We start from the raw sequence: 54,661 nt of genomic DNA on the forward strand, positions 1-54,661 counted from the left end.
GGGGTGCAGAACGAACTGTTCTTCCGCGACAACACCATGATGCTGTTCGGCGATGCCAAGAAAATGACCGAAGACATCGTCAAATCGCTTGAAGAGTAAGCACCCAAACGCGTTCAGGGTGGGGAAATGACTGACCCCACCCTGATCCTCGCCTTTGCCCTTGCCGCCTTTGCCATCGAGCTGACGCCGGGGCCAAACATGGCCTATCTGGCCTTGCTGTCCGTGGATCGTGGCCGCTTGCCGGGCCTTTATGCCGTGGCAGGTGTTGCTTCAGGCCTGTCGGTTCTGGCCGCCATCGCGCTTTTCGGTTTCGGTGCACTGATCACCGAATACAGCTGGATCTACGAAACACTCCGCTGGGCGGGGATCGGCTATCTCCTGTGGCTGGCGCTTGATGCCTATCTGACCTCGCGTAAGCCGCTCGAGGAGACACCCGATGTGGCGACAGGTTTTCGCTACTTCCTGCGCGGTTTCATCACCAATCTGCTCAACCCCAAAGCACTGCTGTTCTACCTGACGGTCATGCCGAGCTTCGTCGCGGTCGAGGCGCGTTATCTTGCCGAAGCGACGGTTCTTTCGATTGTTTATGTGGTGGTTGCGACGGGCGTACATTTCGGCGTGGTGGTTCTCGCCGGCACGGCCCAGCCGGTCCTGTCGTCCGCTCAGGCGCGCCGCCGGCTCGGCATCGTCTTTGCCCTGTTGCTGGTGGGCGTCGCCGTCTGGGTGTTTTTCGGGACCGCGCGGTAGACGGGCCCGTTCATCGCTTAGAAAGCCGAAGGGCTGGCCTGCGCTTGGATTTGTGTGCCGGCTCGACGTGAATGGTGACGCGGGCGTGTTCGATCCGTTCGCCAATGGCGTGTTCGATGCGGTCGCAGATCTCGTGCGCGGCCTTTACTGTCAGTTCGGTCGGGACGACGAGGTGAAACTCCACGAAAGTGGCGGTGCCCGCCCGCCGTGTGCGCAAATCGTGGACCTCGATCGCGCCTTCGCCCGCCTGCTGGATTGCAGTGCGGATGAGATCGAGTTCGTCGTCCGGAGCCGCGCCATCCATCAAACCGTTGATGGAGCTCTGGATCACCGCCCAGCCCGACCACAGGATATTGAGCGCGACAATGGCCGCGAAGATCGGATCAAGAATCGTCCAACCGGTCGCGACCGCGAGAACCAGACCGACAATGACCCCGAACGAGGTGATCACGTCGGTGAGCAGGTGCCTTCCGTCGGCGACCAGGGCCGGGGACCGCAGCCGCTTGCCCCTTGTCAGCAGCACATAAGCCCACACACCATTGATGACGCCGGCGACGGCGTTGATGGCGAGCCCGGTCACAGGTTGATCCATGGTTCGTGGATCCAGCAGGCTGCGCGCGCTTTCATTCAGGATCAGCCCGGCTGCCAAGACGATCAGAGCGCCTTCGACCACGGCTGCAAAATATTCCGCCTTGTGGTGGCCAAATGGATGGGTCGCATCGGCCGGCCGGGCCGAGACGCGGACCGCAATCAGCGCAGCAATGGCGGTTGCCACATTGACCACGCTTTCGAGCGCGTCGGAGAACAGCGCCACCGAACCGGTGAGCGCGGCAGCGATGGTCTTGAGGCCAAGGACGAGAAGTCCCACGACGATGCTGCCGAGGGCGAGTTTCAGGGTGGCGGACATGGATCATGATTCCGAGTGGCTTGCCAGGCAATATAGGACCGCTCGCAAACAGGATCAACCTATTGAAAATACTTGCAAATCACTGTCATTTTCATCGGCGGATCCGGTGAGTGGTGTTTTCTGATTGTCTTGGCCTGAAGCTGGGGATTGAATGGCTTCGGGAAGCCAATGGAGGACGCCATGACGAGCCGTCTCAATCCCTATCTCAACTTTGATGGCACCGCCCGAACAGCCATTGAATTCTACACATCCGTTTTCGGTGGCGAGCTGACGGTCAGCACGTTCGGAGAAAACGGCATGTCCGATGATCCTGCAGAGGTCGACAAGGTTATGCATGCTCAGCTCACGACCGGTTCGGGTTTCACGCTGATGGCATCGGATACGCCGCCCGGCATCCCCGCGCCATCAACAGAAGGGAACATCTCGATCTCCCTGAGTGGCGCAAAGGCAGACGAAGCCGAGCTCAAGGGCTATTGGTCAAAACTGGGCGAAGGCGGCATGGCAATCATGCCGCTTGCCACAGCGCCATGGGGCGACCAGTTCGGCATGCTCAAGGACCGGTTCGGCACGACCTGGATGGTCAATATCGCTGGAACCTAGGCGGTTTTGCCCCAGGGCCAGATGCGGGCGAACACGCGATCGCGCCGCCAGAATTCGTGATACAGCGCCGCTGCCACATGCAGAACGAAGGCTGCGGCGAAGATGCGCGATATGCCGAAATGTCCAAGCCGGGGCGGCAGGTCGTCCGTGACCGGCCAGCTCGAAACATCGCCGCCCAGAGCCATTTGCCCCAGCGGGGTAAGCGCGGACATGCCCATGCCGCTGAGCACCAGCAAAAGCGGTAGGGCGATGAGGGCCAGGTGGACGGCCTTTGACGACCAGTTCATCCATGCGGGCCAGTCGGGCTCGGCAGCCGGACGGGCATGGACAATCATCATCACGACGCGCACCAGCATGGTGAGGGCGATCAACACGCCCAGACCGGCATGGATCTTGAAGAGCGAGAATTTGAGGGCGGTATCGGTCGTGTTTGCCGTGGCAAGGCCCAGCGCGAAGGCAATGAGCAGCAGGATGACCGCGCCCCAGTGCAGGGCGCTGACGGTTCTGGAATAAGTCTGTGGGCTTGGTCTGGACATAGGAAAACCCTCCTGGCTCCGGCCGGGGAGCCGATGGGTGCCCACAACGGACACCGTTCAATCTCTGGCCTTTGGGCCTTGGCCCGCCGACCGAATTACGTTAGATTACGTGTAAACCAATTTTTAGATTACATGTAAACGAAAGTCAACCATGGCTGACGAAACACTGCCGCCCTATCCGGATTCACTCGGGCGGCTGCTCAATTTCGCGGCGCATCGGTCCCGGCAGGTCGCAGCACATCTGTTGGCGCCGCACGATCTGAGTTTTCCGCAATGGCTGGTGCTGAGCGCGCTTTGGCGGCGCGATGGACTGAGCGTGGGCGCGTTGTCCAATTATGTCCGCACCAAGAAGGCCGGCATGTCCCGGCTCATCGACCGCATGGAACAGGCGGGACTGGTCGACAAATGCACCAGCGAAACGGATGCCCGTTCGGTCCAGGTCCGCCTGACCGAACAGGGCCGGGCGCTCGACCATCTCGCGGACCTGCATCAGCGGGTAAACGCTGTGCTGTGCGAAGGTATGTCGGCGGAGCAGCTTGAGCAGGTTGAGGCCCTGCTGACCCGCCTGCTCGAAAACGGGGATGCCGCGATCCGACATATGGCTGTCGAACCCGATTGCTAGTCTGATCCCGACTGCTGCGCTTTACACCGGCTTTCGGATGACGGAGGCTGGCGCCCGACCTGTCGAGGGGGACGGACGGAGGGGCGTGTGGTCAAGAACGCAAAGCGTGATGCCGGTGGCAGGGCGCGTGGCGGAGAAGGCGGAAAGCCGCGCCGCCAGGCGATCGTTGTGGTGCACGGGCAGGGTGAGCAACGGCCCATGGGCACCATACGCGGCTTTGTCGAGACGCTTTGGACCCGGAATGATGCGGTGACACGCCGCGGGGTCGAAGACCTGCCGCCCGAAGAACAGAAATCCTTTTGGGTCGTACCAGACCGCAAGACAGGTCTTTATGAACTGGCGCGTATCACGACGCCAACCGCTGCCGATGGCTGGCGCAGCGATTTTTTCGAGCTCTACTATGCGGATCTTTTGAGCGATACGCCGTTCCGGAATCTTTATCGCTGGCTACGGCGCCTCATCCAGATCGATCCGGTCGACGTGCCCGCCGCAGTAAGATGGCCGTGGTCCCTGTTCTGCATTCTCGCCTTCGTCGCGGTCGTCTCCGCCGGCTTCGTGATTTTGTCGCTGCCAGCCGTGGTGCATACCGAATGGCTGAGGGATATCTTCAAGCCGGAAAACACGCTGCCGGCGCTGATCATCGGGCTTATGGTGGCGCTGCAGCTATTCGCCAAGCTGTTCAGCCTGTTCGCGTTCATGCACCGGTTACCGAAATGGATGCCCAATATCATCATCCTCGGCGCGCTGATCGCCATGTTCCGCCACGACCTGGTGGCGATTGCCCTGATCGCCGAGGCGCTGGTGATCTATCTCGCGGTGCGGTTCCTCCTGCCTTATTTCGGGGATGCGGCAAGCTATCTGAGTGCCCATACCGAGACCGTGACCAGCCGGCAGGCCGTACGGGCGCGCGGGCTCAACCTGCTGAGGGCGCTGCATGCCGACCCGCAATATGAGCGCATTGTCATCGTCGCGCATTCGCTGGGCACCGTGCTGGCCTATGACCTGTTGCACATTCTGTGGGGCGAGGTGGGGCCCACCAAGGATAACCCGCCCAATCAAACCGCGCTCGACGCGTTGCAGGCCGTCGACGACTTCGTTGCCCTGCAGCCCGAAGACGGCTGGTCGGCCCAGACGGTTCTCGACTACCGGGCTGTGCAATGGCAGGCTTTCCGCGCCCTTTCCGGTCAACCGCCCGGTCCTGGAAAGGGCGGCGTTGGTACGCGGCATGGCTGGAAGGTCTCGGATCTTGTCACGCTCGGCTCGCCGCTGGCGAGCGCGCAGTTTCTGATGACGGAAAGCGCCAACGAGTTCGATCTGATGAAGACCGAACGCATGTTTCCTACCGCACCGGCCCGGCCCTATGCGCAGGGCCAACAGGCGCTCTATGTCGATGCGGGATCGGGGAACCGGGTCAGCCATCACGGCGCAGTGTTCTCGACCGTGCGCTGGGCCAATATCTATCATCCCTTTCATCCGATCGTATTCCTTTCGGGCGATCCGATTTCGGGGCCGGTGAGCGGGCGATCGGGGTTTGGACCCGGGATAGCCGATATTCCGGTCACGATCCCCAGCGGGCACGGCACGCCGGATATCTTCAAGCACAACTATTACTGGACCGAAGTCGACGACCGGGACGCGGGTACCGACCCTCATATCGAGAAACTGCGTGCGGCGATCGGTCTGAGCGAAGATGAGCGTTTGAAAGGCATCGATCCGGGTTGGCTGGCAGGCGGCGCCACGAAGTAACCATGCTTTGCTGGCACGCGGGTTGGGTGGCGGCGGTCCCGGTGTTAGGCTCCGCCAAACTCATTCCCCTATGGAGGTCGCGTGGCCGAAGAGCTCACCATCGACGTCATCACTGATATTGTTTGCCCCTGGTGCCTCGTGGGTGTTGCCCGTCTCGACAAGGCGCTTGCACAGGTTCCTGAAGGGACGCCGGTGCATGTCCGGCACCACCCCTTCCTGCTCGATCCCGAACTCGATGAACAGGGCGTGGATCTGAGGGAAAAGCTGTCCGAGAAATACGGAGGCGATCCCGCAGAAATGTGGGCGCGTGTCGAAGGCGAGGCCGAGAAAACCGGCATTGACCTCAAGATCGAGCGTCAGCCGCATGTCTGGCCGACGGTGAAGGCGCATGTGCTGGTTCGGCTTGCAGAAGGCGATCAACAGCACGCAGTCCAGAAGGATCTGGCCGCGGCCTATTTCCATGAAGCGGCCAATCTCACCGATACGGACTTTCTGGTCGGCATCGCCGAGAAGCACGGCCTCGATGGTACGGCGATCCGCAGCGCACTCGAAGATCCTGAGCAGATCGCGGCAAGTCATGAACATGCCCGGGCGATTGCCGGCCAGGGGATCACCGGCGTGCCGTTCTTTGTGTTCAATGGGCGCTTTTCGCTGTCAGGCTGCCAGCCTGAGGGCGTGTTTTCACAAGCCGTGCAGGCGGCGCTGCAACCGGAACCGCATCCGGCCTGATCCGAAACTAAAAAAGGGGCGCCGGGCGCCCCTTTTTCGTAATCAATATTGCCGTGGCGGCTTAGCGGTCGGCAGAGCGCAGAATCAGGCGCGATACGCCGACGGCCAGGTTCAGGCCGGTCTGGGCCTGTACCGAGAAGGGTTGCAGCGCGAAGCTTTCACGCGAACCCCCGATCAGTGCGTTGGCGCCAAGGCCCACGCCGAAGCTGGCTTCACCGGACACGCCGACATAGTCGCCGGCCAGCGAGCCCTCGGCATAGGCCGATTTGGTCGGGGCGAAGACCAGCCAAGCAATAACGGTCCTCTTGGTCACCCCGATGTCGAGGCCAAGCTTGCGGATTTCACCGAAATAGACCTCGGTCGAGCCGACCACGCCATCGGCGGGGTCGAATTCGCAGCGCATTTCCTTGCGCGAGCCGATCAGGAGACCGACGCCGCCTTCGACTTCGCATTCGAGGACGCCGACTTCCACGCGGTTCTCCTGCGCGGCGGCGGGTGCGACAGCGCTCATCATGGTGCCGAGTGCAAGACCGGTTGCGGTAAGACCGGCGGCCAGAAACTTCTTCATCGAAATGTCTCCCAAAAAAACGTCGAAACGGGTCGTCCGCGGCGCAACGGGACGAATCGAGTGCGAGGCGATTTGTACAGGCGAATGCGTTGAAAGTTAGCCGGCCTGTCGTCCCCGCGCCAGCGCTGTCAGGTTAACGGCTGGGAGGCGCAAAAGGTTGCGCAGCCCAAAAACAAAGCCGCCCGGCAGAGCCGGACGGCTTTGAATATCAACGATGCCAAATGCAGATTAACGGCGGCCGGCAACAAGGCCTTCGCGCTGGGCGCGCTTGCGTGCCAGCTTGCGGGCGCGGCGCACGGCCTCGGCCTTCTGGCGCGCCTTCTTCTCGGAGGGCTTTTCGTAATAATTGCGCAGCTTCATCTCGCGGAAGATGCCTTCACGCTGCATTTTCTTTTTCAGCGCCCGGAGCGCCTGATCAACATTGTTATCACGAACGACGACTTGCACGCGTCACACTGCCCTTTCAAAAGCGAATCTGATTGGAAATCCGGCGCTTGCCGCAAATAATGCGCTAACGCCGACCGGAAAAACCGGTCTCCGTGGCGGCGGACATAGCAAATCAGGGGCGCAATGTCCAGCGCCGGCGGTGAGTTAAGTTTTATCCGGCCGGACCGGTAATGCGGTTGATATGTCCCATCTTGCGGCCGGGCCGGGCCTCGGCCTTGCCGTAGTGATGCACCTGGGCGTCGGCAGCGGTCTCGCCCGTCACGCGTTCGATCTCGTCGCCGATCAGATTGGACATTTCGACATTCGCGTGGCGGCGCGTCGTGCCGAGCGGCCAGCCGGCAACGGCCCGCATATGTTGCTCGAACTGCGATACCAGGCACCCGGCCTCTGTCCAGTGGCCGGAATTGTGCACGCGCGGCGCGATCTCGTTGACGATCAGCCCGCCATCGTCCGATGCAAAGTACTCGACGCCGATCACGCCGACATAATCGAGGTCCTCGAGGATCATGCCGGCCATGGCGATGGCCGTGTCGGACATTTCTTCACTGATGCGGGCGGGGACGGTGCTGGTGTTGAGGATATGGTCGCGATGCACATTCTCAGCCGGATCATAGGCGGCCATGCTGCCGTCGGCGCCGCGCGCGGCGATCACTGAAATCTCGCGATCAAACGCAATGAATCCCTCCAGAATCGCGGGCGCCCCTTTCATCGCTTTCAGGGCTTCGGCGGCATCATCTCGGCTGCGGATCATGGCCTGACCCTTGCCGTCATAGCCAAGCCGGCGTGTCTTGAGGACCGCGGGTGCGCCAATGGTCTCGAGCGCCCTTTCAAGATCGGCGGCATTGTCGACGGTGGCAAAGGGTGCCACCGGAATGCCGAGATTCGACAGGAAGTTTTTCTCGGTCAGTCGATCCTGGGCAGTTTCGAGCGCCATCGGCCCCGGCCGGACCGGGCAATGCCGTTCGATGATGGCAGCGGTTTCGACCGGCACGTTCTCGAACTCGTAGGTGACGACGTCGACGCTTTTCGCAAAAGCCTCGAGCGCGGCTTCATCATCATAGGCCGCGACGGACGTGTGCGGGGTAACGGCAAAGGCCGGGCTTTGCGGGTCGGGGCAATAGATGTGGGCATTGAGGCCGAGCCGGTGCCCGTACAGCGCCAGCATGCGGCCAAGCTGGCCGCCACCCAGAATGCCGATGGTGGCGCCGGGAAGAAGCGGATCAGACATCGTCCACCGGATATTCTGGCACGCTGTCGGTATGCCGCTGGCGGAACTCGGCGAGCGCCTCGGCGATCTCTTCATTGCCTGTCGACAGGATCGAGGCGGCCAGCAACGCGGCATTGATGGCACCGGCGCGGCCGATAGCCAGGGTACCGACCGGCACGCCCGCAGGCATCTGCACGATGGAATAGAGACTGTCGAGGCCGCTCAGCGCCTTGGACTGCACCGGTACGCCAAGCACTGGCAGGGTTGTCATCGAGGCGACCATGCCCGGAAGGTGGGCGGCGCCGCCGGCGCCCGCGATGATGACGCGAAACCCATCTGTGCGGGCATTGGTGGCGAAATCATACATGCGGTCGGGCGTGCGATGGGCGGAGACGATCCGCGCCTCATACTCGATCTTGAGTTCATCGAGAGTTTCGGCGGCATGGCGCATGGTCGGCCAGTCGGACTGGGACCCCATAACGATAGCGACGGGTGGAGACGTGAACACGGTTGTGAACCCCCAGGCTGCGCAAAAAGGGCGTTTAGGCGAAAATCCGGGTCAGATCAACAGGCTGGCGATCAGGCGATAATGTCAGGGAGCAAAATTTGCTCCAGCTCGACAATCCGGTCCTTGAGAGCGAGCTTGCGCTTCTTGAGACGCTGAATGAGCATCTGGTCGGCATTGCCGGCGGACACAAGCGTGTGAATGGCCGCGTCGAGGTCGGCGTGTTCCTGCCTCTTGGAGGCCAGTTCGAGACCCAGCTTGGCCTCCTGTTCCTTGCTCAGCGGTAGCAATGGCGCATCATTTCCGGTTCCCGCGAATCGCCGGCCAGCGGGGCTGGCGGCTTTGCCCGACCCGAATTTACGTTGAGCCAGAGGGACCTGTCCAGCAAGGGTGAATACGGGCCGCCTTCAGCGCCGGCGGCCGTTAGCAAATCATTTCCCACAAGCGGTGAAATCACCCGGTTTGAGATTGGACAAGATGACAGTTATTTGACACCATCCACGGGTCAACATTGTTGGAAAGGGAGTTGCGAATGAGCGCCGTAACACATCTCGCTGCGCTGGAGCGCCGGCATGAGACCCTCGAGCATCAGATTGACCGAGAGATGCAACATGCGAGCCGTGACGTGCTCAAGATTAATTCCCTCAAACGCAAGAAGCTGGAAATCAAGGACGAAATCGCGCGTCTTCAGCGCGATAACACCCAGCACTGATCCGAACCGGCCTTGAAGCCAAACCGGATAGTGACCGCGGCACGAGTGCATGCGCATTCGGGGTGCGGGCACAGGGATTGATCTCGATTGATTGGCCGTGGCTGATGCTGCGGCCTTTTTCGTGCGTTGAACCGGACGAATCGGGCCGGGTCAGATCATGCGGGCTCAAATCATCCCCGTAATGCCATCCCAGATCAGTTTGACCCCCAGGACCGCCATCAACGTGTAGGCGATACGGTAGAACAGGGACTGTTCAATCCGGCGAACCAGATAAATCCCCACCAGCATGCCAACAAGGGCCACCGGCGCCATGAACAGTGCGAAGCTGAGATTGGTGAAGGAGAGTTGGCCCAGGGCCGCATAGGGTATCAGCTTTACCGCGTTCACCACCGAGAAGAAGACGACGCTGGTGCCGGCAAAAACCGCGGGCGGCAGCCGTTGCGGCAAGACATAGATCTGGAAGGGCGGCCCGCCGGTGTGGCTGACGAAGCTGGTGAAACCGGCCAGACCACCCCAGAACCAGCCCCAAAGCCAGCTGAGCGGTCCCTTCGCGCCGCGTCCGGGCATGGACTTGCGCAAAGGCAGGAGCGAGTCGGCGAGGAAGGCGAGAGTGATGATGCCGATCATCAGCCGCACAGCGCTCTCCGAGGTCACCGCCCAGAGCAGCCAGCCAATGCCGATGCCGAGAAGGGCCGGGGGCAATAGAAGGCGGATATTGGGCCAGTTGACCTGCCGGCGATAAGCCAACAGGCCAATAACATCCATCAGGATGAGGAGGGGCAGCATGATGCCGGCGGCCTGGCGGGCGGGCATGGCCAGGGTCAGCAAAGGCACGCCGATCATGCCGAATGCAGCGACGAGCCCCGATTTCGACAGGGCCACTATAAAGACCGCGAGGGCAGCGAGCAGCAGAACCAGCGGCTCGGCCGGGAGAATGTTTTCCATGCCGGTCAGTCGCTCCGTGCCCGGGCTTCGGCTTCGGAATCTTCTTCTTCGGTCGTCCAGGCCGCATTGCCCGGGTTCTGGTCGATGTGCTCACGGTCGGATTGCATGACCGCATAGAGCATGTCGCGGGACTGGCGAATGTAGTGCGTGAAGGCCTCCTCATCGCCGCGCAGCTTGTAGCTTTCCTCCAGCATCTCCATGTCGTGGCGCTCGAATGCCTTGGTCAGGCGCGCCGCCCGATGCGGCTCATAGCCGAGCGCGACCAACGCTCGCGTGCCCATATGCAGGGATGAGAGGAAGGATTCACGCTCGAATTCGACCCCGATTTCCATCAATTCGAAGGCGTGTCCACGGTCGACGGCCCGTGCGAGTACCGGGGTGTGCGGGAAATGATCCTTCAGCATGCGGCAGATTTCGGTGATCTTTTGCTTGTTCCCAAGCGAGACGAGCACAAGTTGCGCTTCGCCGGCGCCAGCGGCGCGCAACAGGTCCAGCCGGCCCGCGTCGCCATAAAAGACCTTGAAGCCGAAGCGCTGCACCAGCTCGATCTGCCCGGGATCGTGGTCGATCAGAGTGGTTTCAAACCCCTGAGCCTGCAAGAGACGTGTGGAGATCTGACCGAAGCGGCCGTAGCCGAGCACCAGCACTTTCTGCCGCGTGTCGCCCATATCGGGAATGCCGGGTTCGGGCGTCCGTGGCACCAGGCGCGGGGCGATCAGCCGGTCGAAGGCGAGCAGCATCAGCGGTGTGATGGCCATTGAAAGAGCGACAGTGACATTCAACCGGTCCGCGAGTTCCTGCTCGAGCGCACCGGCACCGAGGGCGAACTGCAGGAGCACGAAGGCGAATTCGCCGCCCTGCGCGAGCAATATGGCGAACAGCAGGGCCTCTGCGGTGTCGAGCTTGAAGCTGCGGGCGATGACGTAGAGCACGGCCATCTTGATGGCAATCAGCGCCAGCACCATGACAAGGATCGTCACCGGACCATCGGCGAGGACAGCGAATTCGATCGACATGCCAACCGAGATGAAAAACAAGCCGAGCAACAGGCCCTTGAAGGGGTCGATGTCGGTCTCGAGCTCATGCCGGTATTCGGAGTTGGCCAACATCATCCCGACCATGAATGCCCCAAGGGCCGCGGAGAGGCCGAGCCACTCCATCAACAAGGCCGCGCCGACAACCAGGAACAGCGCGAGGGCAGTGAAGATCTCGCGAACCCCGCTCCTGGCGATAAAGCGCATGACCGGGCGAAGCAGGAAACGCCCCGCGAGCCACATGCCGCCAAACACGAGCACGATTCTCAAGGCAAGCCAGGCATCGGGTTCGGCGGCCACTTCGCCGGCATGGCTGGCGGCGTCGGCGGCAGCCGGCGCGAGGTGGGGCAAGACAAGCAGGGGAATAATCGCGAGGATCGGGATGATGGCGATGTCCTGCAGCAGCAGCACCGAGAAGCCCGAGCGCCCGGTGTCGCTGGTCATCATGCCGCGCTCGCCCATGATCTGCAGCACGATGGCCGTCGAGGACAGGGCCAGGGCGAGGCCGATGACAATGGCCGACTGCCATGGAGTACCGACCAGCCAGGCCACCGCGCCGAACAGGACTGCTGTAAAAACGACCTGGGTCAGCCCCATGCCGATCAGCTTGTCCCGCAATCGCCAGAGTTCGCGCGGCTGCAATTCGAGCCCGATAATGAACAGCATCATGACGACGCCGAACTCGGAGAAATGCAGGATTGTCTCGGGATCGGTGACAAAGCGCAGGCCATAGGGGCCGATGGCCACGCCGGCAATCAGATAGCCGAGTACCGCGCCGAGCCCGGTGACCTTGGCGAAGGGCACCACGGCCACTGCGGCGGCGAGAAAGATGAAGGCTGCGAGCAGGATGTTGTGTTCCATCTCTGCAACCTAGCTGTTGGCGCTGCCCGCTGCGAGCGTTTCAAGGCGCTGTTTCAGCAATTGAGCGTGCTGATCCAGCTCATCATCGCTGATCGAGCGGGCATGATGCAGGACAAGCGGGTCCTGCCAGCGCATCTGGCAAAATTCCGCGATCTGGCGGTAGGGCTTGAGGTAGTCCTCGACCGGGTTTCCGTGCCGGCCGCCGACGCGATAGGCCTCCGCCGCAGAGCCGGTCGTGACCGAGGCCAGGTAGCGTTTGCCCTTGAGGGCCTTGCCGCCGCGTCCATAAGCCCAACCGGCGATGAAGGTGCGATCGAACCATTCCTTCAAAAGGCCCGGCCCCGCATACCAGTAGAGCGGGTTCTGCACGACCAGCGCCTCGACACCGTCAAACGCTGAGCGGGCGTCGGCGCCATGCACGAACATGTCGGGAAACTCGGCGTAAAGATCGTAGACCCGGACACCGTCGGTGGCGGCGGCGATCTCGGCCATGCGCTTGTTGGCGCGCGAGGCAAACAGGTCGGGATGGGCAAGCACGAACAGAACCGGTTCGTTCATTCGCCCATCCTCCACAGGCTTGTCGGCGTGGCGTTACTGCCCGCTCTTGCCGTCGTCTTCGTCTTCTTCGCTGTCGTCGGACTTCAGCGATTTGAGATTGGCAAACACGGATTCAGCATCGAATTCGTCGTCTTCGGCCGGCGCGGGCTGGCTCGGTTCGAAGCCTTCGACCATGGCCTCGGCGGCGATGCGGTGCTGTTCGGCGCGCGACAGCGCTTCTTCAGCACTCAACAGGCCGGCGCGGGGCTCGGTCTCTTCGGAAGGCGGCAGGTCCTTTGCGGCCTTGCGCACTTCCATATCGAGTTCGATCTGGGTGCAAAGGCCAAGGGTCACCGGGTCCATCGGGGTCTGATTGGCCGCGTTCCAGTGGCTGCGTTCGCGCACTGATTCAATTGTCGGCTTGGTCGTGCCGACCAGGCGCATGATCTGCGCGTCCTTGAGCTCGGGATGGCTGCGCACCAGCCACAGGATCGCATTGGGCTTTTCCTGGCGCTTTGACACCGGGGTGTAACGCGGACCCTTGCGCTTGGCGGCGGGCACGCGGACCGTCGATTCACGCAGTTTCATGCGGTAATTCGAATCGGCTTCGGCTTTTTCGATTTCCTCGCGGGAGAGTTGGCCGTTCAGCACCGGGTTGACCCCCTTGATGCCTGCCGCCACGTCGCCGTCGGCAATGCCCTGCACCTCAAGCGGATGCAGTGCGCAGAACGAGGCAATCTGATCGAACGTCAGACCGGTATTGTCCACCAGCCAAACCGCGGTTGCCTTGGGCATCAAAAGTGTGGTCGCCATATATAGCCTCCTTGCCGGTGCGCGCCGCTTCTGGCTCGCACCCCCTGCGAATGATGATGTCAGGGAATGCCCCCATATAGTCCGGGCGGCGCCGCGATGCAATCGTCTTTGCCTCAAATCCGGCCGATCAGGTGCCGTCAGCCACAAGCAGCACGATCTTGCCCGCATGGCCGGGGGCATCCATTGCCTGATGGGCCGCGGCCGCCTCGGTCAGCGGGAAGCTGCGGATTTCCGGTTTCGGCAACTTTCCCTGTTCGAGGGCCGGCCAGACCTCGGCGCGCAAATGGTCGGCGATGGCGGCCTTCACCTTGTCAGGCTGTGCCCTGAGGGTCGAGCCGAACCAGGTGGCGCGCTTGCGCACCAGAAGGCCGGGGTGAACATTGTCCGATTTGCCGGTGAGTGCGGCGAACTGGATGATGGTGCCATCTTCGGCCAGTGCCATCAGATTGCGGCCGGCATATTCACCACCGATGATGTCGAGGATCACGTCCGGACCTTTGCCATCGGTCATATCCTTGATCCGCTCGACGAAATCTTCATCGCGATAGTTGATCGCGCCTTCTGCACCAATCGAGCGGGCATAATCCGCCTTGTCCGCCGTCGAAACCGTCACAAAAGGTATGGCTCCTTTCAGGCGGCTCAGCGCGATGGCTGCACCGCCGATACCGCCAGCGCCGCCATGGATGAGAACCGTCTGGCCCTTGCGCAGTCCGGCACGGTCGATGAGGGTCTGCTGCACGGTGAACAATGTCTCGGGCAGGGCCGCGCCTTCGGCCAGGGTGTAGCCTTCAGGCAAAGGCAGAATCTGGCCGGCCGGCACAGTTGCGTATTCTGCGTAGCCACCGCCATTGGTCAGCGCGACGACCTTGTCGCCGATTGCCCAACCGGTGACGTCATTTCCCAGAGCCGCAATCTCTCCGGCGATTTCGAGTCCCGGCAGAGGGGACGCCCCGGGAGGTGGTGGATAGCTGCCCGCCCGTTGCAGGAGGTCGGGCCGGTTCACACCGGCCGCATGCACCTTGATCAGCGTTTCGCCGGTGCCGGGCGCTGGAAGCGGCTGTTGAGCAGGCTTGAGCACTTCGGGGCCGCCAGGCTCGGTGATTTCCATGACGGTCATGGTGGCGGGGAGCGAGGTAGGCATTGGCATTCCTCAGGCATTCGGTGTTTGTCAGCGCGTTCAGCGGCGCTAGAATCGTCTCAACCAAGGAGTGAATCGATGGATGAGGAAGAGATCAAGAAGCCGTCGGCCCATGTGGTGGGCATGGTCCTTGATGACATGTCGGTGGATGAATTGACAGAGCGGGTGGCTCTGCTGGAAGGCGAGATTGCGCGGCTGAAACAGGCGATCGAATCGCGTGGGTCGAGCAGGGCCGCAGCGGACGCCGTGTTCAAGATCTAGACAAGGACAATAGCGGTCCCATTTCGGGTCATTTCCGCTGCGGCTCGAATGATGAACGCCACCGGCGGCGGCGGATGCCGGTGCGACCGCAAAAAAGCCGGATCTCTGCGGACAGCGAAAGCCCCCGATTACCGGGGGTTGCGCTGGTGCGTACCGAATGGGGAAAACGGGTAAGGTTAAAAAAGAGACTCTCGTTAAGACCGTGTTAACGATTCAAGTTTAAATTGATTTTTATCCAGAGCGATCTGGATCTTTCAGAGCGGTTTCCTCCCTCTGTTTGACGCCTCCCTGTAAACTTCTGAGAGCCGTTTATTCGACGGCTCTTTTTTCTTGCCCGAACGAAAAAGTCGTTATGGGTGAACGGGTTGCTGCGCGCGTTAAATATTGCATCAGTTCTGTGTGCCATGCTGGTGACGGCGGGGTTGCAAATCAGTATTATCCCGCGAACTCAAGCGCCGGAGGATCCGTGAGCGAACAGGACAGACAAACCGACATGGTGTCGCTGGGACGGCGCTTTGTGGCTTCTGAAGGGTTCGACCGGCTCTACAATGAAGGCATGGCCCTGGTCGAAGAAGTGGCCGCCTATCTCGACGGCGATGGCCGCACCGAGAGCCGCGAGCTCGATCGCGATGTGTCGGTTGTCTATGCCACCGAGAGCATGCGCCTCACCACGAGGCTGATGCAGCTGGCGAGCTGGCTGTTGTTGCAGCGGGCGGTGAAGGAAGGGGAATTGACCCCGGAACAGGCCCGCTCGGAAAAGCACCGCGTGACGTTCCGCCCCGCTCCGCCGGCCGAGCGCCCGGCCAACTGGACCCAGTTGCCCGAGACCATGCTCGACCTGATCGCGCGCGGCGACACCATGTATGACCGCATCGTCAAGCTCGAGCGCATGGATCGTGCAGAGGTTCCCGAGCCCAATACCGGCGAGAACGCGGTGGCGAACCAGCTCGACAGGCTGAGGGCTGCGTTCGGTCAAGGCTGACCCTCGCAGATCACACAGCAGGCAATGAAAAAGCCCGGCAGATGCCGGGCTTTGTCGTGTTCGGGTCTATAGTTCCGGGCGACTTACGAGCCCAGAATGCCCTTGAACTTTTCCTTGAAGCGCGAGACGCGGCCGCCACGGTCGACCAGGTGCCCCGAACCCCCGGTCCAGGCCGGGTGGGTCTTGGGGTCGATGTCGAGCTGCAGGGTTTCACCTTCGCTGCCCCAGGTGGAGCGGGTCTGGTATTCGGTCCCGTCGGTCATGACCACCTTGATCATGTGATAGTCGGGATGGGTATCCTTTTTCATCGCGTCGGACCTTTACAACAATGCGGGCGCCAAAGCGCCCGTTCATCGGCAATTCGTGAATTGGCCGGGTTCATACATGAAGGCTTGGGGCGGTGCAAGACCTAGCGTCAAGACCTCAAGTCGCAATGCGTTGCACGACATCCGGTTGCGGGCCGGCAGCGGAAAGCCTATCTACGGGTGCACCACACCCACCCGAAGGTTTTCATGGCACGTATGGGCGCAACATTCCGGCAGGGGCGGCGGTCGCCGCGGTCGCTGGAACTGTCAGATCGCGAAGCGCCGGTCACCTCGCTTGCTCCCTTGCGGCGACTGGTGCCGTTTATCCTGCGCTACCCCTGGCGGCTCGGGCTCACCGTGCTGTTCCTTCTGGTTTCCGTCATCGCCACGCTGACCATACCCGCGATCGCCGGCAATGCCGTCGATGAAGGCTTCATTTCCCAGAATATTGAGACCATCTCGACCTATGCCTGGGCGCTGGTGTTCATCGGGTTCGTGATGGCCGTCACGAGCGCCGCGCGGTTCTATTTCATTTCCGCGTTGGGCGAGCGCGTGGTGGCCGATCTCCGGCAGGCGACCTATGAGCATCTGTTGAAGCTCGATGCAGCATTCTTCGACGTCAATCGCGTCGGGGAGCTGACCTCGCGCCTCAATGGCGACGTCGCGTCCATCCGCTGGGCCGTGGGGTCGACCGTGTCGCTGGCCCTGAGGTCGGGGGTCACCTTTGCCGGCGCCTTCGTGATGATGTTCCTCACCAATCCGGTGATGGGGACGGTGACATTCATCGTGGTGCCGGCGATCGTCATTCCCGTTGTCTGGCTCGGCCGGTTCGTTCGCAAGGTTTCGCGCCGCACGCGGGACCGGGTTGCCGACCTGTCTGCGCAAGCCACCGAAACGCTGATGGCGATCAAGACCATCAAGGCGTTCACCCGCGAGCCGCAGGAATATGAGGAATACGGGGCCCAGACAGAGAACTCGTACCGCGCCGAGCTCGACCGGCTGGCGCTTCGTGCCGGGCTCGTTGCGATCACCACCTTTATCGGTGTGGCCGGGCTCGTCTTTTTGATCTGGTTCGGGGCAGCCAATGTGCTCTCCGGGTCGATCACGGTTGGCGAACTCCTGCAGTTCCTGATTTACGCCGTGATGGCCTCGGGCGCGCTGACCTCGATGTCGGAGATTTTCGGCACAATGCAGCAGCTCGCCGGTTCGACCGAACGCATCATCGAATTGCTGGAGACCGAGCCGCAACTCGTCACGCCGGCAGAACCGCTTGCGCTGCCCGAGCCGGCGATTGGCTCTGTGAAGTTCAACCATGTGAGTTTCGGCTATGAAACCCGGGACAAAGACGTGGTGCTCAAGGATGTCGATTTCGAAGTCTCACCCGGCGAGACAGTGGCCCTTGTGGGGGCTTCGGGAGCCGGCAAGTCGACCGTGTTCGGGCTCTTGCAGCGCTTTTACGATGTGACCGACGGGTCGATCGAGGTGGACGGCATTGATGTCCGCCAGGTGGATACCGCCGAGCTGCGCAAGCGTTTTGCCTATGTCGAGCAGGACTCGGTGATGTTCGCGGGCACCGTGATGCAGAATATCCGCTTCGGACGGCCCGAGGCCAGCGACGAGGAGGTCGTCCGGGCGGCCAAGGCCGCGCTGGTGCATGATTTCGTTCAGGATCTGGATAGCGGATACGAGTCCATTGTGGGCGAACGCGGGGTCATGTTGTCGGGCGGACAGAAGCAGCGTGTGGCAATTGCCCGGGCCCTGCTGAAAGATGCACCGATCCTGCTGCTGGACGAAGCGACAAGCGCACTCGATGCGGAGAGCGAGCGGCTGGTGCAAAGTGCGCTCGAACACCTCATGGAGGGGCGAACGACATTGGTCATTGCCCACCGCCTGGCGACTATCCGCAATGCCGACCGTATTCTGGTGCTTGAGAACGGGCGCCTGATCGACGAGGGCAAGCATGAAACGCTGATCCAGCGCGACGGGCGCTATGCCGAACTTGCGCGGCTGCAGTTCAGCGCCTGAGGGGTCAATCGGGTCAGTCTTCGGTATCGGGGTGCAGCAGCACCGGCTTGCCATGCGGCGTGCGGTGATAGGCAGCTTCCCACTCCGCCCGCCGCTTCATGCGCTCATCACCCGAAATGCCGGTCCGGTTCTCGCTCAATCGTTCGAGGGCGGTGACCACCGCAACATAGTAGGTCTCGAGCGAGTCCGGCTGCCCGTCCGCCTCGGCCTCACGCAGGCAGGCGCCGAGGGTCTCAGACCATTCCGAGGCTGAGAAATGGCCCCCGGTCACCATCAGGTCCGCAATGGCCAGGGCCTGGGCCTGCCACGGTTCGTCAAAGGCGCCGCCGGGCGGTGCAAAAGGGTCCTCAGGCCGGAACAAGATAAGGCTCCCACAGATCGAGGGTGACCGTGTCCCGCGGGTTGGCATCGCTCCCCCACAGGTCCGTCGCCTTGAAGCAGACCGAATAGAGGTGCGTCCCCGCATGGCGGCCCTTCGCTCCTTCGTCGGGCAGCAGATGGCTGCCGTGATGGGTGAGGATCGTGCCTTCCACGCCTCGTGCATAGCGGGGGAGCCGGGTGTGATCGCTGCGTATGTGAGCGAGAGTGCGTACCGGCTCGCCGGGCATGAATGCCGGTGGCTGCTCCTGATCGACCGCAAAGCTCCTGTTCGATTTCCGCACCGTGGCGAGGACGTCGCCGAGGGTCGGAGCGGGGGCGGGGGCGGACCGGTCGCCGGTTGTACCGCGCCGGACGTCCTCCATCGAGATCACACCGTTATCCAGCAGCAGCATTAGGTAGTTGGCGCACCATTTATTGAAATAGGCAAAGCTCAGATAGTCGGCGGGCACCATGCGCTCGATGCCGTGGCGGAACCAGTCGATGGTGACCCCGTCGACCTGCATCTGGCTGTTGAGTGCCCACATGCGTTGTTCCCACGCCTCGATGTCGGCGAAATCCGCATCGCCGCCTTCGATCGGGATCGGACCGAAGCCCTCCATGCCTCCCAGGTCGTGAATGCCGTCCATCATCCTGCCTCCGCCCGGAGGTCACGATCGGTGCCGATCATCGAATTGCGCGAAACGATGGCGGCGAGGCGGTCTTCGTTCCAGTCCTCGGTGCCAGCGGGCCGTTGCGGTATGACGAGGTAGCGCAGTTCCGCCGTGCTGTCCCACACGCGGACGCCGACGCTGTCGGGCAGGTCGACACCGAATTCGGCCAGGACCTTGCGCGGTTCACGTACCGCGCGGGCGCGGTACTCGACTGATTTGTACCAGGCCGGCGACAGGCCGAGGATCGAGAACGGGTAGCAGGAGCATAGCGTGCACACGATCAGATTGTGCTCGGTTTCGGTATTCTCTACCGCTTTCAGGTGTCCGGTGGCCGATCCTTCGAAGCCGAACTCCTTGATTGCTTGGCTGGCGTCGGCGAGCAATCGCTGCCGGAATTCCGGATCGGTCCAGGAACGGGCGACAACCTGTGCGCCGCGCTTCGGGCCTACATGCTCTGAATAGGCTTCTATCCAAGCGTCGAGCCCATCGGGCGAGACCAGGCCGCGCTCGACGGCCAAGCTCTCGAGTGTCTTGACCCTCAAGGCCGGGTCGGAGGGGAGGTGGGTGTGAAGCTCGCGGTGCAGTTCCGCGGCCTTCTCGCTGTCGAAACTCGGCATGGGCGTCCTCCTTACCGCGTCGGGCAAGGCTAGCACCGCAGGTGCCACATGACAAAACAACAGCGGCGAACGTCCCGATCAGCTTTCGGTCAGCTTGAATTCAATGCGCCGGTTGCGCCGATAGGCCTCTTCGGTATCGGCCGGATCGATGGGCTGGAATTCGCCAAAGCCGGCGGCAACCAGACGGTTCGGAGAAACGCCCTGGTCTACGAGGAACTTTGCAACCGAAATGGCACGGGCGGCGCTCAATTCCCAGTTGGAGGGGAAGCGGACCGTGGAGATCGGCCGCCGGTCGGTGTGGCCGTCGATGCGCAGCACCCAGGGGATGTCAGGGGGGATTTCCTGCTCAAGCTGAATGATGGCCGCAGCCATCTGTTCGAGCGCATCCTCGCCGCCGGTGGCCACGCCTGCCTCGCCGGCATTGAACAAGACTTCGGACTGGAACACGAAACGGTCGCCAACAACGCGGATGTCGTCGCGGTCGGCGAGGATTTCGCGCAGCCGGCCGAAGAAGTCCGAGCGGTAGCGCGAAAGGTCTTGCACGCGCTGGGCGAGCGCCAGGTTGAGGCGGCGGCCGAGGTCCGCGATCTGGGCCTTGGAATCGGTGTTCTTGGTTTCTGATGCCTCGAGCGCTTCCTCCAGCGCTGCGATCTGGGTGCGCAGGGCCGAGAGTTGCTGGTTAAGCAGTGAAAGCTGGGCCTGCTGCTCGTCGCTCAGCTCTTCCTGCGCGGCAAGGTCGGAGGTCAGTGCGGCGATGCGGGAATCCTTTTCTTCCGCGCCGAGGCCGATACCCGCAACCTGGCTCTGCAATTCATCTCGTTGCGCCTCGGTGCTCGACAGGGTCGCGGAAAGGGTAGCGATGGTCGATTCGAGGTCGGCTGAATTGGCGCGTTCGAGCTGCAGGAGTTCTGTCAGTTCGGCGATCTGGCTGTTGAGCCGGGAAAGGGCTGAATCCTTGCCCAGGATCTCCTGGCTGAGGAAGAACTGTGCCAGCATGAAGACCGAGAGCAGGAAGATGATGACCAGCAACAGGCTCGCCATGGCATCGACGAAGCCGGGCCAGTAATCTTCACGTGGCTGTCTCGCTCGTCCGCGCACCATTGCCATTCGCGCTTATCCTTTCATCGCCCCAACACTCAATATGCCGGGCAATCCGGCGAAGTTTTGGCCCGGCATTTCCCGGACCCCTCGCGGTGCGTCAATTCTGGCGATTCTGCTTTTGCTCATCATCGACCGATTGCAGCAACGCATCGACCAATTCGCGCAGTTTGGCGTTGTTTTCCGCCTGCTCGGCCATATGCGCGCGCAGATCATCCTGTTCGGTGCGGATATGCTTGACCAATCCATCGATCCCCTTGGCTAGCTCTGCCATGGCCCGGATGGCGTTTTGCGAGGAGGAGGAATTCTGGACCGAAGCGCCGAGCCGTTCGAACATGGCCTGCATCTCGTTCTGGGAGACGCCAAGCTGGTTGGCCTGCATCTGGGCCATGGGATGGTCGAGCTCGGTCATCGAGGACATCCAGTCTTCGAGATCGGTATAAAAGGCGTTCTGGGACTGGCCGGCCTGGAGGTCGAGAAAACCGAGAATCAGTGAACCGGAAAGGCCGAACAGGGACGAGGCGAAGGCCGTGCCCATGCCGGAGAGCGGTGCCTCGAGACCGTCCTTGAGGTTCGAGAACAGATTACCCGCATCGTCGGTCGTGACATCGAGCCCGGAAATCACATTGCCGACCGAAGAGACGGTCTGCAAAAGACCGTAAAACGTGCCCAGCAGGCCGAGAAAGACCAGCAGCCCGGTCAGATAGCGGGCGGTGTCCTTGGCCTCATCAAGGCGGATGCCCACCGAATCAAGGATGGAGCGCATGGACGCAGGCGTGATGACCGTTTCGCCCATTCGATCCCTCAGGATCACCGCGACCGGCGACAGGAGCGTCGGCATGCGGTCGACCATGGGGTTGCCGTCTTGCAGTGAGTTGACCCAACGCACTTCGGGGAACAGGCGGATCACCTGCCTGAAGCTCAACACGATCCCCACCAACAGCACCAGCAGGATCAGCCCGTTGATGAATGGGTTGGCCCAAAAAGCCTGCAATAACTGAGGTGTAAGAACGACCGCGATCAACCCCACGAGGATGAGGAAGATGATCATCTTGATCAGATAGATCGTCGGGCTCGCAAGATGATAAGGGTCGTAAGATTGTGACATGGCCCGTTGCATCCCGATAACTCGCTGGTGGCGCTAGACTATCATGGACGCGCGAGGTGACAATGGCCTAACCGGCCCTGTTTGGCCTTAACCGGCGAGGATTGCCCTTACCCCAGACACGATGTGGAGAGCGGTCGGCTCAGGCGAGGGTTTTGAGCTCCTTGAGCAGCGCCGCCTGCGCGTACTCATTCCCCGCCACCACTTCGCCGCTGCGCACGGTGTCGAGGCGGCCCCTGTAGTCGGTGACTATTCCCCCGGCTTCCTTGATCATCAGCAGGCCCGGCGCAATGTCCCAGGGCTGCAGGCCGGTTTCCCACATCACGTCGAACCGCCCGGCGGCAAGCCAGGCCATGTCGATCGATGCGGAACCTGTACGCCGGATCCCCGACATCATCGCGTTGAGATGGGCGACCGAGCGGATATCCTTGGCGTCGCGGGCGGGCTCGGTGTTCTTGATGCCTGTGACCCCGACACAGTCGGCCAGGTGCCGGCGGCCGGCGACCCGCATCCGGCGATTATTGCCGAAAGCGCCCCGACCGCGCTCGGCGGTGAAGAACTCTTCTGTGATCGGATTGTAGATCACGGAGGCCACGATCTCGTCGCCGCGCTCAAGCGCGATGGCGGTGCAGAACAACGGGATCGAGTGCAGGAAATTGGTGGTGCCGTCCAGCGGATCGATGATCCAGCGGTGCTGGCCGTCCTCGCCCTTTTCCTCACCGGATTCCTCCATCAGGAAGGAATAGGTGGGGCGAGCTTTCTTAAGCTCTTCGTAAACGATCTGCTCGGCCCGCATGTCGGCATTGGAGACGAAATCCGCCGGTCCCTTGCGCGAGACCTGAAGGTTCTCGACCTCGCCGAAGTCGCGGGTCAGGGACCGCCCGGCCTTGCGGGCGGCGTTGATCATGATGGTGAGAAGCGCGGATTGGGCCATGATGGATCAGCGATCAGTCGGCGCGGCGAAGATAGGTGACTTCTTCGGTATCGACGACGATACTTTCGCCTTCCGAAACGAAGGGCGGCACCATCACCTTGACGCCATTGTCGAGCACCGCGGGCTTGAATGAGTTGGCCGCGGTCTGGCCCTTCACCACGGGCTCGGTCTCGGCGACGGTCAGGGTCACCTGCGCGGGCAGGGACACACCGATCGGGCGGCCTTCGAAGAGTTCCACGGTCACGGTCATGCCGTCCTGCAGGAAGGTGGCGCGCTCGCCGACGAAATCGGCCTGCAGTTCAAGCTGCTCATAGGTTTCGGTGTCCATGAACACCAGCGCATCGCCCTGGGCATAAAGGTACTGGTAGTCCTTCTGCTCGAGGCGGACGCGTTCGACGGTTTCGGCAGCGCGGAAGCGTTCATTGAGCTTGGTGCCGGTTTCAACGCCCTTGAGCTCGACCTGGGCAAAGGCGCCGCCCTTGCCGGGTTTGACGTGCTGAACCTTCACGGCCACCCACAATTCGTTCTTGTGCTGGATGAGGTTGCCGGGCCGGATTTCGTTGCCGTTGATCTTCATGTCTGTGCGATTTCTCAAAAGGGGCGCCCCGCGGGCGCGAAAATGCTGGGCGCTTTTGCCCCAGAAAACCGGCATGTTCAAGAGGCAGTGTGGCTGCAGACAGCCATGAAGGCCTATTGAGTGTTGCTGCCAGTGGTGTTGAGGGGCGGTCTGTTGGGCCAGAACCGGGCCCGTTCTTCGGCCCGGGCCAGGTCGGCCTGGGACATGGTGGAGAGCAGTTCGTCAAGCGCGGGATCGACCAGTCCCTGCCGCCGCGCCAGCGCCCGCCACATGCCGGCACTGACCAGATCCTGTTCTGCACCTTCTCCGGCGGCGAGCAGTTTGGCGAGCCGGGTCTGGGCGACCGGGTTACCCGCTTCCGCGGCATCGCGATACCACAGAACCGAAGTTGCTTTGTCGATATCGACGCCTTTGCCGAGATACAGAAGGGTTGCGTATTCGATCTGTGCCGGCACATGGCCGGCAGAGGCGGCGCGCTCGATATAGTCGGCACCGACCGTCGGCTGGGGCGGGATTCCGGCGCCATCCATCAGCATCAGGCCGTAGTCATATTGCGCGCTGGCAAGGCCCGCATCGGCGGCCTGCTTCATCAGTTCTGCTGCCCGGGTGAGGCTCGGATCGGCAAAGCGCCCTTCAACGTGCAAAAGCGCGAGATTGTAGATCGCTTCGGTCTTGTCGCCTTCCGCCGCCTGTTTGATCAGGTCCGCCGCACGCTCGCGGTTGCGCGGCACGCCGCGGCCTTCCTCATACATCATGGCAAGCTGGAAGGTGGCGTTGAGATTGCCGTTCTTGGAGCCGAGCGAATACCAGCTGGAGGCGATGGCCGGGTTTTCGGCCACCCCGAGTCCGTTATTGTAGATCTCGCCGATCAGGGTCTGGGCCGAGGCGTCGTCAGCTTCGGCACGGGGCAGGGCGAGGGCCAGTGCCGTCAGGTAATAGCCCCGCTGGAAAGCGCCATAGGCCTCGTCGACCGGCTGCTGCGGCCCGAAGAATGTGCGGGAGATATCGAGCGCTTCATCGGTCTGGGCCGAGTTGGGGCGTTGTTCGGGGGCGACAGTGATCGAATTGGGCAAAACCTGGCTGTTGGCTTCTGCTTCCGGCTCGGGCGCCGGGTTCGCCTCGGATTGAGTATTGCCCTGGGCCAGCGCGCTGCCGGCCAGGGGCGCCGCCAGGGCAACGGCCAGGATGAGGCGCGACAGGGACGGGCGGATCATGCAGCCCCCTTGTGGTCTGCGCGGGCGGCGAGGCCAGCAAGGGCAGCACCCGGCGCCTCGGCCTTCCAGATGCTTTCCCGGCAGGCAATGAATTCTGTTTCCGGCCAGGCGTTTTCACCCGCCAGGCACACAGACGGGATTGCGCAGGTTTCCGCCCACCACTGCCCGGTTTCGAAGACAAAGGGGTCCTGTTCGGTGTCGGAGATGTCGAGCGCGCCGAAGAAGACGTAGTCGATATCCAGTTCGCCGAAAGTCAGGGCTTCGTGTCGGGAATGAATGCCGCCGGCGCCGACGATGAAATCGGGCTTGAGGGCTTTTACCGCAGCCTTGAGGTCGGTTTCGCCAGAGGTGACGTGCACGCCGTCTGCACCGAGCTTCACAACGTCTTTTGCGGCGTTGTCGAGAAGCGCGGCAGCATCATGGCGCTGGATTGCCGGGATCAGGGCGCGCGCCAGCTCGCCATAGGCCTTGTCGTCGCGATCGCCCCGCTGGATCAGGACCGCAGAGACAGTTGCGGCACCCAGAACTGCGTCGAGGGTGTCAGCGAAATCCGGACCGGCTTCAGCCGGCGTGATCACAAAGAGTTCCTGCCGCATCAAAGACCTTTGCCAAAGCTGTTCTGACGGTCGGGCAGGGATGGCGGCGCGGCGCGCAACTGTCAATCCCCGTTGCCGGCAGCCGGTTAACCGAACCGGCCACAGGGGTGATGTGAAATCCAATTGGGGCGACAAAAGGGAAGGGGCGCGGCCAGTGGCCACGCCCCTGCTGTATTTGATGGTGTGGGACCTCAGGCGCTCTCGAGATCCTCGCGCCATTCGCCGCGGGCGGCCAGGGCGTTCATGGCGGCACGATGGGCGAAAGCGGACTGTGCGGCAGGGGCGTTTTCGCGGCGCCCTGCCCAGGCGGCAAGGGCTGCGGCCTGCAGCGCGCGGCCATAAGAGAAGGTCAGGGCCCAGGGATGCGGCCCACGGGCGTTCATGGCCGACAGGTGAGCGGTGGCTTGACGGTCGGTCTGCCCGCCCGAAAGGAAGGCGATGCCGGGGACGTCGGTGGGGACATGGGCGCGCAGCACTTCGAGTGTGCGTTCGGCAACTTCCTCGACGGACGCCTGGGGCGCATTTATTCCCGGCAGAACCATGTTGGGCTTGAGGACGATGCCGGTCAAATCGACACCCGCAATGGCGAGCTGATCGAAAACTGCATCGAGCGTGTTCGCGGTGACCTTGGCGGTGATCTCGATGGAATGATCGCCGGGCTTGCCGTCGGCAAGGACTTCGGGTTCGACGATTGGCACGATGCCCGCTTCCTGGCACAGCCGGGCATAGCGCGCGAGCGCGTGAGCATTGGCAAAAATGGCATTCCGGCTCGGCGCGCTCGGGGTGATGGCGATGACGCCGCGCCATTTGGCGAACTGGGCGCCTTTGCTGGCGTAGTCGGCAAGGCGTTCGCGCAGGCCATCAAGGCCTTCGGTGACCTGTTCGCCATCACTGCCAGCGAGCGGTTTGGCGCCCTTGTCGACCTTGATGCCGGGCACGACATCGTCGGCCTTGAGCAATTCGACGAGCGGCGTGCCGTCGGCGGCTTTCTGGTTGAGGGTTTCCTCGAACAGGATCACGCCGGAAATGTAGTCGCGCATGGCCTGGTCGGTGCGGAAGAGCATCTCGCGGTAATCGCGGCGGTTCTCCTCGGTGGAGGGAACGTTGATGGATTTGAACCGCTTTTCGATGGTGCCCGTCGATTCATCGGCGGCAAGGATACCCTTTCCGGGCGCCACCATCTTGCGGGCAATTTCAGACAGATCCGACACGCTCATTCTCCGTTCTCGGTCAACCGGTTGCAGGCGGCATAGAATGCCGGCACAGACCGATCAACATGTAATCGTTTACGAGAACGGTTCCAGCAATCAGGCCTGTTTCAGGGCCTCGACGCCGGGCAGCGGCTTGCCTTCCATCCATTCGAGAAACGCGCCGCCCGCGGTCGACACATAGGTAAAGTCGTCCTTGACCCCGGCCTTTGCAAGAGCCGCCACGGTATCGCCGCCGCCCGCGACCGAGGTCAGCTTGCCGGCCTTGGTGCGCGCCGCCGCGTGGCGGGCCGCGGCGAGGGTGCCGGCATCGAAAGGATGGAGTTCGAATGCGCCGAGGGGACCGTTCCAGACAAGGGTCGAGGCCTCGTCGATGGCGGCGTTGATGCGGTCGACGGAGTGGGGGCCGACATCGAGAATCATGCCGTCGCGGTCCATCGCCTCGACGCCATAGATCCGATGCGGGGCGTTCGCCTCGAAGTGCCAGGCGACAATGGCGTCCACCGGCAAAAGGATTGCACAATTGTGCTGGGCAGCCTTGTCGTAGATCCGGCGTGCGGTTTCCGCCTGATCCTTCTCGCAAAGAGAGTTGCCGATATTGATGCCCTCAGCGTGCAGAAAGGTGTTGGCCATGCCGCCGCCGATAACCAAAGCCTCGACTCTGGTGACGAGGTTTTCCAGCAAATCGATCTTGGTCGAGACCTTGGCGCCACCGACAATGGCGACGACCGGCTTCTTCGGATTGCCGAGCCCGGCTTCCAGCGCTTCGAGCTCCGCCTGCATGGCAAGTCCCGCCGCGGCAGGGAGCAGTCGGGCAACCCCTTCAGTCGAGGCGTGGGCACGGTGCGCGGCGGAAAAAGCGTCGTTCACATAGATGTCCGCAAGGCTTGCCATGCGTGCGGCCAGTTCGGCGTCATTGGCTTCCTCACCGGGGTGAAAGCGCGTGTTTTCCAAAAGAACCACGCTGCCCGCCGGCACTTCGGCGATCGCCTTTCTGGCGCCTTCGACATCGGTCCAGTCCGTTTCGACGAAGACCACAGGGCGTCCCGTCGCCTTTTCGATGGCGGGCGCTGTGACGGCGAGGGAGAATTCGGGGTTTACCTGGCCCTTGGGGCGCCCGAAATGGGACATCAGGATTGGCGTGCCGCCGCCGACCGCGATTGCGGTGATCGTCGGTGCGGTACGCTCAATGCGGGTCGCATCGGTCACACGGCCATCTGCGACCGGCATGTTGAGGTCGGCACGGATCAGGACCCGCTTGCCGTCGAAATCGAGATCGCCAATCGTTTTGAAGTCGGTCACCTTGCCACCCTCAACTGCGCCTTTGCGCAAATCAGTTGATACCGATCCTAGGTTTAGGCGGGGGCAAAGCGTGATGCAATGGTGGGCCGGCGCGGCGGCGCGCCGCGCCAGGGATGCCTACTGATCGAGTGCGGCGACCGTGACCGGGGCCGAGAACAGACCCTGGCGACCCGGTATGGCGTGGACGACTTTGAAGCCGCGGCGGTCGAGTTCGTCCAGAAAATCAGGCAGCAACCGCGCGGTGCGACCGTGGATGTCGTGGAACAAGATGATGCCGCGGCCCTGTGTTTCGAGGCGGGTGAGGGTGCGGTTCATCACGGTTTGCGCGCTTTCCTTCTTGTAATCCCAGCTGTCGACATCGACGCCGAAGGGGATCAGGCCGAGTTCGGCAATGGAGGTGCGCAGCACTCGGGTCTGGGAGAGATAGGGAAAGCGGAAGAAGGGCGCCGGTTTCCGGCCCGACGGCGCGATGGCGCGGGCGACTTCATACTCACCCTGGCGGACCTTGCTCATGGCGTCGAGAGAGGAAAATTTCGCAAGGTTTTCATGATTGTGGGTGTGGGTGCCCACGGTGTGGCCGGCGCGGGCGACCTGCTGGGCGGTGGCGGGATGGGCGCTGGCCATGGTGCCGACCATGAAGAAGGTCGCCTTCACCCCGTGATCGGCCAAAGCGTCAAGGATCTGAGGGGTATAGGTGGGGCTGGGGCCATCATCGAAGGTGAGGATGACCTCACCCCTGCGCAACTGCAGATCGGTAATGGAGGCGACGCGAAGCGTGCGGCCCACCAGCCTCTTTGCTGAATGATTCGAGATACTTGCAGTGGTCGCAGGGTCGACTTCGCCATAGCTGGCGGCGGTCACCTCGGCCTTTGCGGGCCGGTCGAGTTCGGTGTCGATCGAAGGCTTCGGCGCCTTGGCGCAACCGGTTGTAATCGCAGTCAAAAGGACTGCGGCAACGCAAAGGACTTGAAACCGCACAACACCAACTCTCGACCAAATTTATGGTTACCGAAGAGTTGCCGATTGTGGTTAATAAAATCTCTACAAGTGCAAGTAATCAAATAGGAAATTCTTGCCGGGTAGCGTATCCCGTCCTGGTGGAAACGGGCAAACATCACGCAAAAAGGGCGCCGGAATCGGCGCCCTCTCGCTTATGGCTCAAGTCTGCTTGAGGTCTGGCGACCCCTCAGCAAAATGTCAGAGCGTCTTCCTGCAGCGACGTCCTAAAGTGTCTTGCCGACCACGGCGACCATGTCGCCCATGCGGTTCGAGAAGCCCCACTCATTGTCGTACCAGGACATCACCCGCACGAGATTGCCGTCCATGACCTTGGTCTGCTGGGCGGCGAAGTTCGAGGAGTGCGGATCATGGTTGAAGTCGATCGAGACCTTGGGCTCGGGATCGTAATCGAGCACGCCCTTGAGTTCACCCTCGGCGGCAGCCTTGACGATGGCGTTGACCTCGTCGGCGGTGACGTCGCGCTTGGCGACGAATTTGAGATCGACAACCGAGACATTCGGGGTCGGCACACGGATCGAGGTGCCGTCGAGCTTGCCGGCCAGTTCGGGCAACACAAGACCGACGGCCTTGGCGGCGCCGGTCGAGGTCGGGATCATCGACATGGCCGCGGCGCGGGCGCGGTAGAGATCCTTGTGCATGGTGTCGAGCGTGGGCTGATCCCCGGTATAGGCGTGGATCGTGGTCATGAAGCCCTTCTCGATGCCGATATTGTCGTTCAGCACCTTGGCGAGCGGCGCCAGGCAATTGGTGGTGCACGAGGCGTTGGAGATCACCTTGTGATCGGCGGTGACCTTGTCGTGGTTGACGCCATAGACGCAGGTGATGTCGGCATCCTGGCCCGGCGCGGAGATCAACACGCGCTTGGCGCCGGCCTCGAGGTGCCAGGCCGCCTTGTCGCGGGCGGTGAAGATCCCGGTGCATTCAAGCGCCACATCGATGCCGAGCTCGCCCCAGGGCAGGTTTTTCGGGTCGCGTTCGGCGAACACCTTCATCGGGCCACGGCCGACATCAATCGTGTCGCCATCGACCTTGACCTCGCCGGGAAAGCGGCCGTGCACGCTGTCATAGCGGATCAGGTGTGCATTGGTCTCGACCGGCCCGAGATCGTTGAGCGCCACGACCTCGATGTCGTCGCGGCCCGATTCAACGATAGCGCGCAGGATGTTGCGGCCAATGCGGCCAAAACCGTTGATTGCCACACGGATAGGCATACCGATTTCTCCTCGTTATGGCCGGATCGTCCAGCCATTCGTCATGAACCCAATACCGGGCAGGGAACCCGGAGAGGGGATTACAACTGTGCCAGGGCGGCTTCGACCGCGGCGTCCGCCGTGATGCCGAAATGCTTGTAGAGTTCGTCGGCCGGGGCGCTGGCGCCGAAGCCTTTCATGCCGACGAAACGGCCATTGTCGCCGATAAACCGGCACCAGCCCATTTCGACACCGGCCTCGATGGCCACGCGCGCCTTGGGCGTGCCGATGATCTCGGCCTGGTAGTCCTCGGACTGCTGGGCGAAGCGCTCGAAGCTCGGCACCGAAACGACTCGGGCCGAAATTTTCTGGCTGGCAAGCTGCTTGGCGGCTTCGAGACCGAGCTGAACCTCGGAACCGGTGGCGAAGAACACGACTTCCGCGTCGGCATCGCCATGCAATGTATAGGCACCGCGGGCGCACAGATTGTCCGACACATATTCGTTGCGCAGGGTGGGCAGTCCTTGACGGGTGAGTGCAAGGATCGAGGGGCGCTTGCGGTCCTCGATGGCGAGCTGCCAGCATTCGGCGGTTTCGGTAGCGTCCGCCGGGCGATAGACGGCAAGGTTCGGAATGGCACGCAGGGCAGCGAGATGTTCGACCGGCTGATGGGTCGGCCCATCCTCGCCCAGCCCGATGGAATCGTGGGTCATCACGAAGATCGAACCGATATGCGAGAGCGCGGCCAGCCTGATCGAGGGCCGGCAATAGTCGGTGAAGGTCAGAAAAGTACCGCCATAGGGGATGATGCCGGAGTGCAGGGCAATCCCGTTCATGGCCGCGGCCATGCCGTGCTCGCGAATGCCGTAATAGACATAGCGGCCCGCATAGTCGGATGCGGTGAAGGGGGTCAGACTTTCGGTCTTGGTGTTGTTCGAGCCGGTCAGGTCGGCCGAACCGCCGAACATTTCCGGCAGGGCCTGGTTGATGACCTCGAGCGCCATCTGGGACGAGACGCGGGTCGCCTTGTTGGGCTTTTCCTCCGCCATCTTCTTCTTGAAGTCCTCGATAGCGCGGCCGAAATCGGTGTTGAGCTCGCGATTGGTACGGCGTTCGAACTCGGTCCGTGTGTCCATCTCGGCTGCGCCAAGGCGTTCTTCCCATGCCACGCGGGCCTTGGTGGAACGCAGGCCGGCCAAGCGCCAGTCATCGAGAATATCGGTGGGGACTTCGAAGGGCGCGGCGGTCCAGCCGAGCTTCTTCCTGGTCGCCTCGAGCTCTTCGGCACCGAGCGGCGAGCCGTGAGCCTTGGACGTTCCCGCCTTGTTGGGCGAACCGAAGCCGATGGTCGTCTTGGCGGCGATCAGGGTCGGGCGATCGCTTTCGCCGGCCTCAACGAAGGCCTTTTCGATGGCGTCGGGGTCATGCCCGTCGATTGCGATGGTGTGCCAGCCGCTGGCCTTGAAGCGGGCGAGCTGGTCGGTCGAATCGGACATCGAGACCGCACCGTCGATGGTGATGCCGTTATTGTCCCAGACCACGACCAGCTTGTTGAGCTTCAAATGGCCGGCGAGGGCTATGGCTTCCTGCGAGATGCCTTCCATCAGGCAGCCATCACCGGCGAGCACATAGGTCTTGTGGTCGACCAAATCGTCACCGAATTCGGCCGCCAGCTTCTTTTCGGCCATCGCCATACCGACGGCATTGGCAATGCCCTGACCGAGCGGACCGGTGGTGGTTTCGATGCCATGGGCGAAGCCATATTCGGGATGCCCGGCGGTCTTGGAGCCGAGCTGGCGGAAATTCTTGATCTCCTCGATGGTCATGTCCTCGTAGCCGAGGAGGTAGAGCGCCGAATAAAGCAGCATCGAACCGTGGCCGGCAGACAGGACGAACCGGTCGCGGTCTGCCCATTCGGGCGACTTCGGATCGAACTTCATCACCCGGGTGAACAGAACCGTGGCGATATCTGCGGCGCCCATGGGCAGGCCCGGATGCCCGGAATTGGCCTTTTCGACCGCTTCCATGGACAGAGCGCGAATGGCGTTGGCCATAGCGTTGTGTTTGGCTCGATCGATCATCGTGTGCCTGTCATGTTGGTGGAGATTTTAGCTGAAAAAGGGTCCGTCTCGCGGTTTCGAGGGGCAGACATAGCACCTCCTTTTGTGCTGTCAATCGCCCGAGGGCAGCCAGAGTGCGGCAAGATGGCAACCGCAATGGGGGCAATTCACGTCCACGCAAAGCACAGGTTGCCATGAGCCCCCGCCATAGGGTTATTTACGAGGGGGGCGAATCTGGCTGAGGGGATCGGCAAAATGGATGCGCGGGAGACCGATGCGCAGGAGGACGGCGCGGTGAGTGAAGACCGTGGTGCGACAGGCGCGAATGCCGCCGATGCCGTCAGCGCGGTCGACGATGCCCTTGAACGGGTTGAGGCGGCGCTGCGGCGCCTTGAAGCCGGTGTCCGGCAGGCCTCGGGACGTCTCGACAGCCTGGGTGCCGCCGAAGCCGAGGCCCAGCGCCTGCAATCGGACAGGGCCCAACTCGCCAATGCTCTCGACAGAATGACCGCCCGCGCCAACCGGCTCGACAAAGCGGCGGCGGAAACGTCTCGACGCTTGATCCAGGCCATGGAAAAGGTGCAGCTTGCGCTCAACCGCGAGGAGCAAGCCTGAATTGCCCGAAGTCAGTGTTGATATCAATGGCCGCAAGTACCGCATGGCCTGCGAAGAGGGGCAGGAAGATCACCTGCGCCAGCTCGCCGAAACATTTGCCGGCTATGTCGACAATCTCAAGGGCGATTTCGGGGAAGCCGGCGACAATCGGCTGACCATCATGGCCGGCATTACCGTGCTTGACGAGCTGCGCGAATTGAAGGGCCGGATGAGTGCGCTGGAAGCGGAACTCCAGGAAATCACATCGGCCGGTGCCGCGCTTTCGGATGAACAAGATGCTCTCGAGCGCGATTATGCCGCCCGTTTCGGCGCGCTGGCCGACCGCATCAACGCGCTGGCGGCCGAACTCGAGGACGCCGAGGAACATCGCGGCTGATCGAAGCGCAATCCGGTCTTTCATGTCGCCGCCGAAACCCTTATATGGGGTCGGCTGCCCGGTGCGTGCAGGATAAGCATTCCCCGGGGCCTTACCGATCCTAAAGGGAACTGTCCCTGAGGCGGCTCGTGGGCCGCTTCACACGGTGCCCACCTACTTATGTAGGTTCCCGGGATCGAGATCCCACGGCCGGGTGGCTTTTTGAATTCAGGGGGCGTCTTGTCCGATATCGCCGAACAGAAAAGTGAAGTCGAGGCCGCAAAGGCGCTTCTGAGAACCGATGCCCTCGAAAAGCGGCGGGCGCTGTCGTCCGGTTATCGTGACGAGGCCGCGCGGGATGCCGCGAAGCATTTCCTCGACAATGTGCCGTTGGGCAGCGAGCAGACGGTGGCGCTCTACTGGCCGATCCGCGATGAGCTCGACGTCAAACCGCTGATCACCCGGCTGATGGATGATTTCCACGCCGTGTGCTTGCCGCTGGTGATGGGCCAGGGCAACCCGCTCGAGTTCCGTCGCTGGGAACTGGGGGCGCCGCTCTTTCCCGCGGGGCTCGGCACGCTTGAGCCGGCGCCGACCGCACCGCTTGTCGAACCCGATCTGATCGTGATGCCGCTGGTTGGCTGGGACAAGCGCGGCACAAGGCTCGGCTATGGTGGGGGCTATTACGACATTACGCTGGGGCGGATGACGAAGCCGCCGCAGATCGTGGGCTACGCCTTTGCCGCCCAGGAGATCGACGAGATCCCGCGCGAAGAGCACGACATTCCGCTCAACATGCTTGTGACGGAGCGAGGGTTCGCACGGTTCGGCCAGGCGGCCGGCTGAATGCGAATCCTGTTCCTCGGCGATGTGATGGGCCGCGCCGGCCGGGACGCGGTGACCAAGCATTTGCCACGCCTGCGCGAAGACCACGCATTCGACTTCGTGATCGTGAATGGCGAGAACGCCTCGCATGGGCGGGGGTTGACCGAGGGACATTACCAGACCTTGCGTGAGGCTGGCGCCGATGTGGTGACGCTGGGCGACCATGCCTTCGACCAGCGCGACACGCTGAGCTATATCGAACGCGAACACGCCCTGCTGCGCCCCATCAACATGATGCCAGGCACGCCGGGGCGCGGGGCGATGCTGTATTCGTGCAGTGCGGGTCAGGTGCTGGTGATCAACGCGCTGGGGCGCGTGTTCATGAACCCCATCGACGATCCGTTCGCGGCTGTCGAAAAGGCGATCGATGAGTGTCCGCTCGGCGAGATGGCCGACGCGGTGATCGTCGATTTCCATGCCGAGGCGACCTCGGAAATGTATGGCATGGGCCAGTTTCTCGACGGGCGCGCCAGCCTTGTGGTGGGCACGCACACGCATATCCCGACTGCCGACACGCGGATTCTGCCCGGGGGAACCGGCATGATGGCGGATGCGGGAATGTGCGGCGACTATAATTCGGTGATCGGCATGGAAGCCGAAGAACCGGTGAACCGGTTCGTGACCGGGATGACGCGGGCGCGCTTCACCCCGGCGAGCGGCGAAGCCACCTTGTGCGGGGTGGCGCTCGAGACCGAACCGGGCACGGGTCTGCTGCGCTCGATCCATCCGGTGCGGGTGGGCGGCGCGCTCAGCCAGGCCGAACCCGCCTTCTGACTTTATTTCCGTGGCGGGCTTTCCTATAAGGCCCGCTGAATTGCCATTAGCGACGATACGGGGGATCTCCGGGCCATGGCCGGACATTCACAGTTCAAGAACATCATGCACCGCAAGGGGCGCCAGGATGCGGCGCGCTCCAAGCTGTTTTCGCGCCTGTCCAAGGAAATCACCGTGGCGGCCAAGATGGGCACGCCGGACCCGGACATGAATCCGCGCCTGCGGCTGGCGGTCCAGAACGCCAAGGCGCAGTCCATGCCCAAGGACAATATCCAGCGCGCCATCAACAAGGCGTCGGGGGGCGACAGTGAGGATTACGAGGAAATCCGCTATGAGGGTTACGGCCCGGGCGGGGTGGCGATCATAGTCGAGACCCTGACCGACAACCGGAACCGCACGGCCTCCAATGTGCGCGCGACATTCTCCAAGAATGGCGGGTCGCTGGGCGAAAGCGGCTCGGTGGCGTTCATGTTCGACCGGGTCGGCGAGATCGTTTATGCGCCCGAGGCAGGTGACGCCGAGGCGGTGATGGAAGCAGCGATCGAGGCCGGGGCGGAGGACGTCGTCTCGGATGAAGACGGCCACACCATCTATTGCGTCTTCGAAGACATCAACGATGTGTCCACCGCGCTCGAAGGCTCGCTAGGCGAGGCTAAGTCGGTCAACCCGGTCTGGAAGCCGCAGAACGGCACCCCGGTCGATCAGGACAAGGGCGCGACCCTGTTCAAGCTGATCGCGGCGCTCGAAGACGATGACGACGTGCAGAACGTTTATTCGAACTTCGAGATGAGCGACGAGGACATGGAAGCGCTCAGCGCCTGATCCCTGTTTGCCGAACCAGAATTCAGGGGCGTTCTGCCGGGTGCGGGGCGCCCTTTTTGCATGCCGGTCAATGGATCGTGGGTGCGGTGGCGGCCGCGCGGTCGAAGACCGGGGCAGGCCGGGCAGGCTCGGCGGGTGTGAGGCGGATCGTGTTGCGGCCGCCTTCCTTGGCTTCGTAGAGGCGGCGGTCGGCGATGCGATAGAGCTCTGAGAATTCGATCTCTTCCTCGAAAACCGCCCCGCCAACGCTGACGGTGAGCGCCAGGGATTTGCCCTCCGGAGTGAAGGCGGTCTCCGCGACGGCGCGGCGAATGCGCTCGGCGATCACCTCTGCATCATCAAGGGCTGCATCGGGCAGAAATATCCCGAACTCCTCACCGCCCATGCGGCCGAACAGATCGGCGCTTCTCAGGTTCCGGGCAATGGTGGCGGCGATCAGGCGCAGGGCCTCGTCGCCCCAGTGATGGCCGTGGCTGTCATTGATGCGCTTGAAGTGATCGGCATCGACGATCAGCAGCGCGCCGCGGCGATAGGCGCTCAGATGCCGGCGGCGCTTTTCGAGCCATGCATCCACCCTGTCGGTGAAGGCACCACGGCTGAGTGTGCCTGTCAGCGCATCGGTGGTGGCGAGCACGGCAAGCTGCTTGCGGATGATGGCGAGGTCGCGCAGCCGGCGCGACAGGATGAAGAACATCGGCGCGCCGAAGACGAAGGGCAGGATCGTCGAGGACCAGTGTGCCGGGCGGGCGACAACCGGATCTTGGATGGTCCAGAGCACATAGAGATTGGCCAGAATCGCACACAGCCCCGGCCCCAGCAGGGTCCAGGCCCAGACGCGGGCGCGGCTAGTCGGATCGGGCAAGAGGACTTTGAGGCGTTTCACGGTCGGTTCTGGATCTAAACTGCGCGAGGCATGGTTCGAAGGGGCGGATAATAACCGGCGGGCCTTGCGGTTCCGGTTCGCGGTTGCAGCGGAATTAATTCAAATGCCGGTGAAACGAGGATCGAAGTGCGGACGGCGTGCCGCATTGCGGATTGGGCGGCAGCATGGCATGGGATGGCGCATGGATGTGCTGAAAGCTCGATTGACGGCGACTTTGCGCGCGCTTCTCCCCCGCGGGGTGAAGGGCGAGTTTGCCGCTATCCTGATGCTGGCGCTGATGTGCCAGGGGATCGTGACGAGCTTTTATGGCGCGATCGCCGCGGCGGACCCCGATGATGGCATCGTCATCTGTACGGCCTATGCGCTGCCGGGGGACGATACGGGCGATAGTTCCACCAGCGGGATCGGCTGTCCGCTGTCGCTGGCGGCGCAATTCGTGCCGGTGGTGCCCGCGCTGCCGGGGATTGCTGCGCCGGGGATCGAGGCGCACCATGCCGCCCCGATGCTCGATGATCATGCGCCGGTCATCACGCCGCGCATCGGTTCGCTGGGGTCCCGCGCGCCACCCGTCCTGTCCTGATTTTCGCTCTAACGACAATCATTTATGGCGTGGACCGGATGGCCGGCGCGCCGCATATCAGGACAAATACAATGACCACCACCAAGACCCTTTTCGCCGCCGCGATTGCCGGCCTCTTCCTCGCCTTTTCGCCGCTTGCGGGCTTTGCCCATAACGGCACCATCCATCATGGCGATATCGACATTTCGGGCCAGTGGACCCGCGCCACGCCGCCGGGCGCCAAGGCGGGCGGGGCCTATATCACCATCACCAATAATGGCGACACCGCCGACAGGCTGATCGGCGGCACGACCGAAGCGGCCGAAGCGCTCGAAGTGCATTCGATGTCGATGCAGGACGGGGTGATGAAGATGGAAGAACTGCCCGAGGGGCTGACCATCGAACCGGGCGAGACCGTCACGCTGGAACCGGGCGGGCTGCACCTGATGATGATCGGTCTCGACGCGCCGCTGGTGGCCGACGAGAAGATCACCGTGACGCTCACCTTCGAGAAGGCGGGCGAGGTGACCCTCGACATTCCGGTCGGCCCGCTCGGCTCGACCGAGGCGCCGATGATGCATGAAGGCCATGACGGCCACTGACGCGTCTTCTGCCGCCCGGCACGGTGTCCGGGCGGCAGATTTCCCTGTTGAACGTTTTCCTTTTGTTCACATAAGGCGATTGTAGTATCCCCCTCAACCGGTAAGCTCCGGGGAAGTGGAAGGGCGATGCGAATCACGACGCGAATACTGGGAATCGATCCGGGGCTGAGGCGCACCGGCTGGGGGCTGATCGAGGCCAACGGCAACCGGCTGGCCTATCGCGGCTGCGGGGTGATCAAACCCCCGACCGAGGGGCCGCTGGCGCAAAGGCTGTTGTTCCTGCACAAGGCGCTCACCGATCTCATCAATGAGCACACCCCCGACGAGGCGGCGGTCGAGGAGACCTTCGTCAATGCGGGCGCACGCTCGGCGCTGCTTTTGGGGCAGGCGCGCGGCGTGGCGCTGATGACGCCGGCGGCGCTCGGCCTGCCGGTCGGCGAATATGCCGCCAATCTCATCAAGAAATCGGTGGTCGGCACCGGCCATGCCGACAAGAAGCAGGTGATGATGATGGTCAAGACGCTGTTGCCCGCCGCCGAGATCGGCAGCGAGGATGCGGCCGACGCGCTGGCGATCGCGGTGTGCCATGCGCATTTCCGCGAGACGCCGGCGGCCCGGCTCGGACGCGCGTCATGATCGGCAAGCTCAAGGGCATTCTCGACAGTGTCGAGGACGATGTGGCGCTGATCGATGTCAATGGCGTGTGCTATGCCTGCCATTGCCCGGGGCGCACGCTTTCGGCGCTGCCGGGCAGGGGCGAGGCGGTCGAGATGTTTATCGAGACCTATGTGCGCGAAGACATGATCCGGCTTTACGGCTTTGCCAGCGCGCTCGAAAAGCAATGGTTCAACCTGTTGATGACCGTGCAGGGGGTCGGGGCGCGGGTCGCGCTGGGGATCCTGTCGACGCTGTCGCCATCCGAACTCACCAGCGCGATTGCGCTGCAGGACAAGGCGATGGTCGGGCGCGCGCCGGGGGTCGGCCCCAAGGTGGCGCAGCGCGTGGTCTCCGAACTCAAGGGCAAGGTGCCCGCCGGGGCGACGCCGGATGCGGGCGTGGCCGGGCTGCAAGCGGCGCTCGGGGAGGGCGTGGCGCCCACGGCGGTTTCAGATGCGGTCTCCGCGCTCGTCAATCTCGGCTACCCCCAGGCCCAGGCCTCTGGCGCGGTGGCGCGGGTGATGGCCAAGGAAGGCGATGACACGCCGACCGAAAAACTGATCCGGCTGGGGCTGAAGGAATTGAGTTCGTGAGCGTCAAGATCACCGACAGCGAGTTGAAATCCATCGCGATCAAGGGGTTTGTCGCCGCGCCGCCGCTCGGGGCGGTGATCTTCATCACGCTCGGGGTGCTGACCGGGGTGGCCGGTGAAACGGGCGCGCAGGCGATCCTTTTGACCCTGGCCATTGCCTATCTCATCGCCATCGTTCCGGCCTATGCGGGGCTGATCGTGTTGCGCCGGGTGGCGAAGGAACTGGGCGAGATCGACGGGCTTTCGGTGGCGCTGGTGGCGACGGTCCTTTCGGGCGTTGTCGCGCTGGCCTATGCCTCGCTGGCCCATGCCAGCAGCGCCATCGACTGGTGGTTCGCCGGGCGGGTGGCGCTGAGCGCGGGGATCGCGGTGATCCTGCTGTGGCCCCTGCGCAACCTCGTGAATATCGGAGGCGGGCAATGAGCGACAGCACCATGCCAGATGGCTCCGGGAGTGACGGCTCGATGACCTCCGCCGCCGCCGAGCGCGACGGGGAGACCGATGTCAGCCTGCGGCCCTCGGGCTTTTCCGAGTTCATCGGCCAGGCGCAGGCGCGGGCCAATCTCGAAGTGTTCATCGAGGCGGCGAAAAAGCGCGGCTCGGCGCTCGACCATGTCTTGTTTGTCGGCCCGCCGGGGCTGGGCAAGACGACGCTGGCGCAGATCGTGGCGCGCGAACTCGGGGTCGGGTTTCGCGCCACCTCCGGCCCGGTGATCGCCAAGGCGGGGGACCTCGCGGCGCTGTTGACCAATCTCGAAGAACGGGATGTTCTTTTCATTGACGAGATCCACCGGCTCAACCCGCAGGTCGAGGAAATCCTTTATCCGGCCATGGAGGATTACCAGCTCGACCTGATCATCGGGGAGGGGCCGGCGGCGCGCTCGGTGCGCATCGATCTGGCCAAATTCACCCTTGTTGGCGCCACCACGCGGGCCGGGCTGCTGACCACCCCCTTGCGCGACCGGTTCGGCATTCCGATCCGGCTGAATTTTTATACGCCCGAAGAACTGGTGCAGATCGTTCGGCGCGGGGCGCGGCTGATGAAGATCGGCATGAGCGAGGATGGCGCGCTCGAGATCGCCCGCCGCTCGCGGGGCACGCCGCGCATTGCCGGGCGGCTGTTGCGCCGGGTGACGGACTTTGCCGAGGTCGAGGGGGCGACGGAGGTGACCGCGCCCATCGCCGACAAGGCGCTGGGGCGCCTCGATGTGGATGCGCGCGGGCTCGACATGCTCGACCGGCGCTATCTGGGCACCATCGCCACCAATTATGGCGGCGGGCCGGTGGGCATCGAGACCATCGCCGCCGCGCTCTCGGAACCGCGCGACGCCATCGAGGAGATCGTCGAGCCTTACCTGATCCAGCAGGGCTTTATCCAGCGCACCCCGCGCGGACGGCTGCTCACCGCCATCGCCTTCCAGCATATGGGCATGGCCGTGCCCCAGGGCTTTGTGGGCCTGCAGGCGAGCCTGTTCGAGGAAGGGGGAGAAGGGGAGTGAGGGAGCTGGTGGCGAAAATGTCGAATACGGCCCTCCGATCTAGTCGAGAGTTCTAAGACGGGTTATCACACTCAGAATGAATGACCGCACGACAATCAGGCTATGTGACTACCCTGTCTGGCGGGGCTCGGACTCAATGTCCCCTTTCCGCTATCCCGGTGGGAAGGGCTTCTTGACGGGGTTTCTAGCCAATAGACTGGATACTCTTCCTAGGCTTCAACGACAGTATGTTGAGCCTTTTGCCGGAGGGGCTGGGGCTGCAGTAAATCTTCTGTATTCGAGCAAAGTCGAGTTCATACACCTGAACGACCTTGATGTTCGGATCTATTCAGCCTGGAAGGCTATTCTGGATGAGAACGAACGTTTTGTTGGAGAGGTAAATGCCTGCGAGGTGTCCATTGATACGTGGCGTTGGGCAAAGAGCATCGTAGAGAATCCTGCAGATGAGTATTCGTTTGACACCGGCTTCGCGACTTTCTTCATAAACCGAACATCGCGATCAGGAATCATATCTGGCTCAGGGCCTATTGGGGGATATGAACAGAAGGGCAAATGGACGATTGGCGCCCGTTTTTACAAGGCCACTCTGATGAGGCGATTGAAGTGGATCGGACGACACAGAGATCGGATCACGTTAAGCCGAATGCCAGCTATCGACTTTCTGCAAGACCGAAATAAACGCCTCGATCAAGAAAATACCATGTATTTCATTGATCCACCTTATGTGAAGATCGGATCTCGACTCTATCTTGACGGTCTAATGATCGATGGGCACACTGAACTGGCTAACTACTTGATGCGAAGTGAGCTAAAAAACTGGGTTTTAACGTACGACAATCATCCTTTAGTATGGAAACTCTATCGCGACGTCAATATTAATCTTTTGGAGGTGAGTTATAGTCTAGCCAATACAAGAAAAGAAAATGAAGTTGTAATAACTCCAATTACTGCGATTTAGGTCAAGGCGGTTCCTTTGCATATATCACCTAGGAGGTAGTCTGTGAATTCCAACTTGAAGATGAGACCTTCAATTTTCCTAATCTGATTGAGAGCAGTCCTGCGGGCCACAGCTTTGCAGCGCCGGGCGGCCCAAGAAGCAGCGCCGACCGGCCGGAGATTTTTCAGTATGGTCTCTTTGTGAAAATAAACGCATTCACTTTCGGTACACTGGTATCGGTGTGACTCTTGGTACTTAGTCGGATACACGAAGCACCCTCTAAATGGCCCTAAGGCACTTCCATCCTCAAGAAAATTCTTGAAGCGTCCAATCGACGTAGAAGTCACCATTTTGTGCCGCAAACTTGTCTTTTGGGTCGTTGCCCCCACAAGCGTGGTTTCGCGCAATTCCTCACCATCCATTTTCAACACTACAGCGTCAATTCCACCATCGTTGGAATGCTCTTGACTCAGGTTCAACTGTTCATGTGCCTTCGTTTTTCCTAAGCCAGACAGCCGGCAAACTTCCTCCAGTCGCTTCAGTAGGTCTGCTGAGCTACGGCAGTCGCTGAGCAGAATAGGTATGCCGTTCATTTCGTTGGCAACTGTTATTCCTGAGATAACCTCGAAAAGCCTCTGAAAGGGTTGAGTGAAATCCAAATGAGGTTTTTCTGATCGTCCATGGGCCGATACCTCAAACTCGATACATTTGAAATCGTATAGAGTATGCAACTGCATACATAGATAGAATATGCCTTCCAGATTTTCGCGGAGACTCGGTTTCCGGGCAAGAACAATTCCCGGGCGCGGCGCAATATCGAAAGGATAGTGATCGGATAGAAGACTTTGATTATGCTTTGCCAGGGTCCAAATTCTACCCTCAATATCTTCAAGTGCAGCCTGCAATGCGAATTGAGGCTCTTCGGCCAAATCGTCTCTAAGCTCAGCAGCAGAACTTGCTGTATAATTAAGAATCAACTCGCTTTCGTCGAGCGGTATTTCGTCAATTCTAAATTCACCTGTAGCAAATGCAAGCGTCTCGGCGTATGCAAGCAATATTTCGTCATCTACGACGGATTCCAATTCTCTTAGCTGGAAGTAACTCATGTTCTAGTCGAATGCTGACTGAATCTTGCTTAAGGTAGAGTCTATATATTGACGAGTGCGCGTTAGAGTGGACTTGGCATTTGGCGTGTCCAGTTCTCTAGTGTCTGTCAGTACCTCGAGAGCTTCCCCATCGATTTTCTTGGCTAGTGCTGCGCATTGATGAATTTGGTCCAACCAGTCAGCACGATTTAGTCCCGCCGTTGCATATGCATAATTGAGATCATTGGATGCGCGAAGTGCTTCTAGGCCCTCTCTACTGGCGAGAACTTTCTGAAGCTTAGGCCGATCACTTCCTTGACTTTGTATTACTGAATTCTCGCCAAATAGCCAGCCAAAGAGTTCAGCCAATTTGTCCAAATGGGAATACGGAACTGGGTCGTCTATGACGCTTTCTTCAGATAGAGCCGTGGCAGGAAGTCCAATAAATTCACGCGATTGTGGGTTGTTCAACATAGTATAGAGGTGAGAAAATTGAACCTTTTGAGTATCAATTTGTTTGTTGGAGATAATATCTTGTGCTATTGCCTGCTCATATATTTTGAATGCTACGAATACGCGGAGGAGCATGCCGCGGCTATCCCCGAGTTTGCTCGTGAGTTCCTTCATGCGGTCCTTTAATGACCGTTTGTCATTCCGGCTCTCTAGCATTTTCACACCAAAGCGGGCTTTCGCCAATGAGTTCCATGTTGCTGGACCATTTACGTGTTTGAACCCGATGTAGGACTCGGCGTCGGTGCGGTTCTTTACTTGTACTACGGGAAGTCGTTGAATGGATTTGCGAACTCTGGCGGAGATGCGAGGAACTCGTCCTTGCCTTGAACCAAGTAGTTCTGGGTTCTCCAGAGTTTTACATGCTGCCAGCCGGCGATTGCCTTCAATTACCACAAAGTGGCCCGGATTTTTCTCGTCGGCAATTGTGATAAGAGGTTCAAACCGTTCGAACCCCAAAGTCGCGATTGATGCCCAAAGCTCTTTGACATTCGCTGTGTCTACCAGAAGCGTTAGTGCTTCTGGTTCGCTGTTCGCGCTGAAAAGGCCAAATCGCGGATTTGCGATGTCGAGGTGTAATTTTTCGAGCTCGATATCGGCAATTTGGTGGTTCACGTTGAGCTCCCGTCGGTCGTAAGGGCTCATCATATGTTCGATGGGATGCGAGGAGTCAAATTAGGTTGTATTCAATGCGGGTTGTATTGAAAGTTGTGCTGCGATCATCGATTGGCAGCTGATTCCACGTTTCGATATCAATTATTTTTGGTTGGGTTTTCCCTAGAGCTTGGATCTTTGGCGTATTGGGGGTCGCTGGGCAGCACGTCAACTCGACCTCTATTCCCACCCCCTACCCCTCCTCCCCCAAAAACCGCGCGGCCCAGCTTTCAGTGGTCGTGTCGGCCATTTTTCTGACGTCGGGGGTGACGGTGTTGGCGGCGGTGGGGTCGAGGCCGAGGGTGTCGAGCAGGGTGCGCAGAGTTTTGACGGGCGCCTCGGCGAGGTCGTCATAGGTGAGGCGGATGGGGTCGATGGCCTCGTGCGCGAACCAGTGGTTCCAGCCCCGGTCATATTCGGTCAGGGTGGCTATGGTGTCGCTTATGGCGGCGGCGTCATATTCGGGCGCGCGGGGCGCGTTGGTTCTTTCGAGTTCGCTGCCATCGGCCGCCACGTGCCACAGCCCGGTCTGTTGCGCCTTGAGGAGCGAGATGGCCTGGGACAGCTTGTCGGCGCGGGTGAGGTGGATGAACCGCGTGGGCCCGAAGCTGCGCTCGATGCGGTCGCGATCGGTTTTGGCCTCCGGGTGGAGCACGGCCAGTTTTTCGCACAGATAGGCAAAGCTCGGGCGCTGCTGGCGCAGGCCGAAGACGGGGGTGCCGCCTCGGCCCCGCTCAATCGCTGCGTCGACGAGGGCCGCGAGGTGATCGCGCTCGGGTCTTCCCTCCGCCGGGACACCCAGCCTGTCGGCCCAGTCTTGGATGGCGGGGCGATAGAACAGGGAAGAGGGATCGCCGGCGATGCCGGTTGCCTTGAGCATACGGCACAAGAGCGTGCTGCCGCTACGCGGGGCGGTGCAGATGATATAGGCGCCGGTTGTCGTCACCGTCCGGTCCATCCCTTTGTTTTGCAGGCTCAAATCCGGGCGCCACTCTAGACGCGGCGCGGGGTTTGTGGCCATGCGGGATGGGCGGGGGCAGGCGACAAGTTCCGGGCTGATGCGGGTTTACACCAGTCCGAGCCCCAGCCGCCTCAGCCGGACAAGATAGGCGATGAACAGGGCGCAGAAGACGATGTCGCCGGCGATGACGACAAGGGCGAAATTGTTTGTCAGGCCATTTGAAAAGAGCCAGGCGAGGTTGAGGGCAAAGAGCGCCTTGCCGAGCCCGCCCATCATGACGATGCCGGTGTGGCGGACGGGGTTGAAGGCGACGAGCAGGAAGCCGAAGCCATAGAGGAGGGCCGTGCCCCAGGCGCCCCTGTAGACCGCGATCATCACCGGGTCGGTCAGCGCGTGGCCGAACTCGCGCGCGAACATGCCCGCGGGGTCGATCAGCCCTGGCAGGGCGCCGGCGAAATTCCACAGCGCGGCGACGATGAACAGGGCGCGCAGGCGCGTCAGCTCGCGCCCGGGCAGTGCGGCCTGTTCCCTCAATTGGCCTGTGTCGACCGTCATGGCGCCTTGTCCCGATTGCCTGTTTCACATTTAATTATACGTGTTATAAATAAATGAAACTGTCAATCCCGATTTCCACCATGAGGAGCGGACCATGGCTCAGCCGGCAAAGCCCGGGCGCAAAACAAGGGGGCGGCCCGCCCGCTCACCGGCGCAGATCGCGGATATGCGCGCCGGGATCGCCGATTGCGCCATGCGGCTGTTTCTGACCGAGGGCTATGCCGCCATCTCCATGCGCCGGCTTGCGCGGGAGGCGGGGTGCACGCCGATGACGCTCTACCAGTATTACGACAGCAAGTTCGACATCCTCAGCGCCCTATGGGCCGAGGTGCTCGGCGAGGTATTCGATGCGCTGGCTGACGTGGCGGCGGCGGAAGCCGACCCGCGCGCGCGGCTGGTGGCGGTCGGCGAGGGCTATGTCCGCTATTGGCTGACGCATCGGGAGCGGTATTTCCTCGTTTTCATGTCGGGTGGCGTGAGCCAGGCCGAGGTGACCGGCTTCGTTTCGGGCAGCGATACGCTGACGCGGTTCGACCTGCTGGGCGATGTGCTCGGCACGGCGCTGGGGGACGATGTCGAGGCCGAGGCGCTGACCCTGAAGACGCAAATGCTGGCGTGTCTCCTCAACGGCATTGCGCACAACCTCATCACCATTGGCGGTGTTCCCTGGGCTGCGCCCGAGGCGCTGGTGCGGCAGGGGATTGCGGGGCTGCTGGAGGCGTAGGGGCTGGTGGCCGTTGTGGCGCATTGTGTGGCGCTCTGCGTCGGCTATCATGGCCGGCATGACCGATGTTTCCCCTCAGCCTGAACCCACCACGCCATGAGCGCCCTGTTCGAAGAGCTTGATTATGCGCCGACGCCGATTGGTGCCGTATCGCTGCGGCGGCGGCATGTGCTGGCGCTCCAGACGGACGTGTTCGAGATCATTCTCGGGGACGAGCATTTGATGTCGAGCCTGTTCACGGCGTCCGAGGTCGCGCTGGCGGAGAAAGGGCTGGCGGCGTTGCCGGGCGGCGAACTCGATGTGCTGGTGGGCGGGCTGGGGCTCGGCTACACGGCGCAGGCGGTGTTGGCTGAGGAGCGCGTGGCGCGGCTGACGGTGATCGATCTTTTGGAACACGTGATCCGCTGGCACCGGGAGGGGCTGGTGCCGATGGGTACGGCGCTCGCCGACGATCCGCGTTGCGCGCTGGTCGAGGGGGATTTCTTTGCCCTTGCGGCGTCTAAGGCCGGGTTCGATGCCGGGCGGCCCGGCCATCACTATGATGCGATCCTCGTCGATATCGACCACACGCCGGAGCGGCTTTTGCATGACGGGTCGGCGGGGTTCTACACGCCTGAAGGGCTGCGTGATGTGCAGCGGTTTTTGAAGCCCGGCGGCGTGGTGGGCCTGTGGTCGGACGAGCCGCCTGACGACGCGATCACCGCCCGGTTCGCCTCTGTGTTCGCCGAGGCCTGGGCCGAGCCCGTTACCTTCGCCAACCCCCTGCAGGAGGGGCGCGAAGTGACCCAGGCGGTCTATCTCGGGCGAAAGGGCTGAGCCGGCGATTCAGCGGCCGATGAAGTCCGCCTTGCGCTCCAGCAGCGCGTCGCACAGATAATCGACCAGCAGCCGCACCCGGCGCACCCGCCGTAAATCCGAATGCAACAGCACCCAAGTTGAGCGACGCCGGTCGAGCTCTGTGCCCGGCACGCGCTGCAGCTCGGGAAATTTCGATTGCACCCAGGCGGCCAGCAGCACCATGCCGGCACCGGCCCGCGCCATGTGCAAATGCATTTCCGGATCAGGGATGATGTGGCGCAGGCGGGCCTCTGGATAGGGGGAGTTGCTGACATAGGCCAGCAGCTCGGGCACCGGGCCGTAGCCGATCCAGTCGAGCCCCTGGCCCTTTGGCCCGGCCTTGGGGAGGGCGCGGTCGAGATAGCTGCGCGCGGCGAAGATGCCGAGGGATGAGGGGAAGAGCTTGCGCCCCACAACATCCTCATCGATCTCGGCCATGTGCCGGATCGAGACGTCGGTCTCCAGCTTTTCGATGGAGTCGATGGTGTAGGACAGTTTCAGCTCAATATCGATGTCGGGGTAGAGGGTGGAGAAGTCGGCCAGCACCGGCGCCAGCATGAAATGGGCGGTGATCGGATCGGCGGAGACGCGGATCTTGCCCGAAGCCTCGCGGTCGAGGCCCTGAACGGCGTTGGCGCCCTTGAGCAGCGCCGCCTCGGCCTCGAGCGCCTGGGGCAAAAGCGTGCGGCCGGCCGCGGTGAGGTGAAACCCGTCCGCCCCGCGCCGGAACAATTGCACGCCAAGCTGGCTTTCGAGCGCCTCGATCTGCCGCCGCACCGTGGCGTGGGTGCCGCCCAATTGATCGGCTGCGGCGCGCAAAGAACCCTGCCGGGCCACGGACAAAAAGGCGGGGAGGGATTTCCAGTCCAGCATATGCGGATCGTTTTCGATACAGTGCGGGTTATTTCGGGCGCTGTTTGTATGAAATGTGATCCGATACACCGTCCTCGTCAAGCCAAACACGAGGACGCAGATCATGAACGCCACCACCCAGACACTCAACGCATGGAGCATTTCAAGCTATGGCGGCCCCGAGCAGCTTCAGCCGGTGACCCGCCCCATGCTCACCCCGGCACCGACCGAGGTGCTGATCCGGATCCACGCTTCCGCCGTCAGCCGCGCCGACGGCATGATGCGCGCCGGCACGCCGCGGTTTGCCCGGTTGTTCCTGGGCCTTCGTCGCCCGAAGCATGACCTCATCGGTACCTGCCTTTCGGGCGAAGTGATCGCCACCGGCCATGCTGTGTCGCGGTTTTCGGTCGGCGATCAGGTCTATGGCATGTCCGGCCTCAGCTTCGGGGCGAATGCCAGCCATATCTGCCTCGATGAAGGCGATGTGGTGATGCACAAGCCCGATGCTCTGTCGCATGCAGAAGCAGCGGTGATGGGGGACGGACCCTGCACCTCGCTCAACTTCCTGCAAAACGTCGCCGAAGTACGGCCCGGCGAGAAGGTTCTGGTCCTTGGCGCCGCCGGCAGTCTGGGCACTGCCGCGGTGCAGATCGCCGCGGCCATGGGTGCCGAAGTCACGGGCACTTGCAGCGCCCGTAATGCGGGGCTGGTCGCCTCGCTCGGTGCGAGCCATGTCATCGACTATGCGACCGAGGATTTCGCCCGGTCGGGTCAGCGCTACGATGTGATCTACGACACACTCGGCATCAGCTCGTTCGGCAAGGCCAAACCTGTGCTGACGAGGACCGGCCGTTATGTCTGCCCGGTGCTGAGCTTCGGGCTCTTGTTCAGCGTGCTGCGCACCGGCCTGCTCGGCCAACGCAAGGCGCGGTTCTCGGCAACGGGCATGCTCAAGCCCGAGGATCAGCGCGCGCTGCACCGTCAACTCATCGAGATGGTCGAAGCCGACAAGCTCGCCCCGGTCATCGACCGGACCTACCCGTTCGAGCAACTCGTCGAGGCCCATCGCTACATGGAGACCGGCCACAAGCGCGGTAATGTCGTCGTCGCCTGATCCAGCTCCAATCGATCCCCTCTTGCCCAGTCAGCTCATCGCGCGGCAAAGGCGCCGCGTTTCAAAGCACTTCATTGAAGAGAGAAACATCATGAACCCGGAATTCAACAATCAAGACATCAAATCGCACCGTTGGGCCGCACGGCTTTTCGGTATCTTCTTCATCCTCGCCTTTTTGAGCTATGGCGTCGGCTCGGGGCTGGTCGACACGATTGCCGGCAGCGAGGAAGGGCTCGCCGGCATTGCGGCCAACAAGACAACGCTCATGATCGGCGTGATGCTGATGGCGATCGTGCATTCCGTCGTCAATATCGGGCTGTCGGTGCTGGCCTTCCCGGCGCTCCAGACCGTCAGTGGCTATGCGGCGCGGGGTTATCTCGCCGCCGGCATCACCGCAACCGTGACCGCAGTGACGGGTGCCCTGTTTCTCGCCCTGCTGGTGCCGCTGAGCGATGCCTTTGTGGCTGGCGGCAATGGTGGTGAGCATTTCGACGCCATCGCGCTCGTCCTCAGGCAAGGCGGCTTTTTCGGTTACCAGCTCAGCATGACATTGTGGGGCATTGGCGGGCTAATCCTGTGCACCACGCTGTTCGTCTCCCGCCTGGTGCCGCGTGTGCTGTCGGTCTGGGGTCTGATCGGCTATGTCGTCTTCATGATCGGCACGACAGCGGAAATGTTCGGCTATGGCATTGGCGTGATGCTGGCGCTGCCGGGCGGTCTGTTCGAACTCAGCCTCAGCGTGTGGTTGATCATCAAGGGCTTCAACCTGCCGACTGCAGAGCGGGCGACCGCCTGACAGAATTGCGATTGCCGCAACCGGTACGGTCACTCCCAGGTTCGTTGGGGGTTGCCGTGCCTTTGCGCGTTCTATGCCGGCGACAAAACCTGCACCTTGCAGTTTGGGCCGAGGGAAGCCCCGATTGACTTCGGGAAGCGGGTACGCAAAGGGTAAGCCTCCCCTTCAATGACGGCCCTCCCGAGCCAGAACGCGACATGACCACCCGACAGCCGCTGACCTACCGAACCGGCGAAGACCGATTCAATTATCGCGTTGCCGCCGTGATCATGCGCGACAGCCATGTGCTGGTATGCCGGGAGGAGGACGACCCCTATGTGCTCTTGCCCGGTGGCCGGGTCGAAATGCACGAACCGAGCCCGGTGGCGCTGCGGCGCGAGTTGAACGAAGAATTGCGCTGTGACGGACAGGTCGAAGCGCATCTGTTCACCGCGGAAGATTTCTTCCACCGCGACGGCGAACGCTTCCACGAAATCGGGGTCTATTATTCGGTGATGCTGACCGGCACATTTCCCTTTGCCGCCGGGGAGACCGTGTTCGAGACCGTCGATGAAGGCAAGGTTCTGCGCTTCACCTGGCTGAGGAACGATCCGGCGGTTCTGGCGGCGGCCAATCTGTTGCCGGTGTGGCTGCCCCAGCGGCTCAATGATCTGCCGGCGCGGCCCGAACATCTCATCTCGAGCGAGATTCAGGCCGAAGCGCGGGAGCGCGCGGGATGAGCGGATCGGATGTGCCGCAATTCGGCGGAACGCTTGGCGCGGATGGCGTGCACCGGTTTCCCGTGCGGGTCTATTACGAGGACACGGACTTCTCCGGCGCGGTTTATCACGCGGCCTATGTGAAGTTCTGCGAGCGCGGGCGGACGGAGTTCCTGCGGGCAGCAGGTGTGCATCATTCGGTGCTGGCGGGCGAGGGTGTTGCCTTCGCGGTGACCCGCATCGAGATGGACTTCAAGCGCGCTGCGCGGATCGACGATGTGCTCAGCGTTGCAACCTCCGTGGTCACAGTTTCAGGGGCACGGCTGGGGCTCATCCAGATCATCACGCGGGGTGACGACGTGATCGCCGAAGCGCAGGTGACGGTGGCCGCGATCACAACGGATGGGCGGCCTGCACGGCTGCCCCAAGAGGTGAAGGCGCTCGGTGCCGGGCGGCCTCGAGGTTGACAACCAATTGTTAACCATAAATTCGTGTTCCTCCTGTATGGGGATACACAAAGCGGGAAAGGCCGGGATTCTGCGGCTTTTCTCTTAAATTTGACAAATTTGAACAGCATCCGAGCGGATCGCGGCGCGCCGGATTGCCGGCGTGGTGAAGACGAGGATCATTGAATGGAACCAGCAACAGCAGTCGGCGCGGTAGCGGAAACCGACTTTTCCCTGTTCGCGCTGTTCTGGCAGGCGGACATTGTCGTCAAGGCCGTCATGCTGGGGCTCTTGGCTGCGTCAGTGTGGTGCTGGGCGATCATCTTCGACAAATCGTTCCTGTTCGGTCGCGCGCGGCGCGAGATGAACCGGTTCGAGAAGGTGTTCTGGTCGGGCCAGTCGCTCGAAGACCTTTATCAAAAGCTCTCCGAACGCCCGACCGCCGGAATGGGCTCGGTCTTCGTTGCGGCGATGAAGGAGTGGAAACGCAGCCATGAGCAAGGCGCGTCCTCTTACATCGGGCTGCAGCAGCGGCTCGATAAAGTGCTCGATGTGACGATTTCGCGCGAAAGCGAAAAGCTCGAGCGGCGGCTCGGTTTCCTCGCGACCGTGGGCACGTCAGCGCCCTTTATTGGCCTTTTTGGCACGGTATGGGGGATCATGAATTCGTTCCAGTCGATCGCCCAATCCTCGAGCACGAACTTGTCGGTCGTCGCGCCGGGCATTGCCGAAGCGTTGTTCGCGACGGCGCTGGGGCTTCTGGCCGCCATTCCGGCGGTGATCGCCTATAACAAGCTGTCGGGCGACAGCAACAAGCTGATCGGGCGGCTCGAAGGTTTTGCCGACGAGTTCTCCGCCATTCTGACCCGCCAGCTGGAAAGCCGGGGCAAGAACTGATGGCCATGTCCATGCAACGCTCGGGCGGTGGCGGCCGCCGGCGGCGCGGAAAACGCAACCAGCCGATGAGCGAGATCAATGTCACGCCGCTGGTCGACGTGATGCTGGTGCTCTTGATCGTGTTCATGGTTGCAGCCCCGCTGCTGACCGTGGGCGTGCCGATCGATCTGCCCCAGTCCCAGGCCAAGTCACTCAACACCGACAGCAAGCCGGTGACAGTTTCGGTGTCGCCGGACGGGCGGATCTTCGTGCAGGAAGACGAGGTCCAGTTCGAGGACCTCATTGAAACACTCAATGCAGCCAGCCCGGAAGGCCCCGAAGGGCGCGTCTATGTCCGTGGTGACACCAACGCCAATTATGGCGCGGTGATGCGGGTGATGGGTCGGCTGTCGGGCGCGGGGTACAGCCGGATCGGCTTGATCACCGAATCCGAGCAGACCGGGGCCCAGTAGGCCAGGTTCGGGTAGGGCGATGCGGCTCGGTTTCACAGCATCGGTAATCGCACACAGCACGGTGCTGCTCGCCGGGCTCCTGTCGCTACAGGGCGCCGAACCGTTTGACCCCAGCCAGGCCGAGGCGATCCCGATCGAATTGGTGCCGATCGAGGAACTGACCCAGATCCGGCAAGGCTCGCTCGAGAGCGATGTGATCGAGACCGAGGCCCCTTCGACCGTCGAGACCGAGGAGCCGGCGCAACTGGCGCAGCGCACCGGGAACACACAAGAAGATCAGCCGGCCCCGGAAGAGACCGATATCGAGACTCCGGCGCCTACGACCAATACAGCGCCCGAGGTGCAGCCTGAGCCCAATCCGGTTCCGGACCCCGTGACCGAGCCCGAACCGGCGCCGGAACCTGAACCGGTGCCAGAGCCGGAACCCGAGCCTGCCCCCGAACCGGAACCCGAGCCCGAACCTGAGCCGGTCCGCGAAATCCTGCCGCAGCCCGAGGAGCCCCAGCTGGCGCCGGAACCCGAGCCCGCGGCAGAGCCCGAGCCGGAGTTGACGGCCGAGACCAATGACCCCGAACCGCAGGAAGTGTCACCGGTGGTGCCGCGCGCGACTTCTCAGGTCGATGCCGCGCGCAAACGCTTTGCCGAAGCCAAGCAGGCCGAGGAGGCAGAGCGCCGCCGGCTGGCCGAACAGCAGCAGCGCGAGGCGGACGAGGTTTCCGACATCATCAATAATGAGGCGAGCCGCGGCGCGACCACCGGTGAAGGCGGATCGCAAACCGCAGGGCGGAGCGATGGCCGGGCGGCCAATCTGACCCAGAACGAGATGGCGGCGCTGGCGCGCCAGATGCGGCGGTGTTTCATTGTCACGGCTTCGATGGTCGACCGCCCGGATCTGAGTGTTAAGCTTCGCATTGCGATGAATGTCGACGGGACGGTGAACGGCGTGCCCCAAGTGGTGTCGCAGCTCAACGATCCGCTCGACCCGGCGCTGGCGATCGCCGCGCAGCAGGCCGTGCTGCGCTGCGGGCCGTACAGACTTTCGCCGGAATCCTATGATCAGTGGTCGGTCATCGAATCGACGTTCAGGCCCGCGGAAGGGCAAATCGAAGGTTAGCTTCACGCCGGACGCCAGAGGCGCCGGCAGGATGCAAGGAGACGAGATGAGACTTTATAGCCGTCGCGACGCGCTGAAACTGAGCCTTGCCGGTGCCGGCGTGATCGGATCGGTCACCGCGGCGCGGGCCCTCGTCGAGATCACGGTGACGGGCGGCGATTTCGAGCCTCTGCCGATCGCGGTTCCGGCCTTTTCGAGCCTCGATCCTGTCCTGGGTGAAGATGTCCGCCGGGTGGTGACGGACAATCTGAGGCGCTCGGGTCTGTTCATCCCGCTCGATCCCTCGACCTATCCGGTGCAGCGCGGTGATGTGAACGTGACGCCCGAATTTGCCGGCTGGCGCAACATTACCGCCGATGCGCTGGTGATGGGGCAGGTCGAGCGTGAGGGGAACCTCATCCGCGCCAATATCCGGCTGTGGGACGTGATCGCCGGTCAGCAGGTGTTCGGGCAGACCTATGCGACGGACCAGAGCAATTGGCGGCGCATCGCCCATATCGTCTCGGACGCGATCTATTCCTCGCTGACCGGGGAAGGCGGCTACTTCGACAGCCGCGTCGTCTATGTCGCGGAAAGCGGGCCCAAGGCCAATCGCACCAAGCGGCTGGCGATGATGGATTCGGATGGCGCCAATGTGCGCTATCTCACCGACGGGCGCGCGCTGGTGCTGACCCCGCGCTATTCGCCGAACAATCAAATGCTTTCCTATATGAGCTATGTGGAAGGCAATCCGCAGGTCTATCTCCTCAATATCGGCACCGGGGTGCAGCAGCGCATCGGCCAGTTCGGGACCATGACCTTCGCCCCGCGCTTTTCGCCCGACGGGCAGCGGCTGGCGTTCTCGGTGGAATCCGCGGGCAACACCAATCTCTATCTGATGGGGCTCGGTGGCGGGCAACCCGCGCAGCTGACCAATTCGGCCGCGATCGATACCGCGCCGAGCTTTTCGCCGGACGGTTCCCGGATCGCTTTTGAATCGGACCGCGGCGGCTCACAGCAGATCTATGTGATGGGGTCCGGCGGCGGCGGTGCGCAGCGCATCAGCTTCGGCGACGGCTCCTATTCGACCCCGGTCTGGTCGCCGATCGGCGATCTCATCGCTTTCACCAAGCAATATGACGGTCAGTTCCATATCGGGACAATGCGGCCCGACGGCTCGAATGAGCGCGTGCTGGTGTCGAGCTATCACAATGAGGGTCCGACCTGGGCACCCAATGGCCGCGTTCTGATGTTCTTCCGGGACCTTGGCGGCAATGACGGGCCGCGCCTGCATTCCGTTGATGTGTGGGGCCGGAACGAGCAGGTGATCAACACCGAGACCTTCGCATCCGACCCGACCTGGTCAGCGCTGCTTGGATAAGTGGCTCCAGAGTGGGGAAAACCGGGGCAATTGCCCCAATTCGGCCCGATTAGCGCTGGATTAACCGTGTTTGAGAACGCGGCCTTAAGATAACAAGCGGTAAATCTCGCGGCCAAATATCTTTCTTTTTGGGAGAAATCCAATGTCTTCGACGGCCCAGCCCTCAGCCATCCTCAAAGCGATGCTGATGGTCGCTCTTCTGGCCTTCACCGCCGCCTGCGCGCGCACCAAGGACGCCGGCGTCGGC

General features: G+C 62.1%; 66 protein-coding genes and 1 other RNA gene (1 of these 67 cut by a window edge). 34 read left to right on the forward strand and 33 right to left on the reverse strand.

Features of this window, described 5'->3' with window-relative positions:
- Positions 1-99, forward strand: a 99-nt coding sequence (locus tag G489_RS22375; protein WP_155889301.1) for an NAD(P)(+) transhydrogenase (Re/Si-specific) subunit beta, incomplete at its 5' end; no start/stop codon positions are given.
- 27 nt (positions 100-126) lie between these two features.
- A complete protein-coding gene (locus G489_RS0103125) occupies positions 127-747 on the forward strand; it encodes a LysE family translocator (RefSeq protein ID WP_029040284.1) in 621 nt (206 codons plus the stop codon).
- Between the two features lie 10 nt (positions 748-757).
- Here the strand turns inward: G489_RS0103125 and G489_RS0103130 are convergent, their stop codons facing one another.
- Positions 758-1,654 (reverse strand): cation diffusion facilitator family transporter, encoded by an 897-nt coding sequence (locus tag G489_RS0103130; RefSeq protein WP_029040285.1) that lies wholly within the window; start codon positions 1,652-1,654, stop codon positions 758-760.
- A 180-nt stretch (positions 1,655-1,834) separates the two neighbouring features.
- Between G489_RS0103130 and G489_RS0103135 the strand changes: the two genes are divergently transcribed.
- Positions 1,835-2,254 (forward strand): VOC family protein, encoded by a 420-nt coding sequence (locus G489_RS0103135; protein ID WP_029040286.1) that lies wholly within the window; start codon positions 1,835-1,837, stop codon positions 2,252-2,254.
- On the opposite strand, the gene G489_RS0103140 is transcribed toward G489_RS0103135, so the two are convergent.
- On the reverse strand, positions 2,251-2,790 hold the full coding sequence (locus G489_RS0103140; RefSeq protein WP_029040287.1) for a cytochrome b: 540 nt from the start codon (positions 2,788-2,790) through the stop codon (positions 2,251-2,253). The genes G489_RS0103135 and G489_RS0103140 overlap by 4 nt on opposite strands.
- A gap of 151 nt (positions 2,791-2,941) precedes the next feature.
- On the opposite strand from G489_RS0103140, the gene G489_RS0103145 reads away from it, so the two are divergent.
- The 3 genes from G489_RS0103145 (at position 2,942) to G489_RS18885 (ending at position 5,887) form a co-directional block, all read left to right on the forward strand.
- On the forward strand, positions 2,942-3,412 hold the full coding sequence (locus tag G489_RS0103145; RefSeq protein WP_029040288.1) for a MarR family winged helix-turn-helix transcriptional regulator: 471 nt from the start codon (positions 2,942-2,944) through the stop codon (positions 3,410-3,412).
- Between the two features lie 87 nt (positions 3,413-3,499).
- Positions 3,500-5,158: a hypothetical protein gene (locus G489_RS0103150; protein WP_029040289.1), complete on the forward strand. Its 1,659-nt coding sequence runs from the start codon at positions 3,500-3,502 to the stop codon at positions 5,156-5,158.
- An 81-nt stretch (positions 5,159-5,239) separates the two neighbouring features.
- Positions 5,240-5,887, forward strand: coding sequence for a DsbA family oxidoreductase (locus G489_RS18885; protein WP_051332266.1), 648 nt, complete (start codon positions 5,240-5,242; stop codon positions 5,885-5,887).
- A 61-nt stretch (positions 5,888-5,948) separates the two neighbouring features.
- Here the strand turns inward: G489_RS18885 and G489_RS0103160 are convergent, their stop codons facing one another.
- From G489_RS0103160 to G489_RS0103180, 5 genes are all read right to left on the reverse strand, one after another.
- A complete protein-coding gene (locus G489_RS0103160; RefSeq protein ID WP_029040290.1) occupies positions 5,949-6,455 on the reverse strand; it encodes a DUF992 domain-containing protein in 507 nt (168 codons plus the stop codon).
- A gap of 228 nt (positions 6,456-6,683) precedes the next feature.
- Complete coding sequence (gene rpsU, locus G489_RS0103165; protein ID WP_029040291.1) at positions 6,684-6,902, reverse strand: 30S ribosomal protein S21; 219 nt, start codon at positions 6,900-6,902, stop codon at positions 6,684-6,686.
- A 151-nt stretch (positions 6,903-7,053) separates the two neighbouring features.
- The gene (locus tag G489_RS0103170; protein ID WP_029040292.1) at positions 7,054-8,130 is read right to left on the reverse strand and encodes a 5-(carboxyamino)imidazole ribonucleotide synthase; all 1,077 of its coding nucleotides are present in this window, start codon (positions 8,128-8,130) and stop codon (positions 7,054-7,056) included.
- Positions 8,123-8,587, reverse strand: a complete 465-nt coding sequence (gene purE, locus G489_RS0103175) for a 5-(carboxyamino)imidazole ribonucleotide mutase (protein ID WP_035871416.1) — start codon at positions 8,585-8,587, stop codon at positions 8,123-8,125. Before purE ends, G489_RS0103170 begins: the two co-directional genes overlap by 8 nt.
- 101 nt (positions 8,588-8,688) lie before the next feature.
- Positions 8,689-8,895: a YdcH family protein gene (locus tag G489_RS0103180; RefSeq protein ID WP_029040294.1), complete on the reverse strand. Its 207-nt coding sequence runs from the start codon at positions 8,893-8,895 to the stop codon at positions 8,689-8,691.
- Positions 8,896-9,146: 251 nt separating this feature from the next.
- On the opposite strand from G489_RS0103180, the gene G489_RS0103185 reads away from it, so the two are divergent.
- Positions 9,147-9,326 carry a YdcH family protein gene (locus G489_RS0103185; protein WP_029040295.1) on the forward strand — a complete coding sequence of 60 codons (180 nt, stop codon included), beginning with the start codon at positions 9,147-9,149 and terminating at the stop codon, positions 9,324-9,326.
- Positions 9,327-9,491: 165 nt separating this feature from the next.
- Here G489_RS0103185 and G489_RS0103190 read toward each other — a convergent pair whose 3' ends face one another.
- From G489_RS0103190 to G489_RS0103210, 5 genes are all read right to left on the reverse strand, one after another.
- On the reverse strand, positions 9,492-10,271 hold the full coding sequence (locus G489_RS0103190) for a sulfite exporter TauE/SafE family protein (protein WP_029040296.1): 780 nt from the start codon (positions 10,269-10,271) through the stop codon (positions 9,492-9,494).
- Between the two features lie 5 nt (positions 10,272-10,276).
- Positions 10,277-12,166 carry a monovalent cation:proton antiporter-2 (CPA2) family protein gene (locus G489_RS18890; RefSeq protein ID WP_051332268.1) on the reverse strand — a complete coding sequence of 630 codons (1,890 nt, stop codon included), beginning with the start codon at positions 12,164-12,166 and terminating at the stop codon, positions 10,277-10,279.
- A 9-nt stretch (positions 12,167-12,175) separates the two neighbouring features.
- Positions 12,176-12,724, reverse strand: coding sequence for an NAD(P)H-dependent oxidoreductase (locus tag G489_RS0103200; RefSeq protein ID WP_035871417.1), 549 nt, complete (start codon positions 12,722-12,724; stop codon positions 12,176-12,178).
- A 33-nt stretch (positions 12,725-12,757) separates the two neighbouring features.
- Positions 12,758-13,516 carry a DUF1013 domain-containing protein gene (locus tag G489_RS0103205; protein WP_029040298.1) on the reverse strand — a complete coding sequence of 253 codons (759 nt, stop codon included), beginning with the start codon at positions 13,514-13,516 and terminating at the stop codon, positions 12,758-12,760.
- 127 nt (positions 13,517-13,643) lie between these two features.
- Positions 13,644-14,657, reverse strand: a complete 1,014-nt coding sequence (locus G489_RS0103210; RefSeq protein ID WP_029040299.1) for a zinc-binding dehydrogenase — start codon at positions 14,655-14,657, stop codon at positions 13,644-13,646.
- Between the two features lie 75 nt (positions 14,658-14,732).
- On the opposite strand from G489_RS0103210, the gene G489_RS0103215 reads away from it, so the two are divergent.
- Both G489_RS0103215 and rcdA read left to right on the forward strand, forming a co-directional pair.
- Positions 14,733-14,915, forward strand: a complete 183-nt coding sequence (locus G489_RS0103215; RefSeq protein WP_029040300.1) for a DUF1192 domain-containing protein — start codon at positions 14,733-14,735, stop codon at positions 14,913-14,915.
- A gap of 466 nt (positions 14,916-15,381) precedes the next feature.
- Positions 15,382-15,897 carry a protease adaptor protein RcdA gene (gene rcdA / locus G489_RS0103220; protein ID WP_029040301.1) on the forward strand — a complete coding sequence of 172 codons (516 nt, stop codon included), beginning with the start codon at positions 15,382-15,384 and terminating at the stop codon, positions 15,895-15,897.
- Between the two features lie 83 nt (positions 15,898-15,980).
- On the opposite strand, the gene rpmE is transcribed toward rcdA, so the two are convergent.
- Complete coding sequence (gene rpmE, locus G489_RS0103225) at positions 15,981-16,205, reverse strand: 50S ribosomal protein L31 (protein ID WP_029040302.1); 225 nt, start codon at positions 16,203-16,205, stop codon at positions 15,981-15,983.
- A gap of 204 nt (positions 16,206-16,409) precedes the next feature.
- On the opposite strand from rpmE, the gene G489_RS0103230 reads away from it, so the two are divergent.
- Complete coding sequence (locus G489_RS0103230) at positions 16,410-18,227, forward strand: ABC transporter ATP-binding protein (RefSeq protein ID WP_245578800.1); 1,818 nt, start codon at positions 16,410-16,412, stop codon at positions 18,225-18,227.
- 13 nt (positions 18,228-18,240) lie between these two features.
- On the opposite strand, the gene G489_RS18895 is transcribed toward G489_RS0103230, so the two are convergent.
- From G489_RS18895 to tkt, 14 genes are all read right to left on the reverse strand, one after another.
- Positions 18,241-18,588, reverse strand: a complete 348-nt coding sequence (locus G489_RS18895; RefSeq protein ID WP_051332270.1) for a nitrile hydratase accessory protein — start codon at positions 18,586-18,588, stop codon at positions 18,241-18,243.
- Complete coding sequence (nthB, locus tag G489_RS0103240; RefSeq protein ID WP_081691382.1) at positions 18,575-19,237, reverse strand: nitrile hydratase subunit beta; 663 nt, start codon at positions 19,235-19,237, stop codon at positions 18,575-18,577. Before nthB ends, G489_RS18895 begins: the two co-directional genes overlap by 14 nt.
- Complete coding sequence (gene nthA, locus G489_RS0103245; RefSeq protein ID WP_029040305.1) at positions 19,234-19,875, reverse strand: nitrile hydratase subunit alpha; 642 nt, start codon at positions 19,873-19,875, stop codon at positions 19,234-19,236. Before nthA ends, nthB begins: the two co-directional genes overlap by 4 nt.
- A gap of 78 nt (positions 19,876-19,953) precedes the next feature.
- Complete coding sequence (locus G489_RS0103250; RefSeq protein WP_029040306.1) at positions 19,954-20,982, reverse strand: peptidoglycan -binding protein; 1,029 nt, start codon at positions 20,980-20,982, stop codon at positions 19,954-19,956.
- A gap of 91 nt (positions 20,983-21,073) precedes the next feature.
- The gene (locus G489_RS0103255; RefSeq protein WP_029040307.1) at positions 21,074-22,081 is read right to left on the reverse strand and encodes a hypothetical protein; all 1,008 of its coding nucleotides are present in this window, start codon (positions 22,079-22,081) and stop codon (positions 21,074-21,076) included.
- A gap of 139 nt (positions 22,082-22,220) precedes the next feature.
- The gene (locus tag G489_RS0103260; protein ID WP_029040308.1) at positions 22,221-23,012 is read right to left on the reverse strand and encodes an inositol monophosphatase family protein; all 792 of its coding nucleotides are present in this window, start codon (positions 23,010-23,012) and stop codon (positions 22,221-22,223) included.
- Positions 23,013-23,025: 13 nt separating this feature from the next.
- Positions 23,026-23,589, reverse strand: a complete 564-nt coding sequence (gene efp / locus G489_RS0103265) for an elongation factor P (RefSeq protein ID WP_029040309.1) — start codon at positions 23,587-23,589, stop codon at positions 23,026-23,028.
- A 113-nt stretch (positions 23,590-23,702) separates the two neighbouring features.
- A complete protein-coding gene (locus G489_RS18900; RefSeq protein ID WP_051332271.1) occupies positions 23,703-24,803 on the reverse strand; it encodes a tetratricopeptide repeat protein in 1,101 nt (366 codons plus the stop codon).
- The gene (locus tag G489_RS0103275) at positions 24,800-25,381 is read right to left on the reverse strand and encodes a thiamine phosphate synthase (protein WP_035871418.1); all 582 of its coding nucleotides are present in this window, start codon (positions 25,379-25,381) and stop codon (positions 24,800-24,802) included. Before G489_RS0103275 ends, G489_RS18900 begins: the two co-directional genes overlap by 4 nt.
- A 209-nt stretch (positions 25,382-25,590) precedes the next feature.
- Positions 25,591-26,616 carry a class I fructose-bisphosphate aldolase gene (locus G489_RS0103280; RefSeq protein ID WP_029040311.1) on the reverse strand — a complete coding sequence of 342 codons (1,026 nt, stop codon included), beginning with the start codon at positions 26,614-26,616 and terminating at the stop codon, positions 25,591-25,593.
- A 90-nt stretch (positions 26,617-26,706) separates the two neighbouring features.
- Complete coding sequence (locus tag G489_RS0103285; RefSeq protein ID WP_029040312.1) at positions 26,707-27,909, reverse strand: phosphoglycerate kinase; 1,203 nt, start codon at positions 27,907-27,909, stop codon at positions 26,707-26,709.
- Between the two features lie 117 nt (positions 27,910-28,026).
- The gene (locus G489_RS0103290) at positions 28,027-28,851 is read right to left on the reverse strand and encodes a polysaccharide deacetylase family protein (RefSeq protein WP_051332272.1); all 825 of its coding nucleotides are present in this window, start codon (positions 28,849-28,851) and stop codon (positions 28,027-28,029) included.
- A 281-nt stretch (positions 28,852-29,132) separates the two neighbouring features.
- Positions 29,133-30,140 carry a type I glyceraldehyde-3-phosphate dehydrogenase gene (gene gap, locus G489_RS0103295; RefSeq protein ID WP_029040314.1) on the reverse strand — a complete coding sequence of 336 codons (1,008 nt, stop codon included), beginning with the start codon at positions 30,138-30,140 and terminating at the stop codon, positions 29,133-29,135.
- An 80-nt stretch (positions 30,141-30,220) separates the two neighbouring features.
- Positions 30,221-32,200, reverse strand: coding sequence for a transketolase (tkt, locus tag G489_RS0103300; protein WP_029040315.1), 1,980 nt, complete (start codon positions 32,198-32,200; stop codon positions 30,221-30,223).
- Positions 32,201-32,434: 234 nt separating this feature from the next.
- Between tkt and G489_RS18905 the strand changes: the two genes are divergently transcribed.
- The 6 genes from G489_RS18905 to G489_RS0103325 all read left to right on the forward strand — a co-directional run bounded on the left by G489_RS18905 (position 32,435) and on the right by G489_RS0103325 (position 35,630).
- Positions 32,435-32,794 (forward strand): DUF4164 family protein, encoded by a 360-nt coding sequence (locus G489_RS18905; RefSeq protein WP_051332273.1) that lies wholly within the window; start codon positions 32,435-32,437, stop codon positions 32,792-32,794.
- Between the two features lies 1 nt (position 32,795).
- Positions 32,796-33,170 carry a cell division protein ZapA gene (locus G489_RS0103310; RefSeq protein WP_035871419.1) on the forward strand — a complete coding sequence of 125 codons (375 nt, stop codon included), beginning with the start codon at positions 32,796-32,798 and terminating at the stop codon, positions 33,168-33,170.
- A 48-nt stretch (positions 33,171-33,218) separates the two neighbouring features.
- Positions 33,219-33,374: non-coding RNA, 6S RNA (gene ssrS, locus G489_RS22185), on the forward strand.
- A gap of 15 nt (positions 33,375-33,389) precedes the next feature.
- Complete coding sequence (locus tag G489_RS0103315) at positions 33,390-33,995, forward strand: 5-formyltetrahydrofolate cyclo-ligase (protein ID WP_029040317.1); 606 nt, start codon at positions 33,390-33,392, stop codon at positions 33,993-33,995.
- On the forward strand, positions 33,996-34,808 hold the full coding sequence (locus G489_RS0103320) for a TIGR00282 family metallophosphoesterase (protein WP_029040318.1): 813 nt from the start codon (positions 33,996-33,998) through the stop codon (positions 34,806-34,808).
- A gap of 75 nt (positions 34,809-34,883) precedes the next feature.
- Positions 34,884-35,630 (forward strand): YebC/PmpR family DNA-binding transcriptional regulator, encoded by a 747-nt coding sequence (locus G489_RS0103325; protein WP_035871420.1) that lies wholly within the window; start codon positions 34,884-34,886, stop codon positions 35,628-35,630.
- A 67-nt stretch (positions 35,631-35,697) separates the two neighbouring features.
- Here G489_RS0103325 and G489_RS0103330 read toward each other — a convergent pair whose 3' ends face one another.
- Positions 35,698-36,513: a GGDEF domain-containing protein gene (locus G489_RS0103330; RefSeq protein WP_029040320.1), complete on the reverse strand. Its 816-nt coding sequence runs from the start codon at positions 36,511-36,513 to the stop codon at positions 35,698-35,700.
- Positions 36,514-36,694: 181 nt separating this feature from the next.
- Between G489_RS0103330 and G489_RS0103335 the strand changes: the two genes are divergently transcribed.
- From G489_RS0103335 to G489_RS18910, 7 genes are all read left to right on the forward strand, one after another.
- A complete protein-coding gene (locus G489_RS0103335; RefSeq protein WP_155889303.1) occupies positions 36,695-37,093 on the forward strand; it encodes a hypothetical protein in 399 nt (132 codons plus the stop codon).
- A 71-nt stretch (positions 37,094-37,164) separates the two neighbouring features.
- A complete protein-coding gene (locus tag G489_RS0103340; RefSeq protein ID WP_029040322.1) occupies positions 37,165-37,674 on the forward strand; it encodes a copper chaperone PCu(A)C in 510 nt (169 codons plus the stop codon).
- A 126-nt stretch (positions 37,675-37,800) separates the two neighbouring features.
- Entirely contained in the window at positions 37,801-38,310 is a 510-nt protein-coding gene (ruvC, locus tag G489_RS0103345; protein WP_029040323.1) for a crossover junction endodeoxyribonuclease RuvC, read from the forward strand.
- Positions 38,307-38,924, forward strand: a complete 618-nt coding sequence (ruvA, locus tag G489_RS0103350; RefSeq protein ID WP_029040324.1) for a Holliday junction branch migration protein RuvA — start codon at positions 38,307-38,309, stop codon at positions 38,922-38,924. The genes ruvC and ruvA overlap by 4 nt, the downstream gene beginning before the upstream one ends.
- Positions 38,921-39,346 (forward strand): hypothetical protein, encoded by a 426-nt coding sequence (locus tag G489_RS0103355; protein ID WP_029040325.1) that lies wholly within the window; start codon positions 38,921-38,923, stop codon positions 39,344-39,346. The genes ruvA and G489_RS0103355 overlap by 4 nt, the downstream gene beginning before the upstream one ends.
- A 41-nt stretch (positions 39,347-39,387) precedes the next feature.
- Entirely contained in the window at positions 39,388-40,422 is a 1,035-nt protein-coding gene (ruvB, locus tag G489_RS0103360; RefSeq protein ID WP_035871573.1) for a Holliday junction branch migration DNA helicase RuvB, read from the forward strand.
- A 136-nt stretch (positions 40,423-40,558) separates the two neighbouring features.
- The gene (locus tag G489_RS18910; protein ID WP_245578801.1) at positions 40,559-41,380 is read left to right on the forward strand and encodes a DNA adenine methylase; all 822 of its coding nucleotides are present in this window, start codon (positions 40,559-40,561) and stop codon (positions 41,378-41,380) included.
- On the opposite strand, the gene G489_RS0103370 is transcribed toward G489_RS18910, so the two are convergent.
- From G489_RS0103370 to G489_RS0103385, 4 genes are all read right to left on the reverse strand, one after another.
- On the reverse strand, positions 41,377-42,465 hold the full coding sequence (locus G489_RS0103370) for a hypothetical protein (RefSeq protein WP_029040327.1): 1,089 nt from the start codon (positions 42,463-42,465) through the stop codon (positions 41,377-41,379). The two genes, G489_RS18910 and G489_RS0103370, sit on opposite strands and share 4 nt — an antisense overlap.
- A gap of 3 nt (positions 42,466-42,468) precedes the next feature.
- Positions 42,469-43,569, reverse strand: coding sequence for a ParB/Srx family N-terminal domain-containing protein (locus tag G489_RS0103375; RefSeq protein WP_162142399.1), 1,101 nt, complete (start codon positions 43,567-43,569; stop codon positions 42,469-42,471).
- A 232-nt stretch (positions 43,570-43,801) separates the two neighbouring features.
- Positions 43,802-44,554, reverse strand: coding sequence for a Stf0 family sulfotransferase (locus tag G489_RS0103380; protein ID WP_245578802.1), 753 nt, complete (start codon positions 44,552-44,554; stop codon positions 43,802-43,804).
- Between the two features lie 120 nt (positions 44,555-44,674).
- The gene (locus G489_RS0103385; RefSeq protein ID WP_029040330.1) at positions 44,675-45,124 is read right to left on the reverse strand and encodes a hypothetical protein; all 450 of its coding nucleotides are present in this window, start codon (positions 45,122-45,124) and stop codon (positions 44,675-44,677) included.
- 94 nt (positions 45,125-45,218) lie between these two features.
- On the opposite strand from G489_RS0103385, the gene G489_RS0103390 reads away from it, so the two are divergent.
- Positions 45,219-45,848, forward strand: coding sequence for a TetR/AcrR family transcriptional regulator (locus G489_RS0103390; RefSeq protein WP_029040331.1), 630 nt, complete (start codon positions 45,219-45,221; stop codon positions 45,846-45,848).
- Positions 45,849-45,944: 96 nt separating this feature from the next.
- The gene (locus G489_RS0103395; RefSeq protein ID WP_029040332.1) at positions 45,945-46,664 is read left to right on the forward strand and encodes a spermine/spermidine synthase domain-containing protein; all 720 of its coding nucleotides are present in this window, start codon (positions 45,945-45,947) and stop codon (positions 46,662-46,664) included.
- A gap of 9 nt (positions 46,665-46,673) precedes the next feature.
- Here the strand turns inward: G489_RS0103395 and G489_RS0103400 are convergent, their stop codons facing one another.
- Positions 46,674-47,558, reverse strand: coding sequence for a LysR family transcriptional regulator (locus tag G489_RS0103400; protein ID WP_029040333.1), 885 nt, complete (start codon positions 47,556-47,558; stop codon positions 46,674-46,676).
- Positions 47,559-47,661: 103 nt separating this feature from the next.
- On the opposite strand from G489_RS0103400, the gene G489_RS0103405 reads away from it, so the two are divergent.
- The 9 genes from G489_RS0103405 to pal form a co-directional block, all read left to right on the forward strand.
- Positions 47,662-48,651: an NAD(P)-dependent alcohol dehydrogenase gene (locus tag G489_RS0103405; protein ID WP_029040334.1), complete on the forward strand. Its 990-nt coding sequence runs from the start codon at positions 47,662-47,664 to the stop codon at positions 48,649-48,651.
- Between the two features lie 91 nt (positions 48,652-48,742).
- Positions 48,743-49,447: a DUF4386 domain-containing protein gene (locus G489_RS21570; protein WP_029040335.1), complete on the forward strand. Its 705-nt coding sequence runs from the start codon at positions 48,743-48,745 to the stop codon at positions 49,445-49,447.
- Positions 49,448-49,644: 197 nt separating this feature from the next.
- Complete coding sequence (locus G489_RS21575) at positions 49,645-50,166, forward strand: NUDIX hydrolase (RefSeq protein WP_051332276.1); 522 nt, start codon at positions 49,645-49,647, stop codon at positions 50,164-50,166.
- Positions 50,163-50,612, forward strand: a complete 450-nt coding sequence (gene ybgC, locus G489_RS0103420) for a tol-pal system-associated acyl-CoA thioesterase (RefSeq protein ID WP_029040336.1) — start codon at positions 50,163-50,165, stop codon at positions 50,610-50,612. The genes G489_RS21575 and ybgC overlap by 4 nt, the downstream gene beginning before the upstream one ends.
- A gap of 165 nt (positions 50,613-50,777) precedes the next feature.
- The gene (gene tolQ, locus G489_RS0103425; RefSeq protein ID WP_029040337.1) at positions 50,778-51,488 is read left to right on the forward strand and encodes a protein TolQ; all 711 of its coding nucleotides are present in this window, start codon (positions 50,778-50,780) and stop codon (positions 51,486-51,488) included.
- Positions 51,488-51,940 (forward strand): protein TolR, encoded by a 453-nt coding sequence (gene tolR / locus G489_RS0103430; protein WP_029040338.1) that lies wholly within the window; start codon positions 51,488-51,490, stop codon positions 51,938-51,940. Before tolQ ends, tolR begins: the two co-directional genes overlap by 1 nt.
- 19 nt (positions 51,941-51,959) lie before the next feature.
- A complete protein-coding gene (locus G489_RS21580) occupies positions 51,960-53,054 on the forward strand; it encodes a hypothetical protein (RefSeq protein WP_029040339.1) in 1,095 nt (364 codons plus the stop codon).
- 31 nt (positions 53,055-53,085) lie between these two features.
- Complete coding sequence (gene tolB, locus G489_RS0103440) at positions 53,086-54,414, forward strand: Tol-Pal system beta propeller repeat protein TolB (RefSeq protein WP_029040340.1); 1,329 nt, start codon at positions 53,086-53,088, stop codon at positions 54,412-54,414.
- Between the two features lie 103 nt (positions 54,415-54,517).
- Positions 54,518-54,661 carry the 5' portion of a peptidoglycan-associated lipoprotein Pal gene (gene pal, locus G489_RS0103445; protein WP_029040341.1) on the forward strand. Its footprint extends 387 nt past the window's final position, so the window shows 144 of its 531 coding nt (coding positions 1-144); it begins with the start codon at positions 54,518-54,520; its stop codon lies beyond the right edge, outside the window.

The organism is Cucumibacter marinus DSM 18995 (genome assembly GCF_000429865.1).
In the GTDB taxonomy this organism is placed as follows: Bacteria; Pseudomonadota; Alphaproteobacteria; order Rhizobiales; family Devosiaceae; genus Cucumibacter; species Cucumibacter marinus.

Bases quoted from the DNA above. Each gene is read 5' to 3' on its own strand.
- G489_RS18905 (WP_051332273.1), top strand. From the start codon at position 32,435: ATGGATGCGCGGGAGACCGATGCGCAGGAGGACGGCGCGGTGAGTGAA.
- efp (WP_029040309.1), bottom strand. From the start codon at position 23,589: ATGAAGATCAACGGCAACGAAATCCGGCCCGGCAACCTCATCCAGCAC.
- G489_RS0103200 (WP_035871417.1), bottom strand. From the start codon at position 12,724: ATGAACGAACCGGTTCTGTTCGTGCTTGCCCATCCCGACCTGTTTGCC.
- G489_RS18910 (WP_245578801.1), top strand. From the start codon at position 40,559: ATGTCCCCTTTCCGCTATCCCGGTGGGAAGGGCTTCTTGACGGGGTTT.
- G489_RS0103395 (WP_029040332.1), top strand. From the start codon at position 45,945: ATGAGCGCCCTGTTCGAAGAGCTTGATTATGCGCCGACGCCGATTGGT.
- G489_RS0103130 (WP_029040285.1), bottom strand. From the start codon at position 1,654: ATGTCCGCCACCCTGAAACTCGCCCTCGGCAGCATCGTCGTGGGACTT.
- gap (WP_029040314.1), bottom strand. From the start codon at position 30,140: ATGCCTATCCGTGTGGCAATCAACGGTTTTGGCCGCATTGGCCGCAAC.
- G489_RS0103400 (WP_029040333.1), bottom strand. From the start codon at position 47,558: ATGCTGGACTGGAAATCCCTCCCCGCCTTTTTGTCCGTGGCCCGGCAG.
- G489_RS0103215 (WP_029040300.1), top strand. From the start codon at position 14,733: ATGGATGAGGAAGAGATCAAGAAGCCGTCGGCCCATGTGGTGGGCATG.
- G489_RS0103160 (WP_029040290.1), bottom strand. From the start codon at position 6,455: ATGAAGAAGTTTCTGGCCGCCGGTCTTACCGCAACCGGTCTTGCACTC.
- G489_RS0103250 (WP_029040306.1), bottom strand. From the start codon at position 20,982: ATGGCAATGGTGCGCGGACGAGCGAGACAGCCACGTGAAGATTACTGG.
- nthB (WP_081691382.1), bottom strand. From the start codon at position 19,237: ATGATGGACGGCATTCACGACCTGGGAGGCATGGAGGGCTTCGGTCCG.
- G489_RS0103385 (WP_029040330.1), bottom strand. From the start codon at position 45,124: ATGACGGTCGACACAGGCCAATTGAGGGAACAGGCCGCACTGCCCGGG.
- G489_RS21575 (WP_051332276.1), top strand. From the start codon at position 49,645: ATGACCACCCGACAGCCGCTGACCTACCGAACCGGCGAAGACCGATTC.
- tolR (WP_029040338.1), top strand. From the start codon at position 51,488: ATGGCCATGTCCATGCAACGCTCGGGCGGTGGCGGCCGCCGGCGGCGC.
- G489_RS0103210 (WP_029040299.1), bottom strand. From the start codon at position 14,657: ATGCCTACCTCGCTCCCCGCCACCATGACCGTCATGGAAATCACCGAG.
- G489_RS0103335 (WP_155889303.1), top strand. From the start codon at position 36,695: ATGGATGTGCTGAAAGCTCGATTGACGGCGACTTTGCGCGCGCTTCTC.
- tkt (WP_029040315.1), bottom strand. From the start codon at position 32,200: ATGATCGATCGAGCCAAACACAACGCTATGGCCAACGCCATTCGCGCT.
- rpmE (WP_029040302.1), bottom strand. From the start codon at position 16,205: ATGAAAAAGGATACCCATCCCGACTATCACATGATCAAGGTGGTCATG.
- G489_RS0103185 (WP_029040295.1), top strand. From the start codon at position 9,147: ATGAGCGCCGTAACACATCTCGCTGCGCTGGAGCGCCGGCATGAGACC.
- G489_RS0103260 (WP_029040308.1), bottom strand. From the start codon at position 23,012: ATGGCCCAATCCGCGCTTCTCACCATCATGATCAACGCCGCCCGCAAG.
- ruvB (WP_035871573.1), top strand. From the start codon at position 39,388: ATGACCTCCGCCGCCGCCGAGCGCGACGGGGAGACCGATGTCAGCCTG.
- ruvA (WP_029040324.1), top strand. From the start codon at position 38,307: ATGATCGGCAAGCTCAAGGGCATTCTCGACAGTGTCGAGGACGATGTG.
- G489_RS0103205 (WP_029040298.1), bottom strand. From the start codon at position 13,516: ATGGCGACCACACTTTTGATGCCCAAGGCAACCGCGGTTTGGCTGGTG.
- G489_RS0103125 (WP_029040284.1), top strand. From the start codon at position 127: ATGACTGACCCCACCCTGATCCTCGCCTTTGCCCTTGCCGCCTTTGCC.
- G489_RS0103230 (WP_245578800.1), top strand. From the start codon at position 16,410: ATGGCACGTATGGGCGCAACATTCCGGCAGGGGCGGCGGTCGCCGCGG.
- G489_RS0103190 (WP_029040296.1), bottom strand. From the start codon at position 10,271: ATGGAAAACATTCTCCCGGCCGAGCCGCTGGTTCTGCTGCTCGCTGCC.
- G489_RS0103340 (WP_029040322.1), top strand. From the start codon at position 37,165: ATGACCACCACCAAGACCCTTTTCGCCGCCGCGATTGCCGGCCTCTTC.
- G489_RS0103325 (WP_035871420.1), top strand. From the start codon at position 34,884: ATGGCCGGACATTCACAGTTCAAGAACATCATGCACCGCAAGGGGCGC.
- tolB (WP_029040340.1), top strand. From the start codon at position 53,086: ATGCAAGGAGACGAGATGAGACTTTATAGCCGTCGCGACGCGCTGAAA.
- purE (WP_035871416.1), bottom strand. From the start codon at position 8,587: ATGGGGTCCCAGTCCGACTGGCCGACCATGCGCCATGCCGCCGAAACT.
- G489_RS0103370 (WP_029040327.1), bottom strand. From the start codon at position 42,465: ATGAGTTACTTCCAGCTAAGAGAATTGGAATCCGTCGTAGATGACGAA.
- G489_RS0103320 (WP_029040318.1), top strand. From the start codon at position 33,996: ATGCGAATCCTGTTCCTCGGCGATGTGATGGGCCGCGCCGGCCGGGAC.
- nthA (WP_029040305.1), bottom strand. From the start codon at position 19,875: ATGCCGAGTTTCGACAGCGAGAAGGCCGCGGAACTGCACCGCGAGCTT.
- G489_RS0103135 (WP_029040286.1), top strand. From the start codon at position 1,835: ATGACGAGCCGTCTCAATCCCTATCTCAACTTTGATGGCACCGCCCGA.
- G489_RS0103280 (WP_029040311.1), bottom strand. From the start codon at position 26,616: ATGAGCGTGTCGGATCTGTCTGAAATTGCCCGCAAGATGGTGGCGCCC.
- G489_RS0103390 (WP_029040331.1), top strand. From the start codon at position 45,219: ATGGCTCAGCCGGCAAAGCCCGGGCGCAAAACAAGGGGGCGGCCCGCC.
- tolQ (WP_029040337.1), top strand. From the start codon at position 50,778: ATGGAACCAGCAACAGCAGTCGGCGCGGTAGCGGAAACCGACTTTTCC.
- ybgC (WP_029040336.1), top strand. From the start codon at position 50,163: ATGAGCGGATCGGATGTGCCGCAATTCGGCGGAACGCTTGGCGCGGAT.
- G489_RS18900 (WP_051332271.1), bottom strand. From the start codon at position 24,803: ATGATCCGCCCGTCCCTGTCGCGCCTCATCCTGGCCGTTGCCCTGGCG.
- G489_RS21570 (WP_029040335.1), top strand. From the start codon at position 48,743: ATGAACCCGGAATTCAACAATCAAGACATCAAATCGCACCGTTGGGCC.
- G489_RS0103145 (WP_029040288.1), top strand. From the start codon at position 2,942: ATGGCTGACGAAACACTGCCGCCCTATCCGGATTCACTCGGGCGGCTG.
- G489_RS21580 (WP_029040339.1), top strand. From the start codon at position 51,960: ATGCGGCTCGGTTTCACAGCATCGGTAATCGCACACAGCACGGTGCTG.
- G489_RS0103405 (WP_029040334.1), top strand. From the start codon at position 47,662: ATGAACGCCACCACCCAGACACTCAACGCATGGAGCATTTCAAGCTAT.
- G489_RS18890 (WP_051332268.1), bottom strand. From the start codon at position 12,166: ATGGAACACAACATCCTGCTCGCAGCCTTCATCTTTCTCGCCGCCGCA.
- G489_RS0103255 (WP_029040307.1), bottom strand. From the start codon at position 22,081: ATGTCACAATCTTACGACCCTTATCATCTTGCGAGCCCGACGATCTAT.
- G489_RS0103140 (WP_029040287.1), bottom strand. From the start codon at position 2,790: ATGTCCAGACCAAGCCCACAGACTTATTCCAGAACCGTCAGCGCCCTG.
- ruvC (WP_029040323.1), top strand. From the start codon at position 37,801: ATGCGAATCACGACGCGAATACTGGGAATCGATCCGGGGCTGAGGCGC.
- G489_RS0103170 (WP_029040292.1), bottom strand. From the start codon at position 8,130: ATGTCTGATCCGCTTCTTCCCGGCGCCACCATCGGCATTCTGGGTGGC.